This is a genomic window from Palleniella muris (assembly GCF_004792655.1).
GTDB classification, from domain to species: Bacteria; Bacteroidota; Bacteroidia; order Bacteroidales; family Bacteroidaceae; genus Prevotella; species Prevotella muris_A.
The window spans coordinates 57,672-101,345 of record NZ_SRZC01000013.1 but is presented as its reverse complement, the minus strand read 5'-3'; the positions used below and the strand labels follow the sequence as shown (position 1 = coordinate 101,345).

Sequence of the window (43,674 nt, the reverse complement as noted above, 5' to 3'; positions counted from 1 at the left end):
TCCATTCCATGGAGCTTATGCTGCCGTTGTAGCACGGGTTCGCTCCCGAGGCATAATTCAGCTTCTCAGTCAACGCATTGCCTGTGATTGCTGTTGCCCAGCCATGAAGGTCATAGGCATATGAAGCACTGTGCGCGCCTGCGCCTTGCTCCATTCTGCTGATGCGTCCAAGGTTGTCATATTCATATGATGCGATTCGCTGTGCCTTTGAACTGTTGCCATCTGTAACAGTCAAGTCTGCATGGAGAATCTTTCCGCTTTGTCCATCATACATGTTGACAAGTTCTGTCCGATACTTATGTGCAGAGGCGGTGCCAAACTCTTTTATCACAGTTTGTGATGCATGCCTTACTGTATTTATGAATGTATAGTCGGTGTGTGTTGAAGTATATATATTGTCCGAAGAGATGCTCCGTGACGCAATCACATTTCCACGTATGTCATAGAAAAAAGCTGTCAGCGTACAATTACCTTCAGAGTCGACTACGAACTGTCCTGTCTTTCGTCCTTTACCGTAGTCTATGCCTAATCCTTCTAAAATCGGAGTCTGGATTAGTTTCTGTTGCAGGCTGTCCACTGGAAGGTTTCTCAATGCTCCACAGTAATTGACGAAGTCATAGTTGTCATAATAGTTGGCAAGTTCCGCCTTCGGGCTATTGTAGTTATAAGGATGTGCTATGGTGTATCCTCCGAAATCTTTTGTTTTGTCATGTGCCGCCGTTACATCCAGCATTGCGAGGTTGTCACCAGGGTGTGCCACTCCTGAGCATCGTCCCTGTACGGCAAGCCTTCCGAATCTGTCATAGACATAAAATTCATGCCGTGGATATGATGATTCACCCATTCTGCCATCCTGCATGGCTATCAGGCGGCCATGGCTGTCATACAGATATTTTGTCGGTTCGCAGCCCGGCAAGATTTTCTTGACAACATTTCCTTGGTCATCATATCTGTATTCATAGGCGTAAAGAGCCTTCTTCTCCTCGGCTTGGTATTGTGGGGTGAGGACATAGCGCAGCTGTCCAAGGACATTGTATACAAAGTATGTGTCATTGTCCCCGTTGCGCCGTTCAAGAATCTTGCGCCCTTCAAAGTCAGAGAACACTTCCACGGTGTGTCCGTCAGCATCTGTTGTTTTTACCGCTGCAAGTGCATTTGGAGGATAATACCCATCTTTAACAAGTGAAATTTTATCACATGGGGCATCATATCTCTTTACAGAGTTGGCAGCATTCGTCAGATATTCGTATGCCACACCTTTGTTTCCGGAATGCCATGCTTCACCGGGCATCATTTCTTTTACAGGGCGGTCTAAGATGTCATAAGTTTTGAGTGAGTAAGCGTAGTTATCAGAATAAGTAGACTGTCCCAAAGATTCAAGAGAGGAAGAAGGGACAAAATCATGTGTCATGCCACTGACCACCGGCAGCCATGCCTTTCTTTCCCGTCCGCGGTCATCATATTCCGTATATGCCGCTGCATAATAGCCTGATGTGTTTAGTCCGTTAACGACTGTCTCAACAGGTCTGTTCAGACCATCATAATAAGCCATTTCCGTCTTTTTGTTGTTTCCTGTTTCATCAAGCATTGTCTCTGTCATGATATAGTTGCAGTTGCCACTTTCATTGTAGTGGTAACGTTCTGTGGCAAACTCCAGTGTCGTCCCTAAAGTGGAGAATCTCTTGTCCGCCAATCTGCCCTTTGCATCATATCCATAATGGAGCTTGAGGCCATTTGGCATTATCTCTGATGTGACACCTATTTGCGGGGCATACTCGAAGTTGCGCACTTGCGCATCTGCCCATGTCTCAAAGTCGTTTGTTGAATGGTAACAATCGTCAATCAGTTCTAATGTTGGATACTCATGGTTATATCACCATGCGAAGCTATGTCTCTGACCGTCTTTTGTCTGCATTCTAACAATCCTCCCATGGTCGTAGTCGTCTATGACCCAGTTGGGAATTGTGTAATGGGATGCTCTTGTACCGTTGTATTGTGTGAAATTCGAATTGATTGTTGATGGTTTGTAGGTGTATGACGACTTGGGGTAATAAGAGTTCCCGAATTTTGCATATTCCGTAAGGACAGATTGCGCGACATTGCCTCCTCGGCAGATTGTCTGCTCAACAGGATAGTCAATCATGTAAGCGTCTTTCATCTCCCTATATGGAGGCGCATTGATGTCAGAAGGATAGACAATTTTTGTTGTGACTGTTCTTCCGCTGTCATCCGTCATTGTCTCAGAACTCAGCAGATTGTCTTGGGTGTACGTATATTTATATCTGACAGTGCTATATGTATGTCCTCCACCTTTATAAAAATGTGTAGTGACATCTTTATTCGTCAGCATGGAGTTCCCTGCTGCAAGCCAATATATTGAGTAGTAGTAAAATTCTTTCCGCGTTCCAGCGAGAGAGCCCCAGGTCACAATTGTGTCCATACCAGTTTCCCTTCTCACCTCCATGCCAGAAATTTGTTTCATTTCTTTTGTTGTATATGAGTAGTCTTCTTCTTTGAGGATTCTGCCATTCTTGTCATAGTATTTTTTGCTTTCCAACTGTCCACGTCTGAAGAATGCGCCATTATACCCCATGTAATCAGAGTTATTGTCAATATTCTGAATATTGGCGTTAGCCCATGTATTGTAAACACATCCATTAACCACTTGATATGCACAGTCGGTAGTGGTGGAACCTATGAAATGAGCGAACCCGCTATACATATCGTAATCGTTCTCACTATACAAGTCCGAGTAATTAGTGTCTTCAAGCATAGTGTGGTTGTATTCAACATACCCATCATCAAATATTTCACGCACTTGTGGATACATTACACTATTTCCTTGCGCGACACAAGATGTATTTACAGCATTTGGGCATAGTTGCAGATAAGTGTCAATAGAATTCTGACGTTGTAAAGGGTCATTTTTCTGGCCACGTTCCTCGTAGAATCTGCGCTTTAAGAAATGAGGATGTCTTGGCACATCTCCCTCGGAATATTCAAATGACCTTGTAGATGTTGTTTCTCCATAACAGGATATTATCTGTTTTATGCGCAATCCGCCACCATAGCAGCTCATGGAGTCAGGCCGTCCATATTGGTTTTTGAATCTGTCAACTGTAGAATAATGGTTCGGCTCATAGATGAATTTCTCGTACCCTCCTGATGGATAGGTGATTTGTTTTAATGAATATGCATGGATGTATGAAGGATTTGCATCAACATTGCGCCCTTTATTGTAACTGACGATTAGATTCTCATTAGTTTTTATCGCATTCCCTAATTTCCGATAAAGGCAGAACTCCACATCCTTAAAGTTTGGATATGACATCATGGAGTCGTTTGCCTCTTTCTGTGAAGGCATAGCGTTGCAATATCCCCAAGCGTCTTTACCAGAGAAAGCGTTGCGGTGGGGCATTGTTGGCTCACCTTCAGCATCGCCATAGTAACTGAACTTATAGACTCTTGGCTCTTCATATGTTGAGCCGTACTCCTTCAAGCTCACAAGTTTAAGCCGCTTGTCATGGGCAGAGCAGTAAGAGGATTTTGTATTGGCTATGAAATAGTCATAAATGAATTCCCAGCGTTTTATACGATTACCCTGAGCATTGTATACGTTTATCTGTGATAGTCTTACCGGTGGTTCTGATGAAAGAGGGGTTGGAATATCCTCACGACTCTTAATGTGGGCAAACTCAACAGTAGTCCCATTGCTTGCTTTTATCTTGGTTATTTTTTGTGTCAAATGATTGTAAGTGTTTTCGTGAAAGAAGAATGCCCCCGGACCGCCAAGCTTGTTGGTGCCACCAAGGTTCACTCTTCTTTCCCACACTTTCTTGCCATCAAATCCATATGCCAGATTGGACATCACTTTGATTCTATCATATTCGCCAGAGCGAGTATAGCTCAGTTGAATGGAATCCATAGAGTCAAAACTGACAAACTTTGATGGATTGTAAGCTGATGATATATTATTCTGCCCAGTGTGCCCAGTTACCCAAGTGCTTTCTTTTGTATTGAATGTATATCTGTTGCCCTTGTTATCTGTAGCTGAGAAGGAGTCATCGATTTGAGAATAAGCAAACTTGACTCTTTTGTCACCAGCAAAGTTATACCATTTACGCGAATTACCATCATAAATAATTTGTCCATTATGACCTAAGAAATTATATGAGACAATGTCCGGCTGATAATCCTTGCAACACGTTTCATAGGCTTCACGTAAAATTTTCGTGCCTATTCCATAGAAATGTTCATCGTCGATATCTCCGTGTGAAGGCAATGTGTCATTTCTCACCACATTGATGTCATGATGACCTACCGTTGTTATCCCGATGACTCCACCGGCGTTCAGGCTCCATCCCAGGCCTACCCATGAGGCTGTGTCGTCAACCTTGATTCCTCCCGCATGATAAGTCAGGGTTATTGGCAGTTCAAGCGAGCCGCATTTGATAGTGTATAATGGTATCGATATGCTCGGAATGCCTGTCGCATAACTTACAGGAGTCTCTCCATAACGGCATAAGGCTTGTACAGTAGGAGACGGAGGGATTATTTGAGGAGTTTGCGCTTCTGTGTTTTCAGTTGCGGAAGCTGTCTGCGCTTTAAGCATGATGATGCTGTCCTGTCTTATGGAATCACAAATGTTCTCTTCCGCAATTGCCATAAGAAATGGGTATGTTGCCAGTATGACAAGTGCAATTAGTTTGATTCTCATAGCGTTATTGGTTTAAGGTTGTTTTGTTGGATGACCGTTGCCTATTGAATTCTATATCAATATCAAGTATCTTATGGTTGCTGCCTTGTGTGCAGTCTTGTGCATCCTCTATCTTCTGTCAGCTCTTTTTCATAGGCGATGGGGCTATTAGGTTTCGGTTACAAAGTTACGTTTTAATTTCGGAAATCGTGAAGAAAATCCTATTTTTTTGTTTTTAGAATGTAAAAAAATAGGAAAACAGTTACTTCGTATAAACTGCTTTTTATAGTCAAACAAAATTGATTTGCGAAAACACTCATGCCTTATTGTCAACACTTTGCACGGCAGTTACTGTAGAACATGGAAATTATACAAAAACGTAGTCATCGGGTAATCGGAAAACCATGAGCAATGCGCTTGCATATTTTCGCAAATCTATTCTGTCTTACTATAACAACTACTTATCGCATACATTGCAGTATTTGCTCTGAGCAAACTTCTTCTTCATGGCTTCAAGGCTGAACTCGCATCCGCAGTAAAGTTGGTTGTAGAAGCCGATTTCTTTCAATAACCGGTTTCTGCGCTCCTGCAATCCGCCTTTGCGCCAATTGTGAGTGTCAAAGATTACTTTCCCTTTTTCTGTTTCTGCAGCATGGTTCACCTGTTCGGCTGCCCACAGTCCGGCTTCGTTTATCTGGTCAAGACTCTTCCAGCGGCTTGAAGCAAGGGTGGTGGTGAATGTCCCAATTCCTTCTTTCTTGGCGATTTGTGCAGCACGTAGTAAACGAATCTTGAAACATTTCAGGCATCGCCCTCCGCGTTCAGGCTCGTCCTCTAATCCATGGACAGCATCGAGCCACTCCCTATGGTATTGTTCCCAGCCTTTCCATTCCGGGAGGTGGTCGTCGTCAATCACTCTGAGCCCGAGTTCTTCGGCGTACCGGGTCAGTTCGTTTTTGCGTATCATGTATTCCTCTTCCGGGTAGATGTTCGGGTTGCAGTAGTAAAGAGTGGGGTGCACATCGTGCTGCATCATCCATTCGAGGATGGCTGATGAACATGGGGCGCAGCAGCAGTGGAGAAGTGTTTCTGTCATTGTTTGCTTTTTGTTGATAATCAGTCTTTTATGAAGGTGTGTTTTGTGGTGTTGCGAAAGGTTACCTTTTGGGTGGTAAAAAGTAATCTTTTGGCATGTAAACCGTTACCTTTTGCATGCTGAAAGGTAACCTTTCGCTTCACAATGGATTGAAGAGTGGGGGATGTTTGGTGGAATGATGGTCTTGATACCGGCAGAGCCCGTTAGTCAAACACCTTAAATATGTTATATGTTATGTCGTTGTCATATATATCCTCTTTCTCATATTTCTTTACCCGGCGTACTACAATTATTGTCAGCGGAAGCACGACTATCTCGTAGCCTGTCTTCAACAGGACTTGGTAGCACATCAGCCATGGCAGCTCTTCTGTAGGAATCACTCCGTAGAATGCCAGCGGAAAAAATATCAGTGAGTCAACACTTTCACCAAAAACTGTACTGAGAATGGCGCGCAGTGAGAAATTGCGCCCTTGGTTCCATATCTTCATCTTGGACATGACATAGGCGTTGACAAACGAGCCGCAGATGAATGCCGCAAATGAAGCCGCTGCGATGCGTGGAGCAAGACCGAAGATAGCATGAAACCCTTCTTCACCAGTCCAGTAGTCTGCACCGGGAAGCCAGTCGCATAACGCTCCTGCGGACACGAAGAAGAAATTCATGAGGAATCCCAGCCATATCAGGATGCGTGCCTTGCGATAGCCCCAAACCTCACAAACCACATCATTGATGATGTAGCTGATTGGGAAAATGATAAGGCCTCCCGTCTGGCTGTGGTTGAAAAACTGTATCTGCTTTGTCTCGAAAAGGTTGGATGCGATGAGGCATACAGTGAAGAGCATGCTGAAAAGCATAAAGAGCAGGCTCACCTGTGAATTGTTTTTTTTCATGTTCTTGTTTTTATTTAAATGGGGTTACCAAGCACCCATTCCACAAAGTTGCTTGCAAAGTTACGTCTTTTATTTCAATTTGCGCAATTTATTTCGTAAAAAATATTAATAAGATTGACAAAAATCATTTTTTATTTGTAAATTTGCAGTGTATTATTCGCCTTTTTGGGCTTTGTCCTTTCCAAGGTGGATTGTAAGAACGTGTTTTTCAGGCACACCATAAAAAATGCATTATCCAACATATAATATATGAAACACATAAGAAACTTCTGTATCATAGCCCATATCGACCACGGTAAAAGTACACTGGCAGACCGTCTGCTGGAGTATACAAAGACAATCGAGGTGACGCAAGGGCAGATGTTGGATGATATGGATTTGGAGCAGGAACGTGGCATAACAATCAAGAGCCATGCCATACAGATGGAGTATGGGTATGAGAACGAGCACCCTGACTTTGAGAAAGGACAGTATGTCCTCAACCTGATAGACACTCCGGGGCATGTCGATTTCTCTTACGAAGTGAGCCGTTCGATAGCTGCCTGTGAGGGTGCATTGCTTGTCGTGGATGCTACACAAGGCGTTCAGGCACAGACTATCTCAAACCTGTACATGGCTATTGAGCAGGATTTGGAGATTATCCCTGTCATAAACAAGATTGACATGCCGTCAGCGATGCCTGACGAGGTCGAGGATGAAATCATAGAGCTGATAGGATGCAAGAGGGAGGATATACTCCGTGCATCAGGAAAGACAGGGGAAGGCGTGAAAGATGTGCTTGACGCTGTCGTGGAGCGTGTGCCGGCACCGGAAGGTGATAAGGACGCGCCACTGCAGGCCTTGATTTTTGATTCTGTGTTCAACTCTTTCCGTGGAATTATCGCTTATTTCAAGATAGAGAACGGTTCTATAAAGAAAGGTGATAAGGTGAAATTCTTCAATACCGGCATGGAATATGTGGCCGACGAGGTCGGAGTGTTGAAGATGAACATGATGCCTAAAAAGCAGCTCTCGACGGGCGAGGTAGGTTATATTATAAGCGGTATAAAGAACGCAAAGGAAGTGCAGGTGGGTGACACTATCACTCACATAGACAATCCTTGCAGTAAGGCAATCTCCGGTTTCCAGGAAGTGAAGTCAATGGTCTTTGCCGGTGTCTATCCGATAGACCCTTCTGATTATGAGAATCTTCGCGCTTCACTTGAGAAACTGCAGCTTAACGATGCATCATTGACATTCATGCCGGAGTCATCCGTTGCCCTTGGCTTCGGATTCCGTTGTGGATTCCTCGGACTTCTCCACATGGAGATTGTGCAGGAACGCCTTGACCGTGAGTTCAATATGGATGTTATTACTACTGTGCCGAACGTGTCGTACATGGTTTATGACAAGCATGGCGAGCAGAAAGAGGTGCATAACCCTTCAGGGCTTCCGGACTTGATGTCGATTGACCACATAGAGGAACCTTATATATATGCGACAATCATTACAGATACCGCTTATATCGGTCCTATTATGACGCTCTGTCTTGACAAGCGTGGCGAACTCATAAAGCAGGAATACATTTCCGGCAATCGTGTAGAGATTCATTTCCATCTCCCATTGGGTGAGATAGTTATTGATTTCTATGACAAACTGAAGTCTATCTCGAAGGGATATGCTTCGTTTGATTACCACATTGATGGATTCAGACATTCCAAGCTTGCCAAGTTGGACATACTGCTGAATGGCGAGAGCGTTGATGCTCTTTCTGCTTTGACACATGTGGACAATGCCGTGGGATTGGGAAGGCGTATGTGTGAAAAGCTGAAAGAACTGATTCCGCGTCAGCAGTTTGACATCGCCATTCAGGCTGCCATTGGCGCAAAGATTGTGGCACGCGAGACCATAAAGTGTGTCAGGAAAGATGTTACGGCAAAGTGCTATGGCGGAGATGTCTCTCGAAAGCGCAAACTGCTGGAGAAGCAGAAGAAAGGAAAGAAACGCATGAAGCAGATTGGTAATGTGGAGGTGCCACAGAAGGCTTTCCTCGCAGTATTGAAGCTTGATTGATAGAATTCTGGCACTGTTGGCAGAATGAGGATGGCTGTAACAGCTTTGTGCATGAAATCAAATGGATTATAAAACAATAAGGAAATATATATCTAAGAGCTAATGGCAATATTTGAATACTAATAACAAAATTAAAACTAACAGGGATTAACACTATGAAGCAACAAATCATTGCTACCAGAGATGTGGCACGTGAACTGGCGCGTAAGTACAGTACCATGACTCACGATGAACTGGATGAACTGGAGAATATACTTGTGCCTATGAATTTTCCAAAGGGCAAGAAAATCCTTTCGACAGGTGAAGTGTGTAAGTATATATATTACATACATCAGGGACTTGTGCGTCAACATTATGTTAAGAATAACAAGGAGGTGACAGAGCATTTCGGGGTTGATGGTACAATATGCATGAGTATTCAAAGTTTGTTTGAGGAGATTCCTACACAGCAGGAACTTACGGCTCTTGAGAACACATATATATTCGCTATGCCAAAGAAGAGTCTTGAGCATGTGGCTCTCCATAATAATAATATTCAAATCTTGTATAGGAAAATCCTTGAGGAGTCTCTTATAAATTCCCAGATTCATGCTGACCTTGTAAGATTTGAGACTGCGCATGGCAGGTATGTGCGCTTCTGCAAGCTGATGCCACAGGTTGCTTTGCGTGCTCCGTTGGTGTTCATTGCATCGTATTTGCAGATGACACCTGAAACACTGTCACGTGTCCGTGCACAGCCAATGTAGCTTTATGGCTGTCTGCATACAATCGAACAAACAAATTGCTTCATAAAAACGTTCAGGGGAGATGCTCAATTTTGAGTATCTCCCCTGAACGTTACACAATAGGGAAAGGGCTAAATTGAAAAACAAAATCGCCAAGACTTTCTCCTACAGAGTCATTGAAAGTTTTGACGATTTTGTTATTTAGAACAGATTCTACAGTTCAGAACTGCCACCATCTTTTCTTTGGCTTATCAGTAGAATTTGGCTGATAAGGATCGTTTTGTGCTGTCTCGAAAATGATGTCGTTGTAGGTCTTGTTCTCTTTAATCATCTGGTAGATTGTTCCCCAATCAGGAAGCCCTCCGACATTGCGGTCATCAATGAACATGTCAACTTTCAGTTTGCGTGAATAGATATCGTTCTTCTCACGCTCTTCTTCCGGGTAATCTCTGTTTACTGCCCAAAACTCTACTCCTCTTTCCCGGCACCATTGTATGGCTTCATCAAGAAGCTCTCCCTCACGTACTGTCCATAATATCAGGCGGTGTTTGTCAGCAATGAGCATCTTCAGTGTCTCTATTGCAAAAGGCTGTTCTTCACCAATGTTGGGGTATTCGTGTGTTACGATTGTTCCGTCAAAATCGATAGCGATTGTCATAGGTTATATATTTTTTTCAGATACTGATTGATTGTCAATATTGTTTCTGAGATATTTGCTCTCTCTTGTCTGGTTGGTGGTTTGCTTTTCAGTAGGTTTGTTTCCAACAGCTGCCAAAATAAAGGTGTCCCTCTACATTTTCCTTGTATAGGGACACCATATAGTATGGTTTCTTTCGGATTATTTCTTTATGGAATTGTCATTCGGAGAACTGTAGTGGCTGCTTGCATAATTGCCGTAGCTTCCATAATGTCCGTAATGTCCATACTTGCCATAGCTTCCGTATTTACCATAGGAACCATATTTGCCGTATTTTCCATACTTGCCGTAGCCGTATGTATAACTGTGTGTTTTCTTTGTGAAGTCAATACAGTTGATAGCTATGGACATGTTTGTGAACTTCTTCTCTGTTGCCAATTGATTTATATAACCGAAGGCAGCCTTTGGAGTGTACTCTGCACGGCAGACACATAATGTTGCGTTAGCAACACGGGCAATACTTAATGTGTCAGTAACGATACCAAATGGCGGAGTATCCACAATGATATAGTCATAGAGGTCCTTGAGGTATTCAAAGACAGCGTCAAGAGATTCTCTTGTCACCAACTCTGCCGGGTTCGGTGGGATAGGACCTGCAAAGAGTACGTCAAGGTTATCGTTTACTCCGGAGTTCAGGATATTGCTCTTTACATCCTGTTCGGTGACAATGCTCTTTGTAAGCAATGGTGTGATGCCGTGCACTTTATCCTTTACTCCGAAGAGTTCGGCGAGTCGTGGCTTGCGGACATCAAGACCTACGATGACAACTTTCTTGCCAAGGAGCGCAAGGCTTACTCCAAGGTTGGAGGCTATGAATGTCTTTCCTTCACCGGCTGTACTTGATGTTACCATAATGACTTTCTCTGATTCCTTTATGGTAAAGAGTATGTTTGTACGCAGGCTTCGGAACACCTCGGTAATCATGTTGTTTGTGTTCTCATGCACAACGATACCGGCTTTTGTCTTGACTGTCTCACTTGCGATTGGAATATCACCGGCGATAGGGAGCTTGGTAAGTTTCTCAACATCATCACGCACTGATATCTTGTAACGTATCAGCTGTATAAGGAGCAATATACCGAACGGTATTGCAATGCCGAGAACAATCGCCATAAGCATGATGTTGTTTTCTTTAGGCGCAATCTTTCCTACAAGGCTCGGTTCGTCGATTATCTTTCCCTTGTTGGCTGTTGCAGCAAGTGAGATAGAGTTCTCTTCACGCTTCTGGAGGAGCATAAGATACAGACCGGAGCTGACTTCCTGTTGTCTTCCGATTTTGTTAAGGATGCGCTCTTGTGTTGGCGATGCCTGTACCTGCGCATTGTATTTTGCAAGTTGTGACTTTAAGGCATTATTCTGTATCTGCAGGTTCTTCTTTGCCTGCTGTATAGCGTTGCCGATACTTGCTGTAAGTGTGTTGAGCTGGTCGGTGAGGGGTGCTACCGTAGGGCTGTTCTCGCTTGCGGTACGCATAAGACGGCTGCGCTCAAGTGCCACCTGGTTGTACTGGTTGATGAGCGATGATGCAGTTTGGTCGGTAAGTCCTACATTTGATGGCAATGTCTGGTACTTGTTTTGTGGCATAGCCATGTACTCCTTAATGCTGTTGAGCAAGGAGATTTGTGTGGATATGTCTGCCAATTGCTGCTCATAGTTGGTAGTCAATGACATCGCGTTAGAAGCATTTGTATTGATTTCGAAAACCTGGTTCTGGCGTTTGAAGTTTTCCAGTTGGCTTTCTGTTTCTCCAAGTTCGGCACTGATTTTCTCCAAACGGCTGTTGATGAATTCTTCCGTACGGATAGCGATTGTGTTCTTGTCCGCATTGGCTTCTTCGTTGTAGCTGTCAACCAATTGACCAAGGTAGTCCAAAGCTCTTTTCGGAGATTCGTCATTCAGGGTAATCAACACTATTGATGATGCTTTTCCTACCGGTGCTACAGCTATCTGCTTTGTATAAACGTCAGCAATGACTTTTGGGGAATTGATGGTAACGTACAACGACTTGCTTCCCCAAGTCCATTCACTGTTTGGATTTTTTGTAATCTGTATCTTTCCTGCTGCAGTAGGAATCTGTGTAGGAATAGAACTTACAGTTTTATTTATGGAATGTTGACCTGCTTGCCCTGTAATAATGTAGTTTCCATTCTTGAATTTTATCTCCAAGTTGATAGGAGAGGTAAGTTTCTCGATAGAAGCTGCATCAAGGTCTACGATGACAGGCTGGCTGCCATATATGAGTTGGTCTCTGAATTTTCCGTCGATTTTGTAAGTTGTGTACAGTTTTAGTTTCTTGACTGCATTAAGAGCAATGGAATGGGATGACAGGATTTCCATTTCATTGTCGAGACCGCTGGAGTTTGAAATCAAGCCAAGGTTCTCAACATCAAGAGTTCCGGCAGACTTGCTATTGTTGTCCTGTATGAATATTTTTGTATTTGTTTGGTATATTGGTGCCTGATACTTTATATATACGATACCTGCGGCAAAGCATATAACGACAGACAGAACGAACCATTGCCAGTTGAGGATAAAAATGGCAATTATGCTCTGTAGGCTAAACGTGGAGTTCTCCTCTGCCTCTGTAATGATATTGTTGGCAGGGTTTTGTATTGTATTTTCTTCCATATGGTTTATTATGTGTTTATATAGGAGAGCCTATTTGAGTAGATTCAAGAGGTATTTTCCGTAATCGTTTTTTGCCATAGGGGAAGCGATGGTACGGAGCTCGTCAGCGGAAATCCATTTGTTCCGGAATGCGATTTCTTCCAGACATGCGATTTTGAGACCTTGTCTCTTCTCGATTACTTCGATGAATGTTGAAGCTTCTGCAAGGGAGTCGTGCGTGCCGGTGTCCAGCCAGGCAAAGCCGCGTGGAAGGGTTTGCACTTTAAGAGCCTTCTGTTCAAGATATGTCTGGTTGACAGTTGTTATCTCAAGTTCTCCGCGTGCGGAAGGTTTTATGCTCTTTGCTATTTCCACAACAGAGTTAGGGTAGAAATAAAGTCCCACCACAGCATAGTTCGATTTTGGGGCTTTCGGCTTCTCTTCTATGGACAGGCAGTCACCGTTAGCATCAAACTCTGCCACTCCATAGCGTTCCGGGTCATTGACCCAATAGCCGAAAACAGTAGCCTTGCCGTCTCTTTCGACATTTTCCACACTCTGTTCCAGTACCTTTGTGAAACCTGTTCCATGGAATATGTTGTCGCCAAGTACAAGGCATACACTGTCTTTGCCTATGAATTGTTCACCGATGATGAATGCTTGTGCAAGACCATCCGGGGATGGCTGCTCTGCGTAGGTGAATTCAACACCGATGTCATGACCGTCACCAAGCAGACGCTTGAACCCGTGGAGGTCATGTGGGGTGGAAATAATGAGAATTTCCCGAATCCCGGCGTTCATCAACACAGAGATAGGGTAGTAAATCATCGGTTTGTCAAAAATCGGTATCAGCTGCTTGCTGATACCTTTTGTAATAGGATAGAGGCGTGTGCCGGAGCCTCCGGCTAATACAATACCTTTCATTTGAATAATGTACCTTATATTATATGATTTTTACTTCAAACATATCAATATGCATGCTTGTCCGGGTGTATTACAGACCATGCTGTTCTGAATATGATTTCCAGGTCAAGTTTGAAAGACCAGTTCTCGTTATACCAAATGTCTCGCTTTACACGTTCTTCCATCTGCCACAGCTCTTTTGTCTCGCCACGGTAGCCTGTCACTTGTGCCCATCCTGTTATTCCCGGCTTGGAGAAATGGCGTACCATGTATTGTGAAATGACGGCAGAGTACATTTCTGTATGCAGAAGCATGTGTGGGCGTGGACCGACAATGCTCATGTCTCCTTTAAGCACATTTATGAACTGTGGCAACTCATCGATATTTGTTTTGCGCATGAAATCTCCAAACGCAAACTTTCGTGGGTCATCCTTTGTCGCCTGAATGCGGTCGGCGTCCTTGTTGACATGCATCGAACGGAACTTGTACAATAGGAATGTTTTCCCGTCCATACCGGTACGCTCCTGCTTGAAGAACAATGGACCAGGGCTTTGTATTCTTATGAAAGCCCACACAACAGGTATTATAGGCAGGAGGAATATACATGCTATGGAAGAAAACACCAAGTCGAATGTTCTTTTTACTATGCGGTTGTCAAGGCGGTTGATGTTGTTCGTATGATTCGTGAACAATGTGTAATCACCAAATGCTACCGGCGAGAGATGTAGGCTCAGGTTTGAATAGATTCGCGGTACAAGGTAGAATTGGATGATATGCTTGTCACAATAATGTATGATAGTGTTAACATCATCTCTGTCGTCTGTTGTGGACAGAGAGCACATCAATATGTCTGATGTGAATGGGGTGCATCCTTCACGCATGGCTTTGACCAGTTCGCTTCTTGTGCCAAGTTTCTTGAATCGCTCAGGTGCAGTCTTTATCTCGTTGTTGCTGTAATATCCTTTGACATCATAGCCGATGGATGACAATTCCTTCATCTGCAGGTATATGTCCAGATTTGCAGGGTCACTGCCAACAAACACAACGGAACGAAGATTGTGTCCCGAGCGTCTTATCTTGTTGAGCAAAATGCGCTCAAGCATACGTGCGAGGAGTGTTATTGCAAAATATATTATAGCATACGAGATTGCGAAACTTACGATATGGTCAGGCTTATGGAGTGCAAGGTGGAATATGACTACTATCGCAAGTGTCTGTACCAATGTCAAGCGTGTTACGCGTAGGATAACGCTTGTAATGTTAATTCGTCTGACATGGATTATTGTGCTGTAGAAAGACAAGCTTATTATAGCCGCCATTGTTACATAAAGAGCACCACTAACGCTGTCTGTTATTATTTCCTGTGGGACAAGAATCTTCTCAATGTCAAAAATGCACCAATATGTGATGTTTGCCAACACAATGTCCATTAATGTGATGGCGATCAGAATTATTGTACTGCTGTTCGAATGTACCCTATGAAAATTAGCCATGTTTTTTTAGATGCTGTTAGTTTATGTGTCAATAATATAATTCAGTGCAAATTTACATAAAAAACAGGAAATGGGCAAATTTTTGGCTTCCATTTTAATGAAATGCGTTATTTTTCTTGTGTAATCCACAAAAAATGACTAATTTTGCTCTCGAATCAATTAAATAACAAGATAAAAATGGGATTTTTAGATAAACTTTTTGGAAAGAAACATGATGACAAAGAGCCGGGAATGGAAGATTTCATGACTCTTATAAGGGTCTATTTCCAAGCGTCTATTGCAGCAAACGCCGGAATCACCAATCTGGCAATGCTTCCTGACCTCAGGGTTTTCAAGTCAACGCTTAAAGTCGCGACACAGAACAATAAACTTGGTGTGGGGGAGCGTGTGCGTTGTCGCAAAATGCTTACGGATATGTACGGCTTGGATGACATGTTCTATAAAGAGATAGACCAAAGTGTGAAGAAAAACTGCCGCAAGATGCAGGATGTGCAAGTTTACTTGGTGCAGTTTCAGACGCTTACGCAAGAGTTGATGATGCTTTTGGGCAATATCATGAAATTCAAATTGCGCCTTCCTTCATTCTTTAAGGGAACCTTGCGGTCTATGACGGAAAAAACTGTCAATGAGATTTTTACGAAGAATGATTATGATGATCCTGCAACAGTGAAGACTGTGATGGAGCTCCGTAATCTTTCAAAGCGGCTTGGCTTCTCAGAACAGTGGATTTCCGCCTTTGCATTCCAACTTATAATGCTCGCTAAGAAAGAGTCTGCGGCAAAGGAACAATAAATATAGTTTGACTTTTGCAGGCAGGTAGATTAATGTGATTGTGTTAAATGACTAAATTTGCAAAAATAAATATTTATCCATATGGCATATTCTGAGCAGGAAATACAAGACTTTTCTTTACTCATTAGACAGTTGCTCCTCAAGTACAAAGAGATGCGACAGGAACTTAATGACATGAAGAGACAGTTTGCCGCTCAGGAGAAATATGTCAAGGAGATGGAAGTTCTTACCAATGCTTCCATGCACGATTATGATATGCTGAAAGCTGCTCGTATCATAGAAATCGGCGATGGGGATTTGGAGACAGCACGCAAACATGTCAATAAACTCATCCGTGATGTAGACAGGTGCATAACCCTGCTCACTGAACAGCAAAACGGACAGTGATAAATATTGATAAAGTTATGGTTGAAGAGAATAAACTTAATATAAGATTGCATATATACGATACAGACATGGCGGTGAAGATTGACCGTCAGGATGAGGAGATGTATCGTCACCTTGCTTTGCTTATAACGGAAGTTGTCGGTAATTACACAAATTACTACAAGGGGCTTAAGAGTGAGAAAGAGATACTCTATATGGCTCTTGTTGACATAGCACTTCGTTATGAGCGAGAGGCAAAGCGCAATGATGTTACGCCATTCTTGGAGACCATCAAAAAACTCTCCGTGGAGATAAATAATGCTCTGAAAGAAGAGCAGTAACATCGATTTTTTTTATTATAAATATAAATTAATATGCTAATTCCAATTATTATAACAGCTTTTGCCGCATTGATTGTGGGAGTAAGCGTTGGATACATCATTTTCCGGTACATCCTAAAAGGCAAGTATGGTGAGATGATTGCCACTGCCGAAAAAGAGGCAGAAGTATTGAAGGAGAAAAAACTCCTTGAAGTTAAAGCGAAGTTTCTCAACAAGAAAAATGAACTTGAGAAGGAAACACAGCACCGTAATCAAAAACTCCAGCAGAGCGAACAGCGTGTACGCCAGCGTGAGCAGGAACTGAATCGCCAGCAGGGAGACTTGAACCGTAAGAGCCAAGAGCTTGACAATGAAGCCAAAAGACTTGACAATGAACGTAATTTGGTTGCTGTCAAGGCAGAAGAACTTCAGAAGATGGAGGAGCAGGAACTGTACAAACTTGAGCAGATTTCCGGTTTTTCTGCCGACGAGGCTAAAGCACGCCTTGTGGAGACCTTGAAGGACAAGGCACGTCTTGATGCGCAGGCATACATCAACGACATTGTCGAGGAGGCTAAGCTCAATGCAAACCAGCAGGCACGCAAGATTGTCATCCAGACAATCCAGCGTACAGCCACCGAAACAGCCATAGAAAACAGTGTGTCTGTCTTCCATATCGACAATGATGAGGTCAAGGGTCGCATCATCGGACGTGAAGGTCGCAATATCCGTGCACTTGAGGCTGCTTGTGGTGTAGAGATTGTTGTTGATGACACTCCGGAGGCTATCGTTATCTCTGCTTTCGATCCTATCCGCCGTGAGGTTTGCCGTCTTGCCCTGCACCAGCTTGTCGCCGATGGCCGAATCCATCCTGCACGTATCGAGGAAGTTGTGGCTAAGGTCAAGAAGCAGCTTGACAATGAGATTGTTGAGACAGGTAAGCGTACAACAATAGACCTTGGCATCCATGGCTTGCATCCTGAACTTGTGCGTATAGTCGGAAAGATGAAGTACCGTTCTTCTTATGGACAGAACCTCCTGCAACACGCTCGTGAGACAGCTAACCTTTGTGCTGTAATGGCAAGCGAATTGGGACTTAATCCTAAGAAAGCAAAGCGTGCCGGATTGCTCCATGATATTGGTAAAGTGCCTGATGAGGAGAACGAGATGCCACATGCTCTCTATGGTGCAAAGGTTGCAGAGAAATACAAGGAGAAACCAGACATCTGCAATGCTATCGGTGCACACCATGACGAAATGGAAATGCAGACTCTCCTTGCTCCAATCGTACAGGTTTGTGATGCTATCTCAGGTGCTCGCCCTGGTGCCCGTCGTGAGATTGTGGAGGCTTACATCAAGCGTCTCAATGACCTTGAAGCGATAGCAATGTCTTATCCGGGAGTGACAAAGACCTATGCTATTCAGGCCGGTCGTGAGCTTCGTGTGATTGTCGGTGCAGACAAGATGACTGATGCTGAGACAGAGGCTTTGTCCGGCGATATAGCAAACAAGATTCAGACAGAGATGACATATCCGGGACAGGTGAAGATTACTGTTATCCGTGAGACTCGCTCTGTTGCTTATGCAAAGTAATGAGTGCATGATTTCATACTGTTTCTATACAGTATAATTATATATAAGAATGCAGGAGTAAGTTCTTTATAGAATTTACTCCTGCATTTTTTATTGTAAGATGGTGAGAAGCAATTTCTGGATTACTGCTAACTCAAGTCTCGTTGGTCATCCGAACCAATAAGGAAACAGTATAAAACCAATAAGGAAACCATTCGGATTGGGTAACTCCCTGACAGTAACGGAACCTTTTTATAAACAATCAATCTCCTTTTGCAATAAGTCTAAGAAGTGTGCAGCATGTGCGCCGTCCATTTGAGTGTGATGGAATTGGAATGAGATAGCCAGTTTCGTATGTAACAATCCGCGATGATATTTGCCCCAAATCATGAACGGATTATTGAAAATGCCACTGTACATGCCCACTACACCATCTATTTCGTACTGGACTAACGCAGAAGTTCCAATCACCATACTGTCCGTAAGGTCGTGATTGGCACATGAATTGTGCACCTGTTTGGTCAGTTGGAGGTAATCTTCATTAAACTTTTGCAGACTGTCTGACAGTGGAATGTCACATGAACTGACCTCTCCATCTTTGTTCATGACAATTGTGTTCACTGCGAGTGTGTTAAACTGCATGAGCTTATTGCCCACAGGCAACATGAAAAACTCTTTTATTTGGATTGCCGCCCGTCCGATACACCAGCACATCAGCATGTTGAATTTCAAGTCTCGCTTTCTGCTTAACTTGCGTAATCGTGTCACATCCAGTGTCTTAAAGAATGTGACCATAGGCATTGGTGCCTGCATCCACACCTCGAATGCGTAGGCACGCGTTGTCTTTTTGGGGTCAATTTCTGTCATCATACGCTCATAGGGTTGGGTGATAAAATAACAAATGGTATTATGCCTGATATATCCGTTTTATATCAGACTACTCGTTTACTTTCCTTTTACTCGTGATTACCAGTATAATCCATGTCGCAATGCAAAACGGTGCTGTCAGTCCCGGTATGCCGACCTGTGGCAACAGATGCGCGAGAGCTATTTGGATAAAGAATGTTATGATGATTCCGACAATCGTAAGCATAGCACTTTTGCGGAAAACAGTTCCCAAGGCAATGGCTGTCAATGCCGGATTGAAACCGTAAAGTCCGTTTGTTATTGCTGTTGTGTCTTGGCTAAAGGCAAATGCAAGGATGATTCCGGCTGCCGAACCCAAGGCGCACCATACTGCCGCACGCCAATCAGCAATGAGCAAGCCTAAGAGGAAGAGTGCGCCACAGATGTAGGAGTTGATGAGGAATATCTGGGAAACTCCGTTCATCAAGCCCTCTGCAAGAGAGGAAACGGTAATGCCGTGCACCGTTTCTGTCGGTACGGAAGTTGCTGTTGGTAAGGCAAAGCAGAAAGATAGCCAAGTCAACAGAATGAAAGGGAAGGTGAGAGCATTGATGCCAAGATGCTTCAGCGGCTTATTCATCAACTCCCTGAGCCACGGCGACATGGCAGAAAGGACAATGAGCGCAGTCCACATAAACAGAGTGTCGGCAAAGAACGTAGGCAAGGCACATCCGATGAGTATGCCGTTGTATCCGCAAAGCCCTTGGTCTGCATCCTTCTCTCCCTTGTGAAGAAGATATGCCGGTATGGTTGACGCTATGAGACCGGCCATTGCGCCAACTGCCACAATTACAGTGCCGTACATCCATGAACCGATTATGATTCCTGTAAGAAACAATGCTCCGGTGTTTACATTGTCCATGAACATCACTTGACCTGTCCCGCGTAAGAGTGAGCGGCAAAAAATACTTGTATTTTTCATTTTGCTATATACTGTTTATGTGAGTTTGTGCCAATAAAGCTCTTTGAAAAGTTTAGCGTGTGCAAAAGTACAGAAATTTTCTGTATTAGCGATGCTTTTTCACTTTTAAATGCGGGTTGAGGAACGAAAAAGTAAAGTGTGGCACTTTGTACTGTAAAAGGTAACACTTTATCCAATAAAAGGTAACACTTTGTTATGCAAAGCGTTACCTTTTGTCATACCAATGGTTACTTATTGTTTGCTTGTTAAGTGGAATATTAATCAAGGGCACAAATAAAGCAAGAGGCTGCCCGACGCAAAACATTGTCGGACAGCCTCTTGTATGTTGCTATTTGCTATGTCTTCAGCAAAGCAGATGTTTACTGATGCTGGTCGCGGAGAAGGTCGTTGACAGTCTTCACAGGGTTGAAAGTGCCGAGTGGAACCTCAACAAAGATGGTGTTCCAGTCAGACATTGCACCGTTCCAAAGTCCAGGAAGTTCAAGTGCCTGAAGCTCTTTGCCGTTCTTTGACTTGGAAGAGATGAAGCCTGTTGTGCGGTCTATATAGTCAGGCAGGTTGAAAGCGTTCCCTTTGTAGTCTTTCACTGCGCAAACGAGGTCAACCGGATTGAAGTGTGTTCCTTCGGAGAAATACTTCATATACTGTTCGTTCTTCTTGTCAATTTGGCTTGACTCAAGGATTTGCAGAGAGTAAGTGCCGTCTTGATTATATGCAAGGAACGGACCACCACCAGGCTCACCGACATTCTTCACCATGCCTGCTACTCGCATCGGGCGGTTGAGTTTTTTGCGGAGATAGATTACAAGGTCTGCGTCCTCAAGCTCTTTGATGTCCGGTTTGCGGCAGCACAGGTCGTTCTGTACGAATTTTACAATTTCAATAAGCTTGTCGTGGTCGTACTTTCCTGAGTCAAGGAGTTCGAGATATTCAAATGCCTGTTTCTGCAATGTCACGAGCACACCTGCAATCACCTGCTTCCATTCCACTGTCTCAGGCTTCAGGCGGTCAGGTACGACATTGTCAATGTTCTTTACGAATATGATATCGGCAGAGATGTCGTTAAGGTTCTCTATGAGCGCGCCATGACCACCCGGGCGGAACAATAAGCTGCCGTCTTCGTTGCGGAATGGAGTTCCGTCAGGATTGGCAGCTACAGTGTCTGTCGAAGACTTCTGCTCAGAGAATGAAATGTCGTACTTTATGCCGTATTTCTCAGCATAATAGTCTGCCTTGTCAGCCACTTTCTGCTTGAAGAAGTCAAGATGCTCGCCGGAGACTGTGAAATGCACGTTTGCTTCGCCGTTGGATGCAGCATACAGCGCGCCTTCCACGAGATGCTCCTCCATTGGAGTGCGTGCGCCTTCCTCGTATTTGTGGAACAAGAGCATGCCCTTTGGCAGCTGACCGTAGTTCAGACCGTCTTTTGCAAGCATGCCTTTGGCAACTGATTTGTAGTCACCCTCAGCGATAAGCTCTTTCACTCCTTTGCCTTTCTGTTCTTTGAGAAGAACGTCAAGTGCATCGTAGAATGCGAAGTTCTCGATGTTGTCGAAATACTTCTTTTCAAAGTCAGTTGTCGGCACGTCATAGTCCGCGTCAGCAAAAGCGAACATATCCTTGAACATTCGTGAAGCTGCTCCGGATGCAGGTACGAACTTCACAATCTTCTTTCCCTCTGCTTTATAGGCGTCCCATGCCTGTACATAGGTCTTTACTTCGTCTGCAGACGGAGCTACGATGCCTTTTCCGATTACTGCGGAACCTTCGAGTTTGAGGAAAGGGAAACCGGTTTTGAATTCGTTGAGTTGCTGTTCAAGTTTCTCAGGTGTGATGCCTTTTGAGGCAAGTTGCTGCAAATCTTTTTCTGATAACATGTTTTTTTAGATTTATGGTTTCTATAGAGATTATGCGATTTCAATGGATTACAACATGGCAATGGTGTTGCTGTGTCGTAAAAGGTATGCCATAGTTAAGTTTCTATCGTTGCTACAAAATTAGTGAATTTATTTTAAATCAAAAAATAAATAATAAAAAAATACAGAGGTAATAACAAATTTTATTATTTTTGTATCGCAAATGCAGCGACGTTGGGAATAGCATGTCTTTTTCTGTATGCAAATCATGTCAGATATGATTGGTTCGGTTATGGCAAAAAGAACGTTTCGATGTTTGGTGTATGTGAAAATAATTTGTAAATGTTATGGAGGAGAAACTCAGTTTTACAGAAGCAGAAAGGCAGGAAATAGCCACTCTGCTTGAACAGTTGAAGGAGAAAGTTGGCTGTTTCCTGCATCAGGATGACGAGCGTAATATACGTCATCAGGTTCTGCAGTCTTTGGAGGATGGTAGGATAGGGCGTGATGTCTTTCATCTTAACCCAATCCTGCACTCGTTGCAGACAGCTGTTATTGCAATAGATGAGATTGGGCTTAAGCGTGACAGTGTCATTGCAATAATGCTTTACAGGAGTGTCCTTAATGGTTATACCACACAGGAGGATATTCTTGATAAATATGGGGCAGGTGTGTCAGACATTATTAATGGGATAATCCGTATTCAGTCCCTTTATGAGAAGACACCGACAATCGAGTCTGAGAATTTCCGCAATCTCCTGCTTTCTTTTGCAGAGGACATGCGTGTAATCCTTGTGATGATAGCCGACAGGGTCAACCTTATGCGCAACTTAAAGTGCTGTCCGGATGCGAAGGCACGGCAAAAGGCTGCTGAGGAGGCAAACTATCTGTATGCTCCTTTGGCTCACAAACTTGGACTTTACAAGCTGAAATCCGAACTGGAAGACCTTTCGCTGAAATATCTTGAGCATGACGCATACTACCATATCAAGGACAAACTGAATGAGACGAAAAAGCAGCGTGATGCTTATATACAGAATTTCATAGTGCCTATACAGGAGAAGCTGGAGGCGCAAGGACTGAAATTCCATATAAAAGGCAGGACAAAATCCATACACTCCATTTGGCAGAAGATGAAGAAACAGAAGTGTCCGTTTGAGGGTGTCTATGACCTCTTTGCCATAAGGATAATCCTTGACTCAAAGCCGGAGAGGGAGAAAATGGAGTGCTGGCAGGTTTACAGTATCATAACCGATATGTATCAGCCTAATCCCAAACGCCTTAGAGACTGGCTGTCTGTACCAAAGTCCAATGGTTATGAGTCACTGCACATAACTGTTCTTGGTCCGGAAAACAAGTGGGTGGAGGTTCAGATACGCACCGAGCGTATGGACGACATTGCAGAGCATGGTCTTGCTGCCCATTGGCGCTACAAAGGCGTCAAAGAAGGTGGTGGCATGGATGACTGGCTTGCTTCCATTCGCGCTGCAATGGAAGCCGGTGATGATTTAGAGGTGATGGATTTCTTCCGGAAGTCGCTGAAGGACGAAGAAATATATGTTTTCACTCCTAAGGGCGACCTCTTTAAGTTGGCGGCGGGTTCCACCGTCCTTGACTTTGCTTTCTGCATCCATTCCAAAGTCGGCTGCCATTGTACCGGTGCGAAGGTTAATGGCAAAGTGCAGAATATGCGCTATGAACTGCGTTCCGGTGACCAGGTGCAGATCGTCACAAATGTGCAGCAGCGTCCAAAGCGCGAATGGCTGCAGATAGCCAATACTTCACGTGCCAAGTCAAAGATACGGCTTGCATTGAAGGAGACTGTTGTCAAGGAAATTGCCATAACAAAAGAAATGGTGGAACGCAGGTTGAAGAACAGGAAACTGGACTTTGATGAGGCTACCATACAACAACTTGTGAAAAAACTCGGGCTGAAGGAAGTTGCGGAGTTCTATCGCCAAGTCGGTGAGGGGATTCTTGACATGCAGGAGGTTATAGAGAAATACGCTCTGCTTAAGAATCCAAAACCAGTCCAGTCTTCTTTGGCAGGCGATGAGCGTATTGACCCTGACCATCGTTCTGCCGCTGATTTCAAATTGACTGACGAGTATATCACTGGTGCGGCATCAAATAGAAGCGGTATTGAGGGCTCACGTTCCGATGTGCTTGTCATAGACCAAAGCCAAAAGGGGCTGGATTATACTCTTGCAAGTTGCTGTCATCCTATCTACGGTGATGATGTGTTTGGCTTTGTCACTGTTTCCGGTGGTATAAAGATTCACCGTTGTGACTGCCCTAATGCGCCCGAACTGCGCCGTCGTTTCGGTTATCGTATTGTTGATGCACAGTGGAGTGGCAAAGGTTGTGGGCAATATGCCATTACGCTGCGTGTGATAGGCAATGATGACATAGGTATTGTGTCAAACATCACGTCCGTAATCTCAAAGGAAGAGCGTATACTGATGCGCTCCATCAATATTGACAGCCATGACGGTCTCTTTGCAGGGACACTTGTCGTTAATATTGATGACACAAGCCGTCTTGAGCAACTGATGAAAAAGCTCCGTGTTGTCAAAGGGGTGAAGCAGGTGAGCAGAGTGTGATAGCTGCATTGGCATTATATAACAAGGTTTGAACGACCAGTATGAAGAAGAAAGTGGTGTTCAACATTATCCGTGAATTATGGATTTGTTGAACACCACTTTTATTGTCTCAGGTATTAAAAAAATATAGTTTTCCCCATAGAGGGACATATTATTCCATGTCGAAGAACTCTGTATCTGCGTTGTTTTCCTCTTTGTGCTGCTTCTTTGGCAGAGGCTTGAGGTTGCCTTTCTCGTCAAACATACCGTAGGTTGTGCGGAGAACGATGAACTCTGTACGGCGGTTCAGCTGGTTGGCAATCTCCTGCTGGTCTTTCGGGAGCTTTTCTATGAACTCTTGAGTAAGACGGTCATCCTCTTTCAGCCATTTGTATGTCTCTGTCAGTTTCTTGCGTATGACCTTCGGTTTCTCCTTACCGTAGCCGCGTGGAGTGAGGCGGTCGGCTGCAATACCTTTGGATTTGAGATAGGAACATACCGATTCCGCACGTTTCTGTGACAGGGTTTTGTTGTATGCAGCCGAACCACGATAGTCACAATGGGCAGAGAGTTCTATAGTTATGTTCGGATTTTCGTTGAGCAAGTCCACCAGTTTGTCAAGAGCTTCTGTGGATTCTGGTGTCAGTGTTGCTTTATCAAACTCGTAGTTTATGTTGTTGATGAGTGTAGGGATGCCGATATTCGGCAGTGGGAACTGTAATGTATATTCCTCTGATTCTTCCACTTTTTGTACTCTTAGTTCCTCTTTATGATTAAGGAATCCCGGGCAAGTGGCAAGGAATATATAATCAACATCCGGGTTAATCTTTTGCTCGAAAGAACCGTCACCCTTTACATTGAGTTTCAGGTTAGTGCCATCGTTGCCAACCATGTAGACAAGAGCTTTCGGAAGTTCGTATCCGTCATTCTCGTATACCCAGCCTTTTACAGTCTGTATTATCTCAGGGTTCTCGAAAGAGTATATTTTGTCCCAGCCACGTCCAAGGTCTGCACGATTGGATGAAAAGTAGCCTTTATTCTGCAATCCTTCAAATGTCATGCCGAAATCATCACCGTTGGAGTTCAAGGGGTAGCCCGGATGTTCAATCTTTAGTTTTCCATTCGCGTCAGTAGTGGCATAATAAATGTCCAGCCCTCCCATTCCCGGCAGTCCGTCGGAAGAGAAATATAAATCACCGTTAGGGCGGAATGCCAGAAACATCTCATTGCCCGGAGTGTTTATCTGTGACCCGAGGTTCTCCACTCCGCCAAATCCTGCAGCCGTGATGCGTGCACGCCAAATGTCCAGTCCTCCTTGTCCTCCGGGCATATCGCTTACGAAATAAATCCAGTTTCCGTCAGGTGACAGGGTAGGGTGGGCGAAACTTGACAGTGTATCCTTTGTAAGCTCGACAACAGTGGCTTTGCCCCATGCAGCGTCAGATCGGTTTGACTTGGCTATTTGTGCATAGCGTGGATATTCTCCGTCATTGAGACACTGAGTGATGTACATTTCCCTGCCGTCAGGCGAGAAGGAACATGTGCCCTCATCATATTCTGTGTTTATGCCACCTGTGACTGCTTCCGGTCTGGACCACTTTCCTTTGTCGTCTTTTTGTGAGACGAAAATGTCTCCGGCTTTTGTTCCCGTAATGCCGCTAAGTTCGTCTCCTTCAGCGTCATTACGAGTTGAGGTAAAGTAAAGTTGGTCGTACTGGTCACCTGCAAGCATGGGCGAGAAATCGGCACGTCGTGAATTGAAAATGTCCTGCTTCTTCACAATGTACCGTGAACCGTCTTTTTTCCATTGCGGTGCCATTTTTGCGGAGAGCAAACCGTTTTGTGCCAGAATATTGTCAGGCATGGAATCAAGAACCATTTGCAGCTCTATGGCAGCGTTTTTATAGTCACCGACTTTCAGCATCTGTCTGCCAAGGCTAAGGCGGTCGTTGATTGTTGCAGTGTTGTATCTTACGGCATTGCGGTATGCGCCAACAGCTTTCTGTGAGGCATGGATGCGTTCATAGCAGTGAGCCATTTTCAGTGCGAGCATACCACGCTTTGCGCGCTCTTTTGGCGGAGTCTTGGAATAAGCTTTCTTGAACTGTTCTCCTGCGTCATAATATTCGCCAAGGGCGAGGAAAGCCTCGCCTTTCTTAATGTTGTTGTCTATTCCGCAGGAGGAGAGCAACAACAATGAAAATATAATTATAGAAAATCTATTCTTCATTGTCGTTTATGTGAAGAATGATGCTTGTTGCACCGCATGTGAACAGTGTCCCGTGGTCAATCACGCGCCGTTCCCTGTCGCCGAGGATGTCATTGTCGACAAAGGTGCCCGTGTTTGAAGGACCATCGCGGAGGATATACTTCAGTTCGCCCTTTTTGTTTCGTGAGATGTTCAGCACGCAATGGTGAAGATCCATCGAAGGGTCGCTTGTCTCGACCGGGCAGTTGATGTCATTTCCTTTTGCATATTTTCCGATGATGTTGTCGCCAAGGTGCAGTGGGATAACTTGCTTGTATCCGAACACGTTCTCTATGACATGAATCGAACCGTATTCCGTCTTTTCAGCTTCTTCTTCCGGGTTTGCATCGCGTTGCGTCCTTTGCAGTTTTGACACTCCCATGCGAATGGCAAACTGCTTGCCGCATTCCGAACATTGGAAAACCAGTTGCTGGCCATCCTCGTATTTTGTCTCGTCAAAGATTATGTAATTATCGCATTTGGGGCAACGTACGCGCTTCATCTGAAAAGTATTTGTTTTGGTTATAAAAAAAATATGTGTCAGCGACAAAAGTTATACATTACCGTTGGCATAAGCATATTTATGGATATACTTAAAAGCTAATGCATTTCCTTTTGTTTTCAGAACTCCATAATCCATCCGTCATTGAAATGTCCGGATTTTTTGCGTAGGTTTCGCAGTGAGTCCAAAGCCTCTTTCTCGGAAGAGAAGCGTCCATAGATGACTTTCGCCCCATTCTTGCGAGTTATCATTTCTGCTTTGTCAAAGCCTTGGCTTCTTAATTGCTTTACAAAGTCATGGGCATTGTCTTCTGGCACACGGCTTGCAAGTACAATGCTGAAAAACTGTTGTTCTGTTATTGCCTCAGCAATAGGAGCCGGTTCCTGCTTCGTTGTTTCCTTGGCAGTCACTTCCTCTCTGTTTACAGGCTTTGCTTTGTGCTGCATAACGCTTTTTGCGGCAGTGTCCGCATTGCGCATCTGCTCCGGTAGGATATTGTACAGAATCCCAGTGTCCATGTAGCTTTCGGACACAGTTGGCTTGGATGTCTGCCCCACAGGTAGCGAGAAGACAAGCAGTGCGAGGATTGTGGCAGCTATTGTGCCAACATGTTTTATTGTGCTGACACGTATTGAAATGGTACGCTCTGTTGCTGGCTCCTCCGGTTCTTCCTCTTCTGCTGCAGGTCTTGTAATGTCTTGTGCTACAGCCAACTGAGGAGCCGGTTTCGGCTCTTGGTGAGGTGTGCCAGCATGAGATACTTCGCTCTGTCCAACTGTTGCTGTTGTACGAAGAGGGGCTATGTCTATTGTGTTTAGCCCGTAAAGTTCAGGTGTCAATATTCCTGCCTCACAAGGTTCGAACTCTATTTTTCCATTGTCATTAAGTGTGAGTGCTCCAATGTCATTGAGTTCACATTTCCCTTCATTGCGTATCTTCTGCTGCAGTTCGGTCACTTCGTCTTCGATGCGGCGCAAAGCCTCCGGATAACTGATGTCATACGCCTCTATATAGGATTGTGCAAGAAGGGAATCGTTTATCTGTAATTGAGCGTTGAACCCAAGCTGTCGCAAAGGTGGTAGAAAAGACTGTGTTTCAGCGTCATATCGTGCACACACATGATGAGCCATGAAGCCACCAAGCCCAGGGACAATGACACAGTCGTTGTCCAAGAGAAGTATTTCGATATGTTTGTCCAGTCTGATCATGTAAAAATCCGTATGCGAAATTCGAGTGCAAAGTTACTAAAAAATGTTCGATTCCGCAAATCATAAGGCAAGAGATTTTGATTTTTATGCTCAAAATTTTTGTTTTGCACCTTTTTGAAAAACAGCATGAGTTTTATGGTTAACTTTGGTTAAATTAACAGACGGACACCTATTGTTTTGCTGTTTGTGTCTGATTTGCAGATGGTTTGTATTGGTTAATGTTGTGAAGGGTAACGTTTTGCCTGTCGTTTGGTTACCTTTTGATTGGTTTTTCGTTGCCTTTTTTATGCCAAAAGGTTGCCTTTTGCTGCATGTTTGGTGCGTTTTTGCTTTCTCTGAAAATATAACTGTCAGAAATACAGGTTGTTACCGGAGTGTGTGAAGATCGCGAAATTCGCGCTTTTGACAAACTTGGTGGAAAATATTAGAATCTCACAGGGCAATAAATGACCGGGTTTTCTATAAAAATATTCAAAATAGTTGCGTACGTGAAATAAAAGAGGTATCTTTGCAAGATAATATAATACGTTATAAATATTAACAATCAGAGATGGAATATATAAAGACAGAAATCGAGGGCGTTTATATCCTTCAGCCAAAAGTGTTCAATGACCAGCGCGGATATTTTTTCGAATCGTTCCGCCAGTCTGATTTTGATGCTAACGTTGGAGGGCATACGGAGTTTATTCAGGACAACGAGTCGAAGTCAAGCTATGGTGTCCTCCGCGGCCTTCATTATCAAAAAGGGGAGTTCTCGCAGGCAAAACTTGTCCGTGTCATAAAGGGCAGGGTGCTTGATGTGGCGGTTGACATAAGGAAAGGGTCGCCGACATTCGGAAAATATGTCATGGTGGAACTTAGCGAGGACAACAAGACGCAGTTCTTTATACCGAGAGGGTTTGCTCATGGCTTCCTTGTGCTTAGTGACGAGGCGGTATTTACTTATAAAGTAGATAATGTATATGCCCCGCAGAGTGAGGCGAGCATTCGCTTTGATGACCCGGACATTGATATCAAGTGGCCGATAGACGCAAATGAAATCCTGACGAGCGAGAAGGATATGAAGGCGAAGTGGCTGAAGGATGCCGAGGTCTTCGGGTAAGAGGCTTGCCGTTTGCAGTGCGGTGTGAACGGCATGTGTTGTTTGGATGATAAATGGATTTTACTGCTGTGCGTAAGATATTCTTTTTTATGGCTTCCTGTTTGCTGTCTGTGTCATGTTATGATGCCGTCAGGGACAATACCGCCGTTCTTGAAGAAGACAAGGACGCGAAAGCTCTTCTGCAAGGCGTTTGGACTAACGGTGACGATGGTGAGGTGACGATGATGGTGAAAGGCGACAGTATCATCTATGCGGATTCCATGCTGTCTCCTGTCTATTTCGCCATTATAGGTGATACGCTGATGCTTCGCGGAAACACTGAGGTGCGTTATGCTATCACAAGGCATACGGCTCACCTTTTTGATTTTGAGAACCGTAATGGTGATGCTGTGCATCTGTGCAAGTCGGATAATCCTTATGACAAATACATCTTTGACGGGAGGAAACCTGTTGTGCTTAACCAGCATCGCCTGATAAAGCGTGACTCCATAGTGGGGGATGGCGAGGACAGGTACCATGTGTATACGCAAGTCAACCCTTCGACGTACAAGGTTGTCAGGACATCGTACAATGAGAATGGCATATTGGTGGAGAAAGTCTATTACGACAATGTCATTAATGTGTGTGTCTATAAAGGTGCGCAACGGCTTTTCTCTGCAGACGTGTATAAGCGTGATTTTGCAAAATATGTCCCTGCTTCATACCTACGGCAGGCTGTGCTGAGTGATATTGGCATAGATGGGGTTGCAAACGGCAGTGTTGAGCTGACTGCCTCTGTCTGCGTGCCTGACTCGCCGACGTCGTACAGGATAAAGATGATTGTTTCCAGACAAGGGAAACTGACAATGAAAGTCCTTTGAAAAATGATTCTTGGCAATAGTTATGGTATGACCGCAATAAGACAGCAAAGGCTCCGAAAAGGAGCCTTTGCTGTCTTATTGGTTTGACGGTTTGTTGAAAAAAGTCTGTTGTAGGAAGAAAAAGTGGGTCATACTGTGATTGTGATGAAAACTCCTTATGTAGGTAGAGTGCCATGTATCTTTGTAATCCACCGGCTCTGAAAATGGCTTGGAGTAGGACAGAGGTGAGGTTTGAAGGACAAGTCTCGACAGTGACCTCGCGATAACCGGACTCCGTTGTGGCCCGCCATTGAGTACACGCGTTCTCAGTTTTCTTGAATTATTTGATGAGTTCCCCGATCTAACCAGTATGACCCACGTGCAAAATTACAACTTTTTTCTCTTATGGCAAATAAAAATAAGGGAAATTTTGATTATTCCATAATTTTTTCTTAATTTTGCATTCCGTAAACAAACATACATTATTTAATATATAAGATGTACAGAACAAATACCTGCGGTGAACTCCGCATAGAGAATGTAGGTCAGACTGTGACTCTCGCCGGTTGGGTGCAGGGCGTGCACAACCTTGGCGCTTTGATTTTTGTTGACCTCCGTGACCGATATGGCATTACGCAGCTTGCGTTCAGTGATGACGCTCCGGAGGAACTCCGCCAGAAAGCCGGTCATCTTGGACGTGAGTATGTCGTTCAGGCGACCGGTGTTGTGGCAGAACGCTACTCCAAGAACTCCAAGATTGCTACAGGAGACATAGAGATAATAGTCTCCGAACTGAATATTGTAAGTGAGAGCCAGACTCCTCCTTTCACGATAGAAGACAATACCGATGGTGGCGATGAACTGCGAATGAAGTATCGTTACCTTGATTTGCGTCGCTCATGCGTCCGCAAGAATCTCGAATTGCGTCACCGCATGGCGATACTTATACGCAATTTCCTTGACTCACGTGACTTCATCGAGGTGGAGACACCTATCCTTATCGGTTCCACTCCTGAAGGTGCGCGTGACTTTGTTGTGCCTTCACGTATGAATCCTGGACAGTTCTATGCACTTCCACAGTCACCTCAGACTTTGAAGCAGTTGCTTATGGTGTCAGGGTTTGACCGTTATTTCCAGATTGCGAAATGCTTCCGTGATGAAGACTTGCGTGCTGACCGCCAGCCGGAGTTCACACAGATTGACTGTGAAATGTCCTTCGTTGACCAGGACGATGTCATAGCTATCTTTGAGGATATGGCACGTTCACTGTTCAAGGAAATAAGAGGCGTGGAACTTCCGGCAAAGCTGCGTCAGATGACTTGGAAAGAGGCTATGGAAAAGTATGGCTCGGACAAGCCTGACCTTCGTTTCGGAATGGAGTTCCGGGAGCTTAAGGAAGTGTTCCCGGCAGGACAGTTTGCGGTGTTTGACTCCGCAAACTATATCGGCGGTATTGTCGCTGAGGGCTGTGCTGCCTATACTCGTAAGCAGCTTGACCAGCTGACTGATTTTGTGAAATCCCAGCAGGTTGGCGCAAAAGGACTGGTGTACATCAAGCTGAATGCAGACGGTACGATAAAGTCATCCATAGATAAGTTCTACACTCCGGAGCAGTTGCAGGCAGTTGCCGACAAGTGTGGAGCAAAGAAAGGCGATTTGATTCTTATCCTCAGCGGTGAGCAGCCTAACAAGACACGTGTGCAGCTGTGCGCTTTGCGTCTTGAGATGGGCAAGCGCCTTGGACTGATGGACAAGGATAAGTTTGAGTGTCTGTGGATTATAGACTTCCCTCTGTTTGAATGGAGTGAGGAGGAGCAGCGACTCATGTCTACCCACCATCCGTTCACTATGCCTAATCCTGATGACATTCCATTGCTTGACACTGACCCTGCAAAGGTCCGTGCAAAGGCGTACGACTTTGTATGCAACGGTGTGGAAGTCGGTGGCGGCTCACTCCGTATCCATGACGGCAAGCTGCAGGCAAAGATGTTCGAAGTTCTTGGGTTCACTCCCGAAAAAGCAATGCAGCAGTTCGGTTTCCTCATCAACGCATTCAAATACGGTGCTCCTCCACATGCCGGACTTGCATTTGGTTTTGACCGTTTCGTAAGTCTTATGGCCGGCTTGGATTCCATCCGTGATGTCATTGCCTTCCCTAAGAACAACAGTGGACGCGATGTCATGCTTGACGCACCGGGAGCCCTTGACCGGAAGCAGCTTGATGAGTTGCAACTGAAATTGGACTTGAAGGATTGAATCCTTGATGTTTAGCAGTCGTGGAGTTTGATGTTTGTCAATAAAATTGCGTGTCTGTTGCCAAAATGGCGTAAATGCTTGAAATATCGTGCGATTCCTGTTGCTCATGTCGAAAATAATGTTTACTTTTGCACCATAATTACGAAAAGAGACTTGTATTTTTTCAGGTAAATAATTATGGCAGAAAAGAAAACAGCTACTGTAACAACAAAGGCAGCAGCAACAAAGGTGGCGAAAGCTGCACCAGTGAAAAAGGCTTGTACAGCAAAGAAAACTTGTGCAACCAAGACAGTTAAGACTGTTGACATGGCAGTTGAGAATATAGGCTTCCGTGCAGGTGATGTCTATCAGACACTCGCAAGTGAGGCACAGCCAATGACAGTGGCACAGATAGCAAAGGCTGCAAACATCAGTGAGACAGAAGTGCTCATGGGAGCCGGATGGTTGATGAAGGAAGGCAAAGTTGCTGCAGAAGCAGACAAGCTTGTCCTTGCTTAATCAAGGGAAAGGCTCATCAAGAAGAGGCGTTTTCTGAAATATCTCACTCTTGATAAACAAAAGGAATTCTACCGGTCCATCATTAGGCAGGGAGAATTCCTTTTTGCTGTTTTTAGAGGCAGGATGCTTTTATGCAAAAGCCTGCTTCTCCTGATTATATACAACGAAAGTAATAGAAAAATATTCACGCATCATTTGGCAGATTACAGTAAGGACATAACGGAATTGTTATTGAGGATTCCTGACGGATTGCCGTTAAGGAAGATTGTGCGGCATGTGTACAATGCTCACAATACATTCTTTGAGACAATATCCATGGAGGATGTCAGTCGTGATGTAGCCTCCTATCTTCAGCGACGGAGCAAAACTCCCGGGTCTCCTATTGAACGTGTGGGAGCGCGTGGCTTTTACCGCCTGAATCCTGATTCCGGAGAGTCGAGGCAACTGATGCTTCAGTTCAGGGAGCAGGAAGAGGAAAATGCGGTGGAGCAGCATGAGGAGGAACAGAAGTGTTCGCCCGGTCTTTTTGATGATTTCTTCGACAGTCTGTAATTTTTTGATGCAGAGAACGATGTGCACCAATGATGCAGTAATACGGTAATAATTTTAATCTCCTGATATATTTATGAAGAATAACAACCTCGTGATTATGGCAGGTGGCGTAGGCAGCCGCTTTTGGCCAATGAGTACAGAAGAGACGCCAAAGCAGTTCATTGATGTGCTTGGTGTAGGAAAGTCGTTGTTGCAACTGACAATGCAGCGTTTCGCAGGAATCTGTGCCCCGGAAAATGTATGGGTAGTCACAAATGCTGCTTATGTGGATAAGGTTCACGAGCAGTTGCCTGAAATTCCACGTGAGAATATTCTCAGTGAGCCTTGCCGCCGCAATACAGCTCCATGTATCTGTTATGTCAGCTGGCGCATAAAGTCAAAGAATCCGAATGCCAATATTGTCGTGACACCGAGTGACCATATCGTTACAGACACACAGGAGTTCCAGCGCGTGATAAAGTCTGCTTTGCAGTTCACAAGTGAGAGCGACGCCATTGTCACTCTTGGAATGAAGCCGACACGTCCGGAGACCGGATATGGATACATACAGGCAGACCTTGCTTCAAACACCCTGCGCAACAAGGAAATCTTTACCGTAGAGCAGTTCCGTGAGAAGCCGGACCTTGAGACTGCCAAGGAGTATGTCAAGCAGAATAACTACTTCTGGAATGCAGGAATTTTCGTGTGGAGTGTCTCAACCATTGTCAATGCCTTCCGTCTCTATGCTCCTACGATAAACCGTATCTTCGAGAGTTTGGAAAGCGTTTATGGCACACCTGAGGAGCAGGCTATGATAGACAAGGTTTATCCTGAGTGCGAAAGCATCTCTGTGGACTATGCCATTATGGAAAATGCAGAGGCAATATATGTCCAGCCTTCTGATTTCGGTTGGAGTGACCTTGGCACATGGGGCTCATTGTGGACTCTTGTCAAGCATGATGTCAATGGCAACGGATGCATCGGAAGCAATGTGCGCATGATTGATTCTCATGACTGCATTGTACATACTACCGAAGAGAAACAGGTTGTCATACAGGGACTTGACGGCTATATCGTGGCAGAGAAAGATGACACATTGCTGATATGCAAGTTGTCGGAAGAGCAGCGCATAAAGAACTTCCACGATTGATAAAGGACGGCTTTGCACATGGAAAGCATAAATTACGGCAGGTGTTCATATTTGAATGCCTGCCGTAGTTGGTTTTGTTTGTATGTATGTTGTTTTCCGGAGAATGTTCTTGAAATTATTTTGTTATTGTATTGATTATCCAAACAACAGTTTTAGAGCTTCTTCCACTCTTCGTACGGGGTGGATGCTGATGTGAAACCGTTTTAAGTCCGTTCCTGCGGTATTGTGTTTCGGGATGATGATGTCTGTGAATCCGAGTTTCTCTGCTTCTGCAATTCTTTGCTCTATGCGGTTGACGGGGCGCACTTCTCCTGACAGTCCGACCTCACCGCACATGCACCAGCCCGTTTCGACGGGGATGTCAATGTTGCTTGATATGACAGCCGCAAGGATTGACAAGTCCATTGCCATATCCGTGACACGCAGTCCGCCGGCGATGTTTATGAAGACATCCTTCTGTATGAGTTTGAAGCCCACGCGTTTCTCAAGTACGGCGAGCAGCATGTTCAGGCGGCGTTGGTCGAATCCTGTTGCCGAACGTTGCGGAGTGCCGTAGGCTGCAGTGGAGACAAGCGCCTGTGTCTCGACGAGGAATGGGCGCACACCTTCTATTGCTGCGGAGATAGCGAGTCCCGACATGCCATCACGATCCTGTGTGAGCAGGAGTTCGGAAGGGTTTTCCACTTGTCGTAGTCCCGTCTGTTGCATTTCGTAGATGCCGAGTTCGGATGTTGAGCCGAAGCGGTTCTTTATGGAGCGCAGGATGCGGTACATGTGGTGTTGGTCGCCTTCAAACTGTATGACGGTGTCAACGATGTGTTCCAGGATTTTCGGACCTGCGATGGCTCCGTCTTTTGTGATGTGCCCGATGAGTATTATCGGTGTGCTGCTTGTTTTCGCGTATCTCAGCAATGCTGCTGCGCATTCGCGCACTTGTGTGAGGGAGCCCGGCGAACTGTCCACGGTATCAGTGGCTATGGTTTGTATGGAGTCGATGATGACAAATTGGGGATGAATGTCATTCATCAGGTTAATGATGCTCTCCAATGAGTTTTCGCATACAACATCGATGTTATCGTTGTTGTTACTACTTCCGTTGCTCAGTCGTTCGGCGCGCATCTTTAATTGGTGTGCGCTTTCCTCTCCGCTGACATAGAGTATGCGTATGTCGCTGATGTTGAGTATAGTCTGTAATGTCAGCGTTGATTTTCCGATACCCGGTTCTCCTCCAAGTAGGACGATACTTCCTTTTACGAGTCCTCCTCCGAGCACGCGGTTGAGTTCATTGTCGTGCATGTCGAGCCGTGGTTCGTCCTTTGTTGCTATGTCGCGCAGTTTGTGTGATGTCGGAGTGTTTTTCTGCCCGATACTTAAAGAACTCTTTGCGGAGTTGCCTGCGATGCGTATCTCGCGGAATGTGTTCCACTGTCCGCAACTTGGGCATTTGCCAAGCCATTTTGATGATTCCTGTCCGCAGTTGGAGCAGACATAAGCTGTTTTGTCTTTTGCCATTATTTATTTTTGGAAGGACATAATTCTGATATCGGGCATTTGTTGCAATGCGCTTTTCTTGCTGTGCAAATGTATCTGCCATGGAGAAGTATCCAGTGGTGGGCGCGGGACAGGAGTTCTGACGGAATGAGTTTCACAAGTTCGCGTTCCACCTTCTCCGGAGTGTCAGCTTTTTTCGTTACAAGCCCGAGTCTGTGGCTTACGCGGAAGACGTGCGTGTCAACAGGCATTGCTGCTTGGTCGAATGCAACGGCAAGCATCACATTGGCAGTCTTCCTTCCTACTCCGGGGAGAGAGACAAGAGCATCGAAATCATGTGGCACCTCACCGTCAAATTCCTCAACAAGTTTTCTTGCAAGTTGTGCGAGATGAAGGGATTTTGCATTAGGATAACTTACGCTTGATATGTATTCAAGTATATCCTCCGCTTCGGCTTTTGCCATTTCCTGCGGGGTAGGGAAATGCTTGAACAATGCGGGCGTCACCGTATTCACGCGTTTGTCAGTGCATTGTGCACTGAGAACGACAGCGCACAGCAACTGGAATACCGAGCCGAACTCCAGTTCGGTGGTGATTTCCGGTTGCTGTGCGTGGAAATATTCAAGTATGCGTTCTGTACGCTCCTTCTTTGTCATTATTTTTTCTTGTTCTCTTTCTTTGTGGCAGGTGCCGGCTTGTATGCCTTGTTGAGCCCTGCTATGATTTCGTTGGTCACGTCGTATGCTTTGTCAGCATAGAGGAGGTTGTCTCCTGATTTTGAGAAGATGATCGAGTACTTCTTGTCTTTGTTGTACTTTTTCAGATAGTTGGCGATAGAATCATGGAGAGCAATGTTGTATTTCTCCTGCTCTTGCTGGAACTCTGCGCCAAGACGCTGTTGAAGAGCCTGAAGGTCAGCATTCTGCTTCTGCAAGCCTGCCTGAATGGCTTCTGCCTGTTCGCGTGTGTATGCGTTCTGCTGAATCTTCTGCTGGAAATTGTTTGCGGCAGTCTGGAGAGCCTGACCTTTCTGCTGTATGGTAGCCTCTATGTTCTGTCCCTTTTTGGTAAGAATCTGTGTGTAATCCTTGCAGAACTGGTATTGTGTCATGATGGAGTCCACCTCGACATAAGCTATTTTGAGTTCTGCTGGTGCGTTCTGTGCAGGAGCGGCAGCTTCATCTGCGTTCTTTGACTTGTCACACGCTGTCAGTGATACGGCGGTGAAGGCAGCGATGGCTGCTGCGCGGAAGATGTTCTTGTTCATTTCTGTTTATAGTTTTTTGTTGTTTCTTTTCTTTTTCTTTTCGGCTGGTTATGCTTTTTTGCGTATTTTTCTGCTGACATGCTCCGAACGCTCCCGCTCTTCTTTGTCTTGGTCCATAACGCAGTGTATTCCCCTGTCTTTCATGGCTTGGGAGTCATGGATATGTATTGACGACATTTCCCCGTCAGGTTTCAGCAACACCTTTATTCCGATAAATGCCATGCCAATAGCAATAATTAACACCGAAAGTAATAGAGTTTCAATCATTTTTCGTATCTTTGCAACACATTTCTGATGTATTCAGGTGCAAAATTAGTAAAAAAAGTTCATATAACCTTATTAATTATACTAAATAATGACTAAAAATGAATTAAAACCACAAATAGTGTTTGATGAGTTCGCGAAAATAAACAAAATCCCGCGTCCTTCAAAGCATGAGGAAAAGATTATAGAGTATCTCAAGAATGTCGGTGAAGAATTAGGGCTTCCGACAAAGGTGGATGAAGCAGGCAATGTTGTCATTTGCAAGCCTGCCACTCCGGGATACGAGGAAAAACCGACTGTGATATTGCAGTCGCACATGGACATGGTCTGCGAAAGCCTTGCAGGCAAGGAAATTGATTTCGAGACTGACCCGATAGAGACTTACGTCGAGGGCGAGTGGCTGAAGGCTGACCGCACGACTCTCGGTGCTGATGACGGCATCGGTATGGCTATGGAGCTTGCGTTGCTGCGTTCCGATGATGTTGAGCATGGACCTATAGAGTGCGTGTTCACTCGTGACGAGGAGACCGGACTCACCGGTGCTATGGGCATCAAGGAAGGTTTCATGACCGGTGATTACCTCATCAATCTGGACTCAGAGGATGAAGGCCAGTTCTTCATCTCTTGTGCAGGCGGCATTGGCACGACAGCAGTGTTCAAGTACGACAGGGAGGAGGTTGGAAATGATTTCTTCTTTGTGGAGGCAGAAATAAAGGGACTGCTGGGAGGGCATTCCGGAGACGACATCAACAAGAAGCGTGCGAATTCCATCAAGCTGATGGCGCGTTTCCTCTACAATGAGATGCAGAAGATGCCGGTGCGCCTTGTCTCATTTGAAGGAGGAAAGGCTCACAATGCCATTCCGCGTGACTGCAAGGCTGTTTTTGCCGTTCCTGTGTCAAAGAAGGAAGAGGTGAAAGTGGATTGGAACATATTTGCCTCGGAAGTTGCTGACGAGTATCATGCTACGGAGCCAAGCATAGAAATGCTTATGGGTTCGGCGGAGACCGGTCAGGTGATAAAGGAAGAAGCCTCAAATCGTATTATCCGTTGCCTGCAGGCTGTTGACAACGGAGTGTTCGCAATGTGTCAGGACGAAGAACTTTCCTGGCTTGTGGAAACATCAAGCAATCTTGCAAGTGTTCGCACACAATGCAATGAAATGGAGGTTGTTACATCGCAGCGTTCTTGTGTCATGAGCCAGCGTGATAACATCGCAGCCACAGTGAAGGCGTGCTTTGAACTCGCAGGTGCAGAAGTGGAGCAGGGCGACGGTTACCCTGCTTGGCAGCCACGTGCAAACTCACATCTTGTTGATGTTACTGCAGAGACTTACTGCAAGTTGTTTGGCAAGGAGCCTAAGATTTTGGGAATACATGCAGGACTGGAATGCGGATTGTTTGCAGAGCGTTATCCGAATCTCGACATGGTGAGTATGGGTCCGACGCTCCGTGGCGTGCACTCTCCGGACGAGAAGCTTCACATACCGTCAGTGCAGATGGTGTGGGATCATTTGCTTGAGATACTGAAGAATATCTGATAATATTCATAGGACGAAGATGCGAGGGTGCCATGTCGTTGTGTGCATTCTTGTATCTTCGTCTTATTGTTTTTTGGCGTTTGCATCTCATTGGATGCAAATGTGGAATCCTATTTTTGATTGAAATTGAATAAACGGAAAATATTATTTGCGCTGTCGCTGATATGCTTTTTCAGCGTCAGTTCTTTTGCTATAGGACATCCTAAACGAGAGGTTAGGGCTGTGTGGCTGACCACCATAGGCGGACTTGACTGGCCGCATTCCTACTCCCAGTCACAGAACAGCATGGCACGGCAGCAGGAAGAGTTGCGGAAGATTCTTGACAAACTCCAGCGCGCAAACATCAATACAGTGTTGATTCAGACGCGTATACGTGCGACAAGCATCTTCCAAACGACAGCATCTTCGGGCAACGAACCGTGTGACGGATGCCTGTCAGGCTTCCCTGGAAAGTCTCCGGGATATGATGCTCTTTCCTTTGCCGTGGAAGAATGCCACCGCCGCGGCATGGAGTGCCATGCATGGGTAGTTGCCATTCCCGTAGGAAAATGGAATGGTGTGGGATGCCAGCATCTCCGCAATTCGCAGCCGGGAATTGTCTATCGGATAGGGCAGGAGGGCTACATGCGTCCGGAAGACTCGCGCACGGCTGCTTATCTGGCGCGTTATTGTGCGGACATTGCACGACGATACGATGTTGACGGTATAAGTCTTGATTATATTCGTTATCCGGAAGCACAGGCGAAATTGCCGCGTGCAGATGTCGGAAGGGCGAATATCACTCGTATCGTGAAAGCTGTGCACGATTCTGTGCGGGCTGTGAAGCCGTGGGTGAAGCTGAGTTGTTCCCCTGTTGGCAAACATGATGATACAAACCGCTTTTGGAGCCGTGGCTGGAATGCGCGAAGCCGTGTGCTGCAGGATGCCAAGGAGTGGATGCGCTTGGGATATATGGACCAAGAATATCCGATGATGTATTTCCGTGGAGACAATTTCTATCCTTTCGCTGTCGACTGGATAGAAGGTTGCCATGGCAAGGCAATTGTGCCGGGACTGGGAATTTACATGCTGCATCCGCGTGAGAGCAATTGGAGTTTGGATGACATTACGCGTGAGCTCTATGTCCTTCGTCATGAAGGTGCAGGCTTTTGCATGTTCCGTTCAAAGTTTTTCACAGATAATGTTAAGGGTATTTATGACTTCGTGAGTCAGAGTTTTTGCCGTTACCCTGCCATAGTGCCTGTGATGTGTGGGCGTGAAAGTGATGCTGTTCCAGCTCCTACTGATATAAAAGTCTTCAGTTCTGCTGGGGGGGCAAATGTGAGTTGGAGTAGCAATGGGAAAGACTTGTTATATAATGTATATGTATCGGATTCTTATCCTGTGGATGTGAGCAAGGCTGAGAATCTGCTGTGCGTGCGTAGAAAGGGAACATCAATAGCAATCACCAAACCAATGAAAATGTTCTTTGCTGTCACTGCGATGGACCGTTATGGCAATGAAAGCAAGCCGTGCCAGCAGCCGTGTGCAAAACTTCCTGAAGAGATAAAGCCCGGTTGGTATTGGGTGACTCACCCGCTTGGCAGATAGTATGTCTGTGCTTTCTGCAAAAGAAAAGTGTGGTCTTTATAAAATAAAGTTTGCCTTGACGGGCAATAAGAAAATGAAGTGTGACCTTTCGGATGACGGAAGGTCACATTTTTATTGGTCGGAGGTAACCTTTTGCAGTACAAAAGGTCACCTTCGATTTGCTATGCCATTAAGAGGGGATTTTATGGGAAAAACCGGCATTTTTATCGCTTTTCACCTCTAAAAAACAACAAAAATGCAGGAAAAATGAAAAAAGTTCCCGAAATCCTTGCACAGTTCATGAAAAAGTCGTACCTTTGCACTCGCAATTAGGAAATCACTCATCCTTTGCAGGCAAGCAAAGCCTTTTGGAGAGATGGCAGAGTGGTCGATTGCATCGGTCTTGAAAACCGACGTACTGAGAGGTACCGGGGGTTCGAATCCCTCTCTCTCCGCTAAGGGCTCTTGAAGAAATTCATGAGCCCTTTTCATTTATTAATCCCACAAATGGGAAAGGAATATGATTTTCATGGAGAGATTGTGCATCCTAAAAATGTAACCATAATAAATATAAAAAAAAATGTATCCACTTTTGTTTGAGCCAAATCTACATACTGTGGTTTGGGGAGGGAATAGACTTGAAGAATGGAAAGGAGTTGTCAGGACTGGTTCACCTGTTGGGGAGTCATGGGAAGTAAGTTGTGTGCCTTCATCAACATCGGTCATTGCTAATGGCAAGTGGAAAGGCAGATTGCTTTCAGAAGTTATCAAGGAGTACCCGTATGGAATACTTGGGGAGAAAGTTGCCAAGAAATATGATTGTGAGTTGCCTTTGCTCGTGAAATTTATTGATGCAGAGCAGGATTTGTCCATACAAGTCCACCCTGATGATGAGATGGCGCAGAGAGAGCATGGCAAGATGGGCAAAAGTGAAATGTGGTACATCATTGATGCAAAGCCAGGTTCTTATCTTTATGCCGGTTTCAAGGAAACTCTTACACCGGAGGAGTATGCCAGAAAGGTTGCGGACGGAACAATATGCGAGAGTCTTGCAAAGCACGAGGTTCACAAGGGGGATGTTTTCTATCTTCCTGCCGGAAGGGTTCACGCCATTTGTGGCGGAATTTTTCTTGCGGAAGTGCAGCAGTCTTCCGATGTGACTTACCGTATATTTGATTATAACCGCCCGGGCATAGACGGCAAGCCTCGTGAGCTTCATACAGAACTTGCATCAAAGGCTCTTGACTTTGAGGTTATAGACGAGTACCGTACGATTTATGATGATGATGCTCATCGCGCAAACCACTGCATAGACTCACCGTTCTTCAATGTCCGTGTCGTGGATGTCGAGGCTCCTTTTCATCGTAATCTTCTGAAATACGATTCTTTTATAATAACGATGTGCTTGGAAGGAGACTGCAAGTTGCGTATGCGCTCTGAGTTGTCTTTGGAGTCTGAGGTTGTTCTTTATGAAGGACATTCGTGCCTTATTCCGGCAGATATAGCTGATTATGACGTGGTTCCGTTGAATGGCAGGTCATTGTTGCTGGACGCTTTCATAGACAATAAGGACCGTTCACTGTTGTCACGTGCGACGCGGTTCCTGCATATTACAGACAAATAGTTTTTTCTTACGTATGGCATAGCAGATGCTTTTGCGTTCATGCGGATTGAGGAAAATGAGATGCTCCCTGAAAGATTCCAAACTGTTTTTGGGGACATCTCATTTTTTTTTTGTACCTTTGCATCATAAACTTAATAAAAACATTAGAATTTTATGGCAGATACAAAGAATTATAGGATTGGAGTTGATTATAAGCTCTATACAGTTGGAGATAATGGAGAGCGCGTTCTTGAGGAAGAGACAACAAAGGACGTGCCGTTCCGCTATCTTTCCGGTTTTGCGATGACATTGGATAAGTTTGAAGAGGAGACCGTCGGACTTAATGTCGGTGACACTTTTGACTTCACCATTGAGAAGGAAGATGCTTATGGTGACTATTTCGCTGACCGTGTGCTTGATTTGGGTAAGGACATGTTCTCTATTGACGGAAAGTTTGATGCGGAGAACATAAAGGTCGGAGCTATTGTGCCTTTGCAGAATGAGGATGGCGCACGTTTCTTCGGACATGTGCTTGAAATCACTGACACGACAGTGAAGATGGACCTTAATCATCCTTTGGCAGGTCGCAGACTGAATTTTGTCGGCAGCATTGTTGAAAAGATTGAGGCTTCGGCACAGGAGATTCAGGCAATGATGTCGCATCTTGCCGGTGAGGGCGGTTGCGGAAGTTGCGGCGGTGGTTGTCATGGCGGCGACTGCGGAAGTTGTGCGGGTGGCTGTGGCGGCTGCAAATAACCGGAATAGTCAGGAATAGAATAATCATCAATAATATATCCGATTACTATGTCGAATAGCACAGGTACAATCTTCACATTGACAACTTTCGGTGAAAGCCATGGTGCTGCCATTGGCGGTATTGTTGATGGTATGCCGGCTGGAATAGAAATAGACGAAAGGTTTGTTCAGCAAGAGCTGAACCGCCGTCGTCCCGGTCAGAGTGCGATAACCACAAGCCGTAATGAGCCGGACAAGGTTGAGTTTCTCAGTGGAATATTTGAAGGAAAATCAACAGGATGTCCTATTGGATTTGTCGTTTATAACCAAAACCAGCATTCTCAGGATTATGAGAATATGCGTTGCCTGTTCCGTCCGTCCCATGCTGATTTCACA

General features: G+C 44.9%; 36 protein-coding genes and 1 tRNA gene (1 of these 37 cut by a window edge). 19 read left to right on the top strand and 18 right to left on the bottom strand.

The features are described 5' to 3' along the window. From E5358_RS09115 to E5358_RS09100, 4 genes are all read right to left on the bottom strand, one after another. Nucleotides 1–1,741: DUF6443 domain-containing protein (locus E5358_RS09115; protein WP_277821235.1), on the bottom strand; the 1,741-nt coding region annotated here is incomplete at its 3' end. Nucleotides 1,742–1,873: 132 nt separating this feature from the next. Continuing rightward, the gene (locus E5358_RS09110) at nucleotides 1,874–4,717 is read right to left on the bottom strand and encodes a hypothetical protein (protein WP_135939880.1); all 2,844 of its coding nucleotides are present in this window, start codon (nucleotides 4,715–4,717) and stop codon (nucleotides 1,874–1,876) included. Nucleotides 4,718–5,153: 436 nt separating this feature from the next. Beyond that, a complete protein-coding gene (locus E5358_RS09105) occupies nucleotides 5,154–5,792 on the bottom strand; it encodes an epoxyqueuosine reductase QueH (RefSeq protein WP_135939879.1) in 639 nt (212 codons plus the stop codon). Nucleotides 5,793–5,995: 203 nt separating this feature from the next. Beyond that, nucleotides 5,996–6,682 (bottom strand): queuosine precursor transporter, encoded by a 687-nt coding sequence (locus tag E5358_RS09100; protein WP_135939878.1) that lies wholly within the window; start codon nucleotides 6,680–6,682, stop codon nucleotides 5,996–5,998. A 249-nt stretch (nucleotides 6,683–6,931) separates the two neighbouring features. Between E5358_RS09100 and lepA the strand changes: the two genes are divergently transcribed. Beyond that, nucleotides 6,932–8,734: a translation elongation factor 4 gene (gene lepA, locus E5358_RS09095; RefSeq protein ID WP_135939877.1), complete on the top strand. Its 1,803-nt coding sequence runs from the start codon at nucleotides 6,932–6,934 to the stop codon at nucleotides 8,732–8,734. Nucleotides 8,735–8,889: 155 nt separating this feature from the next. Beyond that, nucleotides 8,890–9,480, top strand: a complete 591-nt coding sequence (locus tag E5358_RS09090) for a Crp/Fnr family transcriptional regulator (protein WP_135939876.1) — start codon at nucleotides 8,890–8,892, stop codon at nucleotides 9,478–9,480. Between the two features lie 199 nt (nucleotides 9,481–9,679). Here the strand turns inward: E5358_RS09090 and E5358_RS09085 are convergent, their stop codons facing one another. The 4 genes from E5358_RS09085 to E5358_RS09070 all read right to left on the bottom strand — a co-directional run bounded on the left by E5358_RS09085 (nucleotide 9,680) and on the right by E5358_RS09070 (nucleotide 15,159). Further along, on the bottom strand, nucleotides 9,680–10,117 hold the full coding sequence (locus E5358_RS09085; protein ID WP_135939875.1) for a BT0820 family HAD-type phosphatase: 438 nt from the start codon (nucleotides 10,115–10,117) through the stop codon (nucleotides 9,680–9,682). Between the two features lie 180 nt (nucleotides 10,118–10,297). After that, on the bottom strand, nucleotides 10,298–12,784 hold the full coding sequence (locus tag E5358_RS09080; RefSeq protein WP_135939874.1) for a GumC family protein: 2,487 nt from the start codon (nucleotides 12,782–12,784) through the stop codon (nucleotides 10,298–10,300). A gap of 30 nt (nucleotides 12,785–12,814) precedes the next feature. After that, nucleotides 12,815–13,687, bottom strand: a complete 873-nt coding sequence (gene rfbA / locus E5358_RS09075; protein WP_135939873.1) for a glucose-1-phosphate thymidylyltransferase RfbA — start codon at nucleotides 13,685–13,687, stop codon at nucleotides 12,815–12,817. A gap of 44 nt (nucleotides 13,688–13,731) precedes the next feature. Beyond that, nucleotides 13,732–15,159 (bottom strand): exopolysaccharide biosynthesis polyprenyl glycosylphosphotransferase, encoded by a 1,428-nt coding sequence (locus E5358_RS09070; RefSeq protein ID WP_135939872.1) that lies wholly within the window; start codon nucleotides 15,157–15,159, stop codon nucleotides 13,732–13,734. 177 nt (nucleotides 15,160–15,336) lie between these two features. Here E5358_RS09070 and E5358_RS09065 point away from each other — a divergent pair, with 177 nt between their 5' ends. The 4 genes from E5358_RS09065 (at nucleotide 15,337) to rny (ending at nucleotide 18,230) form a co-directional block, all read left to right on the top strand. Next, nucleotides 15,337–15,951, top strand: a complete 615-nt coding sequence (locus E5358_RS09065; RefSeq protein WP_135939871.1) for a hypothetical protein — start codon at nucleotides 15,337–15,339, stop codon at nucleotides 15,949–15,951. Nucleotides 15,952–16,104: 153 nt separating this feature from the next. Then, nucleotides 16,105–16,338 (top strand): hypothetical protein, encoded by a 234-nt coding sequence (locus E5358_RS09060; RefSeq protein WP_135939870.1) that lies wholly within the window; start codon nucleotides 16,105–16,107, stop codon nucleotides 16,336–16,338. Nucleotides 16,339–16,355: 17 nt separating this feature from the next. Continuing rightward, complete coding sequence (locus E5358_RS09055) at nucleotides 16,356–16,658, top strand: cell division protein ZapA (protein ID WP_135939869.1); 303 nt, start codon at nucleotides 16,356–16,358, stop codon at nucleotides 16,656–16,658. A gap of 33 nt (nucleotides 16,659–16,691) precedes the next feature. Next, nucleotides 16,692–18,230, top strand: coding sequence for a ribonuclease Y (gene rny, locus E5358_RS09050; RefSeq protein WP_135939868.1), 1,539 nt, complete (start codon nucleotides 16,692–16,694; stop codon nucleotides 18,228–18,230). 231 nt (nucleotides 18,231–18,461) lie between these two features. Here the strand turns inward: rny and E5358_RS09045 are convergent, their stop codons facing one another. From E5358_RS09045 to E5358_RS09035, 3 genes are all read right to left on the bottom strand, one after another. Then, nucleotides 18,462–19,076, bottom strand: a complete 615-nt coding sequence (locus tag E5358_RS09045) for a CatA-like O-acetyltransferase, family 2 (protein WP_135939883.1) — start codon at nucleotides 19,074–19,076, stop codon at nucleotides 18,462–18,464. A 70-nt stretch (nucleotides 19,077–19,146) separates the two neighbouring features. Next, the gene (locus tag E5358_RS09040) at nucleotides 19,147–20,037 is read right to left on the bottom strand and encodes an urea transporter (protein WP_135939867.1); all 891 of its coding nucleotides are present in this window, start codon (nucleotides 20,035–20,037) and stop codon (nucleotides 19,147–19,149) included. 359 nt (nucleotides 20,038–20,396) lie between these two features. After that, entirely contained in the window at nucleotides 20,397–21,914 is a 1,518-nt protein-coding gene (locus E5358_RS09035; RefSeq protein WP_135939866.1) for a DUF4301 family protein, read from the bottom strand. Between the two features lie 326 nt (nucleotides 21,915–22,240). Here E5358_RS09035 and E5358_RS09030 point away from each other — a divergent pair, with 326 nt between their 5' ends. Next, nucleotides 22,241–24,496, top strand: a complete 2,256-nt coding sequence (locus E5358_RS09030; protein WP_135939865.1) for a RelA/SpoT family protein — start codon at nucleotides 22,241–22,243, stop codon at nucleotides 24,494–24,496. 151 nt (nucleotides 24,497–24,647) lie between these two features. Here E5358_RS09030 and porE read toward each other — a convergent pair whose 3' ends face one another. From porE to E5358_RS09015, 3 genes are all read right to left on the bottom strand, one after another. After that, entirely contained in the window at nucleotides 24,648–26,705 is a 2,058-nt protein-coding gene (gene porE, locus E5358_RS09025; RefSeq protein ID WP_135939864.1) for a PorE family type IX secretion system protein, read from the bottom strand. Continuing rightward, entirely contained in the window at nucleotides 26,695–27,225 is a 531-nt protein-coding gene (locus E5358_RS09020; RefSeq protein WP_135939863.1) for an FHA domain-containing protein, read from the bottom strand. Before E5358_RS09020 ends, porE begins: the two co-directional genes overlap by 11 nt. 119 nt (nucleotides 27,226–27,344) lie before the next feature. After that, nucleotides 27,345–28,433 carry an HU domain-containing protein gene (locus E5358_RS09015; RefSeq protein WP_135939862.1) on the bottom strand — a complete coding sequence of 363 codons (1,089 nt, stop codon included), beginning with the start codon at nucleotides 28,431–28,433 and terminating at the stop codon, nucleotides 27,345–27,347. A gap of 550 nt (nucleotides 28,434–28,983) precedes the next feature. Between E5358_RS09015 and rfbC the strand changes: the two genes are divergently transcribed. The 6 genes from rfbC (at nucleotide 28,984) to E5358_RS08985 (ending at nucleotide 34,809) form a co-directional block, all read left to right on the top strand. Continuing rightward, nucleotides 28,984–29,535, top strand: coding sequence for a dTDP-4-dehydrorhamnose 3,5-epimerase (rfbC, locus tag E5358_RS09010; RefSeq protein ID WP_135939861.1), 552 nt, complete (start codon nucleotides 28,984–28,986; stop codon nucleotides 29,533–29,535). Between the two features lie 89 nt (nucleotides 29,536–29,624). Further along, on the top strand, nucleotides 29,625–30,395 hold the full coding sequence (locus E5358_RS09005; RefSeq protein ID WP_168354624.1) for a DUF4738 domain-containing protein: 771 nt from the start codon (nucleotides 29,625–29,627) through the stop codon (nucleotides 30,393–30,395). Between the two features lie 477 nt (nucleotides 30,396–30,872). Continuing rightward, on the top strand, nucleotides 30,873–32,630 hold the full coding sequence (aspS, locus tag E5358_RS09000) for an aspartate--tRNA ligase (RefSeq protein ID WP_135939859.1): 1,758 nt from the start codon (nucleotides 30,873–30,875) through the stop codon (nucleotides 32,628–32,630). A gap of 177 nt (nucleotides 32,631–32,807) precedes the next feature. Continuing rightward, nucleotides 32,808–33,128 (top strand): winged helix-turn-helix domain-containing protein, encoded by a 321-nt coding sequence (locus E5358_RS08995; RefSeq protein WP_135939858.1) that lies wholly within the window; start codon nucleotides 32,808–32,810, stop codon nucleotides 33,126–33,128. A 195-nt stretch (nucleotides 33,129–33,323) separates the two neighbouring features. After that, on the top strand, nucleotides 33,324–33,680 hold the full coding sequence (locus E5358_RS08990; RefSeq protein ID WP_277821234.1) for a hypothetical protein: 357 nt from the start codon (nucleotides 33,324–33,326) through the stop codon (nucleotides 33,678–33,680). 73 nt (nucleotides 33,681–33,753) lie between these two features. Further along, entirely contained in the window at nucleotides 33,754–34,809 is a 1,056-nt protein-coding gene (locus E5358_RS08985) for a mannose-1-phosphate guanylyltransferase (RefSeq protein WP_422121070.1), read from the top strand. A gap of 135 nt (nucleotides 34,810–34,944) precedes the next feature. Here the strand turns inward: E5358_RS08985 and radA are convergent, their stop codons facing one another. From radA to E5358_RS08965, 4 genes are read right to left on the bottom strand one after another with little or no spacing between them, the layout of a single operon-like run. Further along, entirely contained in the window at nucleotides 34,945–36,321 is a 1,377-nt protein-coding gene (gene radA, locus E5358_RS08980; RefSeq protein WP_135939856.1) for a DNA repair protein RadA, read from the bottom strand. Then, the gene (nth, locus tag E5358_RS08975; protein WP_135939855.1) at nucleotides 36,321–36,956 is read right to left on the bottom strand and encodes an endonuclease III; all 636 of its coding nucleotides are present in this window, start codon (nucleotides 36,954–36,956) and stop codon (nucleotides 36,321–36,323) included. Before nth ends, radA begins: the two co-directional genes overlap by 1 nt. Further along, a complete protein-coding gene (locus tag E5358_RS08970) occupies nucleotides 36,956–37,567 on the bottom strand; it encodes an OmpH/Skp family outer membrane protein (RefSeq protein ID WP_135939854.1) in 612 nt (203 codons plus the stop codon). The genes nth and E5358_RS08970 overlap by 1 nt, the downstream gene beginning before the upstream one ends. A gap of 48 nt (nucleotides 37,568–37,615) precedes the next feature. Next, a complete protein-coding gene (locus E5358_RS08965) occupies nucleotides 37,616–37,834 on the bottom strand; it encodes a hypothetical protein (protein WP_135939853.1) in 219 nt (72 codons plus the stop codon). Nucleotides 37,835–37,922: 88 nt separating this feature from the next. On the opposite strand from E5358_RS08965, the gene E5358_RS08960 reads away from it, so the two are divergent. From E5358_RS08960 to aroC, 6 genes are all read left to right on the top strand, one after another. Beyond that, entirely contained in the window at nucleotides 37,923–39,371 is a 1,449-nt protein-coding gene (locus E5358_RS08960) for an aminoacyl-histidine dipeptidase (protein WP_135939852.1), read from the top strand. A gap of 126 nt (nucleotides 39,372–39,497) precedes the next feature. Beyond that, on the top strand, nucleotides 39,498–40,961 hold the full coding sequence (locus tag E5358_RS08955; protein ID WP_168354623.1) for a glycoside hydrolase family 10-like protein: 1,464 nt from the start codon (nucleotides 39,498–39,500) through the stop codon (nucleotides 40,959–40,961). A gap of 349 nt (nucleotides 40,962–41,310) precedes the next feature. Next, nucleotides 41,311–41,395, top strand: a tRNA-Ser gene (locus E5358_RS08950). Nucleotides 41,396–41,520: 125 nt separating this feature from the next. Continuing rightward, nucleotides 41,521–42,564, top strand: a complete 1,044-nt coding sequence (locus E5358_RS08945) for a type I phosphomannose isomerase catalytic subunit (RefSeq protein ID WP_135939850.1) — start codon at nucleotides 41,521–41,523, stop codon at nucleotides 42,562–42,564. A gap of 153 nt (nucleotides 42,565–42,717) precedes the next feature. Then, on the top strand, nucleotides 42,718–43,299 hold the full coding sequence (locus E5358_RS08940; protein ID WP_135939849.1) for an FKBP-type peptidyl-prolyl cis-trans isomerase: 582 nt from the start codon (nucleotides 42,718–42,720) through the stop codon (nucleotides 43,297–43,299). A 48-nt stretch (nucleotides 43,300–43,347) separates the two neighbouring features. Next, a protein-coding gene (aroC, locus tag E5358_RS08935) for a chorismate synthase (RefSeq protein ID WP_135939848.1) crosses the window boundary here: on the top strand, nucleotides 43,348–43,674 show its beginning. Its footprint extends 750 nt past the window's final position; the window shows 327 of its 1,077 coding nt (coding positions 1–327); the start codon lies at nucleotides 43,348–43,350; its stop codon lies off the right edge, out of view.

Coding starts and splice junctions, on each gene's coding strand:
- E5358_RS09110 (WP_135939880.1), bottom strand. CDS start 4,717: ATGAGAATCAAACTAATTGCACTTGTCATACTGGCAACATACCCATTT.
- E5358_RS09105 (WP_135939879.1), bottom strand. CDS start 5,792: ATGACAGAAACACTTCTCCACTGCTGCTGCGCCCCATGTTCATCAGCC.
- E5358_RS09100 (WP_135939878.1), bottom strand. CDS start 6,682: ATGAAAAAAAACAATTCACAGGTGAGCCTGCTCTTTATGCTTTTCAGC.
- lepA (WP_135939877.1), top strand. CDS start 6,932: ATGAAACACATAAGAAACTTCTGTATCATAGCCCATATCGACCACGGT.
- E5358_RS09090 (WP_135939876.1), top strand. CDS start 8,890: ATGAAGCAACAAATCATTGCTACCAGAGATGTGGCACGTGAACTGGCG.
- E5358_RS09085 (WP_135939875.1), bottom strand. CDS start 10,117: ATGACAATCGCTATCGATTTTGACGGAACAATCGTAACACACGAATAC.
- E5358_RS09080 (WP_135939874.1), bottom strand. CDS start 12,784: ATGGAAGAAAATACAATACAAAACCCTGCCAACAATATCATTACAGAG.
- rfbA (WP_135939873.1), bottom strand. CDS start 13,687: ATGAAAGGTATTGTATTAGCCGGAGGCTCCGGCACACGCCTCTATCCT.
- E5358_RS09070 (WP_135939872.1), bottom strand. CDS start 15,159: ATGGCTAATTTTCATAGGGTACATTCGAACAGCAGTACAATAATTCTG.
- E5358_RS09065 (WP_135939871.1), top strand. CDS start 15,337: ATGGGATTTTTAGATAAACTTTTTGGAAAGAAACATGATGACAAAGAG.
- E5358_RS09060 (WP_135939870.1), top strand. CDS start 16,105: ATGCGACAGGAACTTAATGACATGAAGAGACAGTTTGCCGCTCAGGAG.
- E5358_RS09055 (WP_135939869.1), top strand. CDS start 16,356: ATGGTTGAAGAGAATAAACTTAATATAAGATTGCATATATACGATACA.
- rny (WP_135939868.1), top strand. CDS start 16,692: ATGCTAATTCCAATTATTATAACAGCTTTTGCCGCATTGATTGTGGGA.
- E5358_RS09045 (WP_135939883.1), bottom strand. CDS start 19,076: ATGACAGAAATTGACCCCAAAAAGACAACGCGTGCCTACGCATTCGAG.
- E5358_RS09040 (WP_135939867.1), bottom strand. CDS start 20,037: ATGAAAAATACAAGTATTTTTTGCCGCTCACTCTTACGCGGGACAGGT.
- E5358_RS09035 (WP_135939866.1), bottom strand. CDS start 21,914: ATGTTATCAGAAAAAGATTTGCAGCAACTTGCCTCAAAAGGCATCACA.
- E5358_RS09030 (WP_135939865.1), top strand. CDS start 22,241: ATGGAGGAGAAACTCAGTTTTACAGAAGCAGAAAGGCAGGAAATAGCC.
- porE (WP_135939864.1), bottom strand. CDS start 26,705: ATGAAGAATAGATTTTCTATAATTATATTTTCATTGTTGTTGCTCTCC.
- E5358_RS09020 (WP_135939863.1), bottom strand. CDS start 27,225: ATGAAGCGCGTACGTTGCCCCAAATGCGATAATTACATAATCTTTGAC.
- E5358_RS09015 (WP_135939862.1), bottom strand. CDS start 28,433: ATGATCAGACTGGACAAACATATCGAAATACTTCTCTTGGACAACGAC.
- rfbC (WP_135939861.1), top strand. CDS start 28,984: ATGGAATATATAAAGACAGAAATCGAGGGCGTTTATATCCTTCAGCCA.
- E5358_RS09005 (WP_168354624.1), top strand. CDS start 29,625: ATGGCTTCCTGTTTGCTGTCTGTGTCATGTTATGATGCCGTCAGGGAC.
- aspS (WP_135939859.1), top strand. CDS start 30,873: ATGTACAGAACAAATACCTGCGGTGAACTCCGCATAGAGAATGTAGGT.
- E5358_RS08995 (WP_135939858.1), top strand. CDS start 32,808: ATGGCAGAAAAGAAAACAGCTACTGTAACAACAAAGGCAGCAGCAACA.
- E5358_RS08985 (WP_422121070.1), top strand. CDS start 33,754: ATGAAGAATAACAACCTCGTGATTATGGCAGGTGGCGTAGGCAGCCGC.
- radA (WP_135939856.1), bottom strand. CDS start 36,321: ATGGCAAAAGACAAAACAGCTTATGTCTGCTCCAACTGCGGACAGGAA.
- nth (WP_135939855.1), bottom strand. CDS start 36,956: ATGACAAAGAAGGAGCGTACAGAACGCATACTTGAATATTTCCACGCA.
- E5358_RS08970 (WP_135939854.1), bottom strand. CDS start 37,567: ATGAACAAGAACATCTTCCGCGCAGCAGCCATCGCTGCCTTCACCGCC.
- E5358_RS08965 (WP_135939853.1), bottom strand. CDS start 37,834: ATGATTGAAACTCTATTACTTTCGGTGTTAATTATTGCTATTGGCATG.
- E5358_RS08960 (WP_135939852.1), top strand. CDS start 37,923: ATGACTAAAAATGAATTAAAACCACAAATAGTGTTTGATGAGTTCGCG.
- E5358_RS08945 (WP_135939850.1), top strand. CDS start 41,521: ATGTATCCACTTTTGTTTGAGCCAAATCTACATACTGTGGTTTGGGGA.
- E5358_RS08940 (WP_135939849.1), top strand. CDS start 42,718: ATGGCAGATACAAAGAATTATAGGATTGGAGTTGATTATAAGCTCTAT.